Annotated in this window: 58 protein-coding genes (2 of these 58 cut by a window edge); 26 read left to right on the top strand and 32 right to left on the bottom strand. The window is 57.9% G+C overall.

From position 1 onward, the window contains the following. Nucleotides 1-739, bottom strand: partial view of a LysR substrate-binding domain-containing protein gene (locus ACTJJ1_RS00285; protein WP_004941946.1) — the 5' portion only. The gene continues 197 nt to the left of window position 1, outside the view; 739 of the gene's 936 nt are visible here — the first part of the coding sequence; the start codon lies at nt 737-739; the stop codon falls past the left edge of the window. A 93-nt stretch (nt 740-832) separates the two neighbouring features. Between ACTJJ1_RS00285 and ACTJJ1_RS00290 the strand changes: the two genes are divergently transcribed. Both ACTJJ1_RS00290 and ACTJJ1_RS00295 read left to right on the top strand, forming a co-directional pair. Beyond that, nucleotides 833-1681 (top strand): EamA family transporter, encoded by an 849-nt coding sequence (locus tag ACTJJ1_RS00290; RefSeq protein WP_440833571.1) that lies wholly within the window; start codon nt 833-835, stop codon nt 1679-1681. Nucleotides 1682-1752: 71 nt separating this feature from the next. Beyond that, on the top strand, nt 1753-2394 hold the full coding sequence (locus tag ACTJJ1_RS00295) for an HD domain-containing protein (RefSeq protein ID WP_004941951.1): 642 nt from the start codon (nt 1753-1755) through the stop codon (nt 2392-2394). Here the strand turns inward: ACTJJ1_RS00295 and ACTJJ1_RS00300 are convergent. Continuing rightward, nucleotides 2369-3652: an oligosaccharide flippase family protein gene (locus ACTJJ1_RS00300; RefSeq protein ID WP_440831926.1), complete on the bottom strand. Its 1284-nt coding sequence runs from the start codon at nt 3650-3652 to the stop codon at nt 2369-2371. The genes ACTJJ1_RS00295 and ACTJJ1_RS00300 overlap by 26 nt on opposite strands. Before the next feature lie 155 nt (nt 3653-3807). On the opposite strand from ACTJJ1_RS00300, the gene ACTJJ1_RS00305 reads away from it, so the two are divergent. Further along, a complete protein-coding gene (locus ACTJJ1_RS00305) occupies nt 3808-4677 on the top strand; it encodes an ATP-grasp fold amidoligase family protein (protein WP_004941955.1) in 870 nt (289 codons plus the stop codon). Here the strand turns inward: ACTJJ1_RS00305 and ACTJJ1_RS00310 are convergent. Continuing rightward, on the bottom strand, nt 4674-5585 hold the full coding sequence (locus tag ACTJJ1_RS00310; protein ID WP_440831928.1) for a LysR substrate-binding domain-containing protein: 912 nt from the start codon (nt 5583-5585) through the stop codon (nt 4674-4676). The two genes, ACTJJ1_RS00305 and ACTJJ1_RS00310, sit on opposite strands and share 4 nt — an antisense overlap. 112 nt (nt 5586-5697) lie before the next feature. Between ACTJJ1_RS00310 and ACTJJ1_RS00315 the strand changes: the two genes are divergently transcribed. Next, nucleotides 5698-6477, top strand: coding sequence for a HalD/BesD family halogenase (locus ACTJJ1_RS00315; protein WP_004941960.1), 780 nt, complete (start codon nt 5698-5700; stop codon nt 6475-6477). Between the two features lie 173 nt (nt 6478-6650). On the opposite strand, the gene ansP is transcribed toward ACTJJ1_RS00315, so the two are convergent. Together ansP and ACTJJ1_RS00325 are read right to left on the bottom strand one after the other, a co-directional pair. After that, entirely contained in the window at nt 6651-8114 is a 1464-nt protein-coding gene (gene ansP / locus ACTJJ1_RS00320) for an L-asparagine permease (protein ID WP_004941963.1), read from the bottom strand. Nucleotides 8115-8676: 562 nt separating this feature from the next. After that, nucleotides 8677-9114 carry a PACE efflux transporter gene (locus tag ACTJJ1_RS00325; RefSeq protein WP_440833573.1) on the bottom strand — a complete coding sequence of 146 codons (438 nt, stop codon included), beginning with the start codon at nt 9112-9114 and terminating at the stop codon, nt 8677-8679. A gap of 112 nt (nt 9115-9226) precedes the next feature. On the opposite strand from ACTJJ1_RS00325, the gene ACTJJ1_RS00330 reads away from it, so the two are divergent. Further along, nucleotides 9227-10120, top strand: coding sequence for a LysR family transcriptional regulator (locus tag ACTJJ1_RS00330; RefSeq protein ID WP_020438676.1), 894 nt, complete (start codon nt 9227-9229; stop codon nt 10118-10120). Nucleotides 10121-10197: 77 nt separating this feature from the next. After that, nucleotides 10198-10821 carry a LysE family translocator gene (locus tag ACTJJ1_RS00335; protein ID WP_202290373.1) on the top strand — a complete coding sequence of 208 codons (624 nt, stop codon included), beginning with the start codon at nt 10198-10200 and terminating at the stop codon, nt 10819-10821. 2 nt (nt 10822-10823) lie between these two features. On the opposite strand, the gene ACTJJ1_RS00340 is transcribed toward ACTJJ1_RS00335, so the two are convergent. Next, entirely contained in the window at nt 10824-11387 is a 564-nt protein-coding gene (locus ACTJJ1_RS00340; protein WP_004941969.1) for a DedA family protein, read from the bottom strand. 50 nt (nt 11388-11437) lie between these two features. Further along, the gene (locus ACTJJ1_RS00345) at nt 11438-12118 is read right to left on the bottom strand and encodes a DJ-1/PfpI family protein (RefSeq protein WP_440831932.1); all 681 of its coding nucleotides are present in this window, start codon (nt 12116-12118) and stop codon (nt 11438-11440) included. A gap of 91 nt (nt 12119-12209) precedes the next feature. Between ACTJJ1_RS00345 and ACTJJ1_RS00350 the strand changes: the two genes are divergently transcribed. The 3 genes from ACTJJ1_RS00350 (at nt 12210) to pbpG (ending at nt 15398) form a co-directional block, all read left to right on the top strand. Continuing rightward, on the top strand, nt 12210-13154 hold the full coding sequence (locus tag ACTJJ1_RS00350) for a GlxA family transcriptional regulator (protein WP_440831934.1): 945 nt from the start codon (nt 12210-12212) through the stop codon (nt 13152-13154). 48 nt (nt 13155-13202) lie between these two features. Continuing rightward, nucleotides 13203-14306, top strand: coding sequence for an adenosylhomocysteinase (locus tag ACTJJ1_RS00355; RefSeq protein ID WP_440831936.1), 1104 nt, complete (start codon nt 13203-13205; stop codon nt 14304-14306). Between the two features lie 162 nt (nt 14307-14468). After that, complete coding sequence (gene pbpG / locus ACTJJ1_RS00360; protein WP_440831938.1) at nt 14469-15398, top strand: D-alanyl-D-alanine endopeptidase; 930 nt, start codon at nt 14469-14471, stop codon at nt 15396-15398. Between the two features lie 34 nt (nt 15399-15432). Here the strand turns inward: pbpG and ACTJJ1_RS00365 are convergent, their stop codons facing one another. Further along, nucleotides 15433-15888, bottom strand: a complete 456-nt coding sequence (locus tag ACTJJ1_RS00365; protein WP_004941974.1) for a GNAT family N-acetyltransferase — start codon at nt 15886-15888, stop codon at nt 15433-15435. Between the two features lie 80 nt (nt 15889-15968). Here ACTJJ1_RS00365 and ACTJJ1_RS00370 point away from each other — a divergent pair, with 80 nt between their 5' ends. Both ACTJJ1_RS00370 and ACTJJ1_RS00375 read left to right on the top strand, forming a co-directional pair. Continuing rightward, a complete protein-coding gene (locus tag ACTJJ1_RS00370) occupies nt 15969-16364 on the top strand; it encodes a VOC family protein (protein WP_004941975.1) in 396 nt (131 codons plus the stop codon). A 92-nt stretch (nt 16365-16456) separates the two neighbouring features. Beyond that, entirely contained in the window at nt 16457-17374 is a 918-nt protein-coding gene (locus tag ACTJJ1_RS00375) for a DUF808 domain-containing protein (protein WP_041417324.1), read from the top strand. A gap of 38 nt (nt 17375-17412) precedes the next feature. On the opposite strand, the gene ACTJJ1_RS00380 is transcribed toward ACTJJ1_RS00375, so the two are convergent. Both ACTJJ1_RS00380 and ACTJJ1_RS00385 read right to left on the bottom strand, forming a co-directional pair. Further along, a complete protein-coding gene (locus tag ACTJJ1_RS00380) occupies nt 17413-17949 on the bottom strand; it encodes a GNAT family N-acetyltransferase (RefSeq protein WP_004941977.1) in 537 nt (178 codons plus the stop codon). A 102-nt stretch (nt 17950-18051) separates the two neighbouring features. Further along, nucleotides 18052-18978, bottom strand: a complete 927-nt coding sequence (locus ACTJJ1_RS00385) for a DMT family transporter (RefSeq protein WP_004941979.1) — start codon at nt 18976-18978, stop codon at nt 18052-18054. 99 nt (nt 18979-19077) lie between these two features. On the opposite strand from ACTJJ1_RS00385, the gene ACTJJ1_RS00390 reads away from it, so the two are divergent. Further along, nucleotides 19078-19956, top strand: a complete 879-nt coding sequence (locus ACTJJ1_RS00390) for a LysR family transcriptional regulator (RefSeq protein ID WP_004941982.1) — start codon at nt 19078-19080, stop codon at nt 19954-19956. On the opposite strand, the gene ACTJJ1_RS00395 is transcribed toward ACTJJ1_RS00390, so the two are convergent. The 5 genes from ACTJJ1_RS00395 to ACTJJ1_RS00415 all read right to left on the bottom strand — a co-directional run bounded on the left by ACTJJ1_RS00395 (nt 19953) and on the right by ACTJJ1_RS00415 (nt 24052). After that, a complete protein-coding gene (locus ACTJJ1_RS00395; RefSeq protein ID WP_110605888.1) occupies nt 19953-20978 on the bottom strand; it encodes a MerR family transcriptional regulator in 1026 nt (341 codons plus the stop codon). The genes ACTJJ1_RS00390 and ACTJJ1_RS00395 overlap by 4 nt on opposite strands. 133 nt (nt 20979-21111) lie before the next feature. Next, on the bottom strand, nt 21112-21924 hold the full coding sequence (locus ACTJJ1_RS00400; protein ID WP_004941986.1) for a MetQ/NlpA family lipoprotein: 813 nt from the start codon (nt 21922-21924) through the stop codon (nt 21112-21114). Nucleotides 21925-22102: 178 nt separating this feature from the next. Continuing rightward, a complete protein-coding gene (locus ACTJJ1_RS00405) occupies nt 22103-22939 on the bottom strand; it encodes a DUF1460 domain-containing protein (protein ID WP_004941988.1) in 837 nt (278 codons plus the stop codon). A 103-nt stretch (nt 22940-23042) separates the two neighbouring features. Then, nucleotides 23043-23585, bottom strand: a complete 543-nt coding sequence (locus ACTJJ1_RS00410; protein ID WP_440831943.1) for a GNAT family N-acetyltransferase — start codon at nt 23583-23585, stop codon at nt 23043-23045. Then, nucleotides 23582-24052 carry an acyltransferase gene (locus ACTJJ1_RS00415; protein ID WP_004941993.1) on the bottom strand — a complete coding sequence of 157 codons (471 nt, stop codon included), beginning with the start codon at nt 24050-24052 and terminating at the stop codon, nt 23582-23584. The genes ACTJJ1_RS00410 and ACTJJ1_RS00415 overlap by 4 nt, the downstream gene beginning before the upstream one ends. Before the next feature lie 204 nt (nt 24053-24256). Here ACTJJ1_RS00415 and ACTJJ1_RS00420 point away from each other — a divergent pair, with 204 nt between their 5' ends. Next, nucleotides 24257-24847 carry a Yip1 family protein gene (locus ACTJJ1_RS00420; RefSeq protein ID WP_004941995.1) on the top strand — a complete coding sequence of 197 codons (591 nt, stop codon included), beginning with the start codon at nt 24257-24259 and terminating at the stop codon, nt 24845-24847. 55 nt (nt 24848-24902) lie between these two features. On the opposite strand, the gene ACTJJ1_RS00425 is transcribed toward ACTJJ1_RS00420, so the two are convergent. The 5 genes from ACTJJ1_RS00425 to ACTJJ1_RS00445 form a co-directional block, all read right to left on the bottom strand. After that, on the bottom strand, nt 24903-25754 hold the full coding sequence (locus ACTJJ1_RS00425) for a DMT family transporter (protein ID WP_440831945.1): 852 nt from the start codon (nt 25752-25754) through the stop codon (nt 24903-24905). Between the two features lie 342 nt (nt 25755-26096). Next, entirely contained in the window at nt 26097-27470 is a 1374-nt protein-coding gene (locus tag ACTJJ1_RS00430; RefSeq protein WP_208904754.1) for an NAD-dependent succinate-semialdehyde dehydrogenase, read from the bottom strand. 173 nt (nt 27471-27643) lie between these two features. Further along, on the bottom strand, nt 27644-29353 hold the full coding sequence (gene dld / locus ACTJJ1_RS00435; protein ID WP_440831947.1) for a D-lactate dehydrogenase: 1710 nt from the start codon (nt 29351-29353) through the stop codon (nt 27644-27646). Between the two features lie 207 nt (nt 29354-29560). Next, a complete protein-coding gene (map, locus tag ACTJJ1_RS00440) occupies nt 29561-30355 on the bottom strand; it encodes a type I methionyl aminopeptidase (RefSeq protein ID WP_004942002.1) in 795 nt (264 codons plus the stop codon). After that, entirely contained in the window at nt 30352-30555 is a 204-nt protein-coding gene (locus ACTJJ1_RS00445) for a ParD-like family protein (RefSeq protein ID WP_006324220.1), read from the bottom strand. Before ACTJJ1_RS00445 ends, map begins: the two co-directional genes overlap by 4 nt. Before the next feature lie 169 nt (nt 30556-30724). On the opposite strand from ACTJJ1_RS00445, the gene ddlA reads away from it, so the two are divergent. Further along, on the top strand, nt 30725-31828 hold the full coding sequence (gene ddlA, locus ACTJJ1_RS00450) for a D-alanine--D-alanine ligase (protein WP_004942006.1): 1104 nt from the start codon (nt 30725-30727) through the stop codon (nt 31826-31828). 196 nt (nt 31829-32024) lie between these two features. Next, on the top strand, nt 32025-32591 hold the full coding sequence (locus ACTJJ1_RS00455) for a hypothetical protein (protein WP_440831950.1): 567 nt from the start codon (nt 32025-32027) through the stop codon (nt 32589-32591). A gap of 326 nt (nt 32592-32917) precedes the next feature. Here ACTJJ1_RS00455 and ACTJJ1_RS00460 read toward each other — a convergent pair whose 3' ends face one another. Next, nucleotides 32918-33697, bottom strand: coding sequence for an ABC transporter substrate-binding protein (locus tag ACTJJ1_RS00460; RefSeq protein WP_004942008.1), 780 nt, complete (start codon nt 33695-33697; stop codon nt 32918-32920). Between the two features lie 42 nt (nt 33698-33739). Continuing rightward, entirely contained in the window at nt 33740-34894 is a 1155-nt protein-coding gene (locus ACTJJ1_RS00465; protein WP_004942010.1) for a pyridoxal phosphate-dependent aminotransferase, read from the bottom strand. Nucleotides 34895-35162: 268 nt separating this feature from the next. Between ACTJJ1_RS00465 and ACTJJ1_RS00470 the strand changes: the two genes are divergently transcribed. Next, nucleotides 35163-36092, top strand: coding sequence for a LysR substrate-binding domain-containing protein (locus tag ACTJJ1_RS00470; protein WP_037432448.1), 930 nt, complete (start codon nt 35163-35165; stop codon nt 36090-36092). A gap of 116 nt (nt 36093-36208) precedes the next feature. Then, the gene (bglX, locus tag ACTJJ1_RS00475) at nt 36209-38506 is read left to right on the top strand and encodes a beta-glucosidase BglX (protein WP_004942014.1); all 2298 of its coding nucleotides are present in this window, start codon (nt 36209-36211) and stop codon (nt 38504-38506) included. Between the two features lie 39 nt (nt 38507-38545). On the opposite strand, the gene ACTJJ1_RS00480 is transcribed toward bglX, so the two are convergent. Further along, the gene (locus tag ACTJJ1_RS00480; protein WP_440831953.1) at nt 38546-39280 is read right to left on the bottom strand and encodes a GntR family transcriptional regulator; all 735 of its coding nucleotides are present in this window, start codon (nt 39278-39280) and stop codon (nt 38546-38548) included. Nucleotides 39281-39381: 101 nt separating this feature from the next. Between ACTJJ1_RS00480 and ACTJJ1_RS00485 the strand changes: the two genes are divergently transcribed. The 6 genes from ACTJJ1_RS00485 (at nt 39382) to ACTJJ1_RS00510 (ending at nt 45107) form a co-directional block, all read left to right on the top strand. Further along, on the top strand, nt 39382-40305 hold the full coding sequence (locus ACTJJ1_RS00485) for a DUF7916 family protein (RefSeq protein ID WP_006324232.1): 924 nt from the start codon (nt 39382-39384) through the stop codon (nt 40303-40305). Nucleotides 40306-40607: 302 nt separating this feature from the next. Continuing rightward, nucleotides 40608-41657: an ABC transporter substrate-binding protein gene (locus ACTJJ1_RS00490; protein ID WP_440831956.1), complete on the top strand. Its 1050-nt coding sequence runs from the start codon at nt 40608-40610 to the stop codon at nt 41655-41657. After that, nucleotides 41654-42652, top strand: coding sequence for a FecCD family ABC transporter permease (locus ACTJJ1_RS00495; RefSeq protein WP_004942022.1), 999 nt, complete (start codon nt 41654-41656; stop codon nt 42650-42652). Before ACTJJ1_RS00490 ends, ACTJJ1_RS00495 begins: the two co-directional genes overlap by 4 nt. Beyond that, on the top strand, nt 42645-43424 hold the full coding sequence (locus tag ACTJJ1_RS00500) for an ABC transporter ATP-binding protein (RefSeq protein ID WP_440831958.1): 780 nt from the start codon (nt 42645-42647) through the stop codon (nt 43422-43424). Before ACTJJ1_RS00495 ends, ACTJJ1_RS00500 begins: the two co-directional genes overlap by 8 nt. Further along, complete coding sequence (locus ACTJJ1_RS00505; protein ID WP_440831960.1) at nt 43417-44175, top strand: substrate-binding domain-containing protein; 759 nt, start codon at nt 43417-43419, stop codon at nt 44173-44175. The genes ACTJJ1_RS00500 and ACTJJ1_RS00505 overlap by 8 nt, the downstream gene beginning before the upstream one ends. Nucleotides 44176-44210: 35 nt before the next feature. Then, nucleotides 44211-45107 (top strand): cation diffusion facilitator family transporter, encoded by an 897-nt coding sequence (locus ACTJJ1_RS00510; protein WP_004942028.1) that lies wholly within the window; start codon nt 44211-44213, stop codon nt 45105-45107. Nucleotides 45108-45144: 37 nt separating this feature from the next. Here ACTJJ1_RS00510 and ACTJJ1_RS00515 read toward each other — a convergent pair whose 3' ends face one another. Further along, a complete protein-coding gene (locus ACTJJ1_RS00515) occupies nt 45145-45951 on the bottom strand; it encodes an alpha/beta fold hydrolase (RefSeq protein WP_440831963.1) in 807 nt (268 codons plus the stop codon). Between the two features lie 229 nt (nt 45952-46180). Between ACTJJ1_RS00515 and ACTJJ1_RS00520 the strand changes: the two genes are divergently transcribed. After that, nucleotides 46181-46942: a CDP-diacylglycerol diphosphatase gene (locus ACTJJ1_RS00520; RefSeq protein WP_440833575.1), complete on the top strand. Its 762-nt coding sequence runs from the start codon at nt 46181-46183 to the stop codon at nt 46940-46942. A gap of 50 nt (nt 46943-46992) precedes the next feature. Here ACTJJ1_RS00520 and ACTJJ1_RS00525 read toward each other — a convergent pair whose 3' ends face one another. From ACTJJ1_RS00525 to lsrK, 7 genes are all read right to left on the bottom strand, one after another. Then, nucleotides 46993-47289, bottom strand: coding sequence for a hypothetical protein (locus ACTJJ1_RS00525; RefSeq protein WP_004942032.1), 297 nt, complete (start codon nt 47287-47289; stop codon nt 46993-46995). Then, entirely contained in the window at nt 47286-47921 is a 636-nt protein-coding gene (locus ACTJJ1_RS00530; RefSeq protein WP_004942035.1) for a division plane positioning ATPase MipZ, read from the bottom strand. Before ACTJJ1_RS00530 ends, ACTJJ1_RS00525 begins: the two co-directional genes overlap by 4 nt. A 314-nt stretch (nt 47922-48235) precedes the next feature. Further along, nucleotides 48236-48577, bottom strand: coding sequence for an HNH nuclease YajD (gene yajD, locus ACTJJ1_RS00535; protein ID WP_004942039.1), 342 nt, complete (start codon nt 48575-48577; stop codon nt 48236-48238). Between the two features lie 58 nt (nt 48578-48635). Next, on the bottom strand, nt 48636-49097 hold the full coding sequence (locus ACTJJ1_RS00540; protein WP_440831966.1) for a GNAT family N-acetyltransferase: 462 nt from the start codon (nt 49095-49097) through the stop codon (nt 48636-48638). A gap of 52 nt (nt 49098-49149) precedes the next feature. Continuing rightward, nucleotides 49150-50043, bottom strand: a complete 894-nt coding sequence (locus tag ACTJJ1_RS00545) for a LysR family transcriptional regulator (protein WP_004942042.1) — start codon at nt 50041-50043, stop codon at nt 49150-49152. Nucleotides 50044-50103: 60 nt separating this feature from the next. Beyond that, nucleotides 50104-51288, bottom strand: a complete 1185-nt coding sequence (locus ACTJJ1_RS00550; protein ID WP_062791710.1) for an MFS transporter — start codon at nt 51286-51288, stop codon at nt 50104-50106. 233 nt (nt 51289-51521) lie between these two features. After that, nucleotides 51522-53087, bottom strand: coding sequence for an autoinducer-2 kinase (gene lsrK, locus ACTJJ1_RS00555; RefSeq protein ID WP_004942046.1), 1566 nt, complete (start codon nt 53085-53087; stop codon nt 51522-51524). 186 nt (nt 53088-53273) lie between these two features. Here lsrK and lsrG point away from each other — a divergent pair, with 186 nt between their 5' ends. Together lsrG and ACTJJ1_RS00565 are read left to right on the top strand one after the other, a co-directional pair. Continuing rightward, nucleotides 53274-53570 (top strand): (4S)-4-hydroxy-5-phosphonooxypentane-2,3-dione isomerase, encoded by a 297-nt coding sequence (gene lsrG / locus ACTJJ1_RS00560; protein ID WP_440831969.1) that lies wholly within the window; start codon nt 53274-53276, stop codon nt 53568-53570. 87 nt (nt 53571-53657) lie between these two features. Continuing rightward, nucleotides 53658-54251, top strand: coding sequence for a LysE family translocator (locus ACTJJ1_RS00565; protein ID WP_004942049.1), 594 nt, complete (start codon nt 53658-53660; stop codon nt 54249-54251). Here ACTJJ1_RS00565 and ACTJJ1_RS00570 read toward each other — a convergent pair. Beyond that, nucleotides 54248-54827: the 3' portion of an AraC family transcriptional regulator gene (locus ACTJJ1_RS00570; protein ID WP_208904763.1), read on the bottom strand. The gene runs 236 nt beyond the window's last position; 580 of the gene's 816 nt are visible here — the last part of the coding sequence; its start codon lies beyond the right edge, outside the window — the gene reads right to left on this strand; the stop codon is at nt 54248-54250. The genes ACTJJ1_RS00565 and ACTJJ1_RS00570 overlap by 4 nt on opposite strands.

Here is a 54827-nt window from a genome sequence, read left to right on the forward strand (position 1 = left end):
TACCGTTGCCTTCCATCGCTTCCTGCAACGCATGGCCAACGCTGTTAACGGTGAGGATGCCGCGCGGCGCCGCCGCGCCTGCGCCAAAGGCGGCGAACCAGTCTTGCCAGCCGGCGGCGCCCAGCCCTTGCGCATCCTTCCACGGCGAATGAATCAAGGGGGCCTGCGGGAGATCGGCGAGGCTGAACGCAGGGTGCGCGGCAAGAAAGGCGGGGCTTGCCAGCGGCGCAAAGGCATCGGCCAACAGTTCGCGGGAATGCGGCGGCGGGTTGGCGGTGGGGCTGTAACGGATGGCGATGTCCGCTTCGCCGCTGGCTAAATCGCGCAGGCTTTCGTTGGCGTCCAGCACCAGCGAGACATCAGGATCGGCGTGGCGCAGCGCCGGTAAACGCGCCGCCAGCCAGTGGCTGGCAATGCCCAGCGTGCAGGTCAGTTTCAGCGTCTGCTGCTGCGCCGGCCGGGCGCGATCGCTGGCTTTTTGCAGTAGCGTCAGCGCACGGGTGACGTCGGTGGCCAACCGTTTGCCGGTGTCGTTGAGCGCTACCGCATTGCCCTTGCGGTGAAACAGTTCAACGCCCAGTTCATTCTCCAACTGGCGTATCTGGCGGCTGACCGCCCCCAACGTGACGTTCAACTGCTCCGCCGCCTCGGTAAAACTGGCGCAGCGCGCCGCCACCTCGAAGGTATGCAAGGCTTTCAGCGACGGCAGGCGTGGTTGAGCGTTCAGCTTGAGTTTCATTCAACCATATTGCCAATCTATCGATGTTCCACAAGCGATTTTTCTCTTACTTTTTGTCAACGAATCGGACGGGAGAATTGGGTGGATATATTCATGGGGTTAGCCGCCGCGCTGTGCTGGGGCAGCACGGATTTTTTGATCGGCATCAACGCGCGGGCGGTGGGGGTGCGCAGGGCGGTATTCTTCTCCCAGGCGATCGGTTTTGTCATTCTGACCGCGTTGTTGCTGACCACCGCCATTCCCGCCTTTGCGGCGTCGGGCAGGGTTTGGGGATTGGCGCTGCTGGCCGCCGGCCTGACGGTGGGCGCAACCTTGGCGCTGTCCCAGGCTTTTGCCATCGGCAAGGCGGCGCTGGTAGCACCCTTGGTCACCAGCTACGGCGCGGTGACCACGCTGTTATCCTGGCTCGGTGGCGAACGGCTTGGCGCACTGACGCTGGCCGGGCTGGCGGTATGTCTGTTTGGGGTGATACTCAGCGCGATGGAGCCGGGCCGCCAGCCTGAAAAATCCGGTTCGGCATGGCCCTCCGTCGCCTTCTCGTTGATGGCTGCGCTCGGTTACGGTGCCGGTTTTTGGTTGCAGGGAAAATACACGCTGCCGGTGCTGGGGCCACGCGTCAGCCTGTGGCTCGGCTACACGGTCGGGTTGGCGGCGGTGTTGATCCTGAACACAGACCGACGGGCGCTGGTTGCACGGCCTACCTGGCGGCAAAGCGGGCTGTTGCTGGCCGCCAGTCTGCTGAGTTTGGGCGGTTTTACCGCCTTTGCCGTGGGCGCCGGGGCGGGCTCGGTGGCTGTCGTCACCGTGCTAAGCACCTTGTCCGGCGGCATCGCCGCGCTATTGGGCGCGCTTTTGCTGCGCGAGCGGCTTTCCGGCTTGCAGTGGCTCGGCGTATTAACGGTATTGGCCGGCGCTGTAGTGCTGCATTTGCAACCGGCATAACTCATAACCAAACAGACTCTCTTACCCGGACGATCGCCATTAAAATGGGGATATTCAGATAAGGAGTCAGCATGGATTTAACGCAAAAAGCCCGGCGGTTCGCCACGGCGGCACACGAGAGCTGCAAGCAGAAGCGCAAGTTTACCGGCGAGCCTTATATCGTTCATCCCACCGCTGTGGTGGCGCTGTTGCAGCAGGCGGATCCTACGCCGGAAATGATCGCCGCCGCCTGGCTGCATGATACGGTGGAAGACACCCCGGTGACCCTGGCGGATATCCGCCGCGAGTTCGGTCCTACGGTCGAAAGGTACGTGGAGATGCTGACCGACGTGCAAACTCGCAGTTACGGCGGCGAGCGGTTGCACCGCAAGAATGCCAACCTGCAGCACAGTGCCTTGGCCTGCCCGGAAGCGCAAACCATCAAGCTGTGCGATCTGATCGACAACAGCAAAAACATCACCGACTACGAGCTGAGCTTTGCACGCCAATACCTGGTGGAGATGTCGCGCTTGCTGTGCGTGTTGCAGCAAGGCGACGCAGGGCTGTTGGCGATCGCCCACAACCAATGTGACGCCGCCGTCGCGCTAATTAACCGACGCAGCGGCGACGACAGTTGGTTCAACGCGCTGTGGCAGCAATACGAGGAGCATTTCAGGCTGGCGAAACGTCCGGCCGAATTTCCATCTATCAACCGGCACGGCGAAGATAAGTGAGCGGGTTGAGCGAGCGCAGGTGCATTTGCAAGACCACGCCGCGGCGGAAGACGTAGTTGAGCAGGGTCAGCGACAGCAGTTCGGTCAGCAGGGTGCTGTAGGCGGCGCCCATGATGCCGTACTGGCGGATCAGGCAATAAGAAAGCGGGATATTGATGATAAACACCAGGAACATCTTCTTCGACAGGAAGCCGTAGCCCGAGAACATCACAATGTATTTATAGGCCAGGGTGCCGAGTGCCGAAAGCAGCGTGGCTACCGCCAGCACGCTCATGGCCGGATAGGCCGCCAGATATTGCTCCCCGTACAGCAGCACGATCACCGGTTTGCCGAGCAAAACGATGCTTGCCACGATCGCGGCGGCGATCGCCAGCACCAGCCCATTCAGTTTGGCGGCGGCGCGCACCGCGTCGTCATGGCGGTAAGCGAATATCTTGGCAAAAAATGAGGAAATCACTGCGTTGGTGACGAACATCCAGGCGGTGGCCAGCGTGATGGCGACGGAATAAATGCCCAGCGCCTCGGCGGAGACGAACCACATCAGGAACAGCTGCGCCAGCCGGGTGTAAATGGCGATGGAAACGTTGGAGACCGCCAGCGGCAGCCCGCTGGCGAGCAGATAGCACACATACTTGCGCCGAACGCGGGCGGGGGCGGTAAAGCGCGGGTGGCGGCGATGATAAAGGTGGTGGCGGATCAGATAAGGGATCAGATAAACCATCACAATGGGGATCGCCAGGAAATACAGGTGCAGATCAAAATAAACGATCAGGTAACGTGCCAACAGGGCGCAGCCCAAGCCGGCAACGTTGGCCAGCGTGTTGAAGCGCGACTCCAGCCGGGCGTCGTGGTAAATGGTGAACACGTCCCTGAGCGAGAAAAAGCCGGCGATAAAGGTGGCGGCGCAAAAGTAGAAGGTAATGAAGTCGTCCCGTAGCCCGGTGTAAAGCAGGATGGCTGCGGAAAACAGGATAAAGCAGCCCTGGCGCAGCCGGTTGGTGGAAAACATCAATGCGGTGCCGGAGCGCGGGCTGCGGCTAATGCGTTTGAACAGCACGGTGTCGGAGCCCAGCAGTGCCAGCGTCTGGGTAATGGCGAAAATGGCGGTAGCGAAGGTGATCTTGCCGAAACTTTCCGGGCCAATATATTTTGCCATATAGGCGGTGATAAAAATGACGCCCAGAATAGAGACCATTTTTTCAGATATCATCCAGAATGCATTTTTCACTATGTTGATATCTATGAATTTCAATTGCATCAGCGCTTTTCCCTGTCGCATTCTGTAATAAGAATCATCCGATTATTCCCGTAGCCCTTGTAACGGTGGGGGCGCAAGGTTTTATAATTGTGCGGCAATAATCGGAATGTCAAAAGCATTTCTCCGTATGCTATCTTCATGGAAGAAACAGAAAAATGAGAAAACTCGCAAAACGGCTCTATCGGGCTGCGCCCGATGCTATCTATTATCAAATTAGCCATTATCTTGCTCATGGCTCTTGGGTTAACTTCAAAAACCCCAAGACATTTTCCGAGAAAATTTATCAACGTATGCGCTATCCACAGCGTGACTACAGTCTGCTGGCGGATAAGGTGGCGGTAAGGGCGTATATTTCACAGCGGGTATCGGAAAATTACCTAACGCCGATCATTATGATCACCGATGACTTTACCGAACGGGATTACCTTTCCCTGCCACAATCGTTTGTAATTAAAACCAATAATGCGTCTCAGCAGGTTAAAATAGTCAAAGATAAAAGTAAGACCAGCTATCAGGATATTATGAATATTCTTAGTGGATGGTCTGAAATAACCTATTGGAAAAGGTTTCGTGAAAAACATTACGCCACCATTCCGCAAAAAGTTATCGTCGAGAAATTGCTGGATATCGAGTGCAGCGGGGAATTGATCGATTACAAGGTGCATGTTTTTAACGGTAATCAATCTTATCTTTTTGTTGAATTGCTGCGCGGCGGGCCTGAGCCCACTTCGCTGGAATTTTTGGACGAGCACGCTCATCCCTGCTTTTTTATTCAGAATGATATTCCGCAGATCAATACGTTGCAGGCGAAACCTGCATTCTGGGATGAGATGATTCAGGTAGCCAAAGCCGTGTCGGCGGATCTCGACTATTGCCGCGTCGATTTTTATCTCACCCCCGAGCGGCTCTACATTGGCGAACTGACGCTGACCCCCGGCGCCGGTAATGAGGTTTTTCTACCGCGTGCGACCAACCTGCTGTTGGGCGAGATGATGTCCAGATCCGGTAGCCGCTGCGGCGGTTAAAACGATAGTCCGCCGGCATTCGGCGGTGCGAGGTTTTGCAGCCAGGCCAAAAACTCCGCCGCTTTGGGCTTGTCCAGCGTGCGCTGCGGATAGACCACGTAGTAAGGCTTGCTGAGAGGCAGCACCGTTTCTGCCAGCGGCACCAGCGTGCCGTTAGCCAGTTCGCGCTGGATCAAGCTTTGTTGGCCGAGCAAAATGCCGTGGCCTGCTACCGCCGCATCAATCGCCAGCGAGGTCAGATTATAGGTCAGGCCCCGTCGCTGCGGCGGCGGTAGCCCGGCGGCGGTGAACCACTCATGCCAACCCGGCAGGAACTGGCTCTCTTTGCCCCAATCGACATGAATCAGCGGCTGCCGGGCCCAGTCGCCTGCGGCCTGCCGTTGTGGGCTGCACACCGGCTGCACGCCATCCTGAAACAACCGCACTTTTTCCAGCAGCGGATAGTCTTGATCGCCAAAGCACAATGCAAAGTCCGCCGCCGAGGCGGCGAAATCCACCGTGGCATGGGTGGCGTGCAGGCGGATATCCAGCTGCGGCTGGCGCGCCAGCCAGTCGCCAATCGCCGGGTTCAGCCATTTTGACGCCAGCGCCGGTAGCGAAAAGACCGTCAGGGTTTCCTGGCCCCGTTGGCGATCGACATGTTGCTGCGCAACGCGCAGCGTCTCGAACGCTTCCTGCACATAGGCCAGATAATCCGCGCCCTGTTCGGTCAGCGTTACGCCGCTTTTGGCGCGGATAAACAGCTGAATGCCCAGATGCTGTTCAAGCTGGCGGATTTGCTGGCTGACGGCAGCGGCGGTCAGCGCCAGGCTGTCTGCCGCCCTGGCCAGGCTGCCGGTACGGGCGGCGGTTTCAAACGCCAAAATGGCGCTCAGTTTGGGCAGGCGGCTGCGGGAAGGTGCGTTCATGGCGGCTATCGTTAAGAATGGGTTACCTCATCCTTAACGCATTTTTGTTATTACGGCAATGCGACATTCGCTACAGTGGGGTATCCGGCCGCTAAGCCTTCAGGAGCTTCTCATGCAGCAACTCGCTCATATCGTTGATTTATCCGCCAACCCGATTGGCGACGCCGCCTTTCAGGCCCGCTGCAAAGCGACGCTGGACACGGCGGGTGCGCTGGTGCTGCGGGGCTTTCTGACCGCCGCCGCGCTGGCGACCGTTCGTCTCGAAGGGGCAGAACACAGCCACGCGGCGTTTTATGCCGCCAGCAAGCATAACGTATACCTCAAACCGCAGGACGAAAGCCTGCCTGCCGACCATGCGCGCAACCGGCAGGTGGTGTCGTCCAAGGGCTGCATTACCGACGAGGATATCCCGGCGCAGTCGCCGCTGCGCACGCTGTACGATGCCCAGCCTTTCCGCGACTTCCTCTGTGCGGTACTGGAAGAGCAGCAGCTCTATCCCTACGCCGATCGGCTGTCGTCGATCAATCTGCATTATGCGCATCGCGGGCAGGAACTGGGCTGGCATTTTGATAACTCTTCATTTGCCATCACGCTCCTGATCCAAAAACCGCAGGCCGGCGGCCGGTTTGAGTATGTGGAAAACCTGCGCGATGCCGATCGCGGCGAGATGAATTACGCGGGAGTAACCCAGGTGCTGGACGGCGAGCGTGCGGTGAAGACGCTGGCGATGGAGGAGGGTGATTTGGTGCTGTTTCGCGGGCGCAATGCCATGCACCGGGTTACGCCGACCGAAGGCGATACCACCCGCATGCTGGTGGTGCTGGCCTATAACGCCCAGCCGGATATCGCGCTGTCGGAGAGCGCCCGCATGACTTTTTACGGCCGGCTGTAACGGATAAAAAAACTGCCCCGGTGGGGGGCAGTTCAGACTACTGACAAGCCCGTTATTAGGGAGAGCGTGCCGAAGGGGTCGTAGCGGCTTGCCCGCCGGAGCGCCCCTCGGTGCGCTAGGCCCGAGTATCTCGGGCTCAAAGGCAACTTTGTTATCAAACTCAGTTGAGAGACTCAGTGGTGGGCTTCTTCGTGCGCCTGTTGTTCCAGCTTCACTTCCTGCGCGCGCTTGCGCAGGCCGAACCAGCCCAGCACCAGCAGCACGACCAGCACCGGAATGGTGGCGATGGTCCAGGTGCCGTTCGGGTAATCGAACGCCATCATCACCACGACCGCCAGCAGGAACGCCAACGTCAACCAGGAGGTGACCGGCGCACCGGGCATTTTGAAGGTGACCGGTTTGGCGCGGCCTTCCCGCACGGCCTTGCGCAGGCGCATTTGGCAGACGATGATAAATGCCCAGGAGCTGATAATGCCCAGTGAGGCGATGTTCAGCACGATTTCAAACACCTGCGAAGGCACCAGATAGTTCAGCACTACGCCGAGCACATAGATGCCGCAGGTCACCAGAATACCGGCGTAAGGCACCTGCTGGCTGCTCATCTTGGACATGAATTTCGGCGCGGAGCCGCCCATCGACAGCGAACGCAGAATACGGCCGGTGGAGTACAGGCCGGAGTTCAGGCTGGAGAGCGCGGCGGTCAGCACCACGATGTTCATGATGGTGCCGATATAGGGCACGCCCAGTTTACTGAAGAAGGTGACGAACGGGCTTTGACCGGCCTGATAGGCATTCCACGGCAGCAGCAGCACCAGCAGCACCACGGAGCCGACGTAGAACAGGCCGATACGCCAGATCACGCTGTTGATCGCCTTCGGCAGCATTTTTGCCGGATCTTTGCATTCGCCGGCGGCGGTGCCGATCAGCTCAATGCCGGCGAAGGCGAAGATCACCCCTTGCACCAGCACCAGCGCGGGCAGCAAGCCGTGCGGGAACATGCCGCCGTTTTCGGTGATCAGGTGCAGGCCGGTAGTGTTACCCGCCACCGGCGTGCCCGTACCCAGGAACACCACGCCGACCACCAGGAAAATGGCAATGGCGGCCACTTTAATCAGCGCGAACCAAAACTCCATTTCGGCGAACCACTTCACGCCGATCATGTTCATGGTGGCGACCACCCCAAGGGCGCAGAGCGCGAACAGCCATTGCGGCACGTCGGCGAAAGTGCCCCAGTAGTGCATGTACAGCGCGACCGCAGTGATGTCGACGATACCGGTCATCGCCCAGTTGAGGAAATACATCCAGCCGGCGACATAAGAGGCTTTTTCGCCGAGAAACTCACGGGCATAAGAAACGAAGCTGCCGCTGGAAGGGCGGTGCAGCACCAACTCGCCCAGTGCGCGGAGAATGAAGAAAGAGAATATCCCGCACACCAGATAGACCAGCGCCAGCGCCGGGCCGGCCATTTCCAGCCGGCCGCCGGTGCCGAGGAACAAGCCGGTGCCAATGGAACCGCCGATGGCGATCATCTGTATCTGGCGGTTGCCCATGCTTTTGTGATAACCGGATTCATGTGAGTCTAACCAACGTCTTCTGGCGGCGTGTTTGTCATGATCGGTTTTTTTATGTGATTGCATCATCCGTCCTGTTTTACCTGTCTATAGGGTTACCCAGCTCTCGGACGAGAGCAAACGATTGCTATTGCCAATCGTTATGAGAATGAGGTCATGGCATCATTCTGTTGTTTTATACCCGTCGTCTTTCAAGCTGCAGCGTTGTTGGCTGCACTGGCTTACCCCAGTTACTTACCGGAGTAAGCGCCTGGGGATAAGCGAGCTGGCCGCCTAGCTGCAACTTGAAACCCATAGGGTATATTATATGTACAGCCATCATTAAATAACGGCGAGGCATGCTACCTTTTCTCCGTAAATGTGGCAAAAAATCCTGCGTATAAATCGTGATCAATTGTGTTTATTTTTTATTCCATATACAAAAGAATATATTATTCAATAAGATGTGTGATTTTATCAACACGGAAATATCGAGGAATAAAAAGTGACGAAAATCACAAAATATTAATTACCGTGCAAATTGCAGGGGGTTTTGCTTATTTTTCGAGGCGTGAAAAAAGTGGAGAAATAAGATTTTTGTGGCCTGCGGCGATTATAGCCCGCAGGCAAGGGGATTAACGGCGGTTTTTTAGGCAGATTCTCCGGCCGGCAGAGCCGAAGCGGGCAGACCGAAAAGCAGGTCGAACGCCCAGTTAAACACGAAGGTGTAGCACGGGATAATGACGATCAGCGCCATATCCAGCAGCAGCGCTTCCAGCAGTGAAATCCCCATCCACCAGGCGATCAGCGGGATCAGGTACACCACCAGCGTCAGTTGAAACCCCACGGCGTGCACGATACGGCGTTTTAGCGTGCGGGTGCGTGACGTCTGGCGGCTTTCCCACCGCTCAAACAGCGAGTTGTAGATGAAATTCCAGCTTACGGCGATGGTGGTGATGATCACCGCCAGCGGCCCGGTGCTGCTGGGCGCACTGCCGGAAAGCAGCGCCAGCCCCAAAGCGGAGATCGCCATGCCGATAATTTCATAAGCGGTGACATACACCAGTTTGCGTTTAACGCCTTGCATCATGTTCTCCTGCGTTATTTTTGATGGTTTATCTGGTCGTGGCGGCTAAGATAACGTCAATCACATTGATAGAAAAAGTCAGGAGCTGTCAGTTTTACTGACAGGTAACGCAATGAACTTTTCCAGCGATAACATTGAGCTGTTTCTGGCGGTATTGGATCGGGGTTCGTTCTCCGCCGCCGCCCGTTCGCTGCGGCGCGTGCCTTCGGCGGTCAGTATGGGGATCGCCAACATGGAGGCGGAACTGGGCTTCCCGCTGTTTGACCGGTCGCACCGCGAACCGGTGCCGACCCCGTTGGCACTGGCGCTGGCGCCGCATGCGCGGCTGATTGCCGACCAACTTAAACAATTGCAAAACCACGCCATCGAATTGTCGCAGGGGCTGGAGAGTACGCTGTCGATAGGCGTCGCTTCGGACATCAACGGCAGCGGCCTGCTGGCGGCGATCAAAACGCTGGCGGAGCGTTATCCGTTGCTGAACATCGAAGTGCTGACCGCCCCACAAGATGACGTGCTGCATATGCTGCATCAGGGCAGGGTTGGCGTTTGCCTGGCGTTTGGCGGGCTTAACGTCAACAGCCAGGAGCAGTTCCATTTCGTGGGGACGGAATCGCTGGTCGCCACGCTCTCGCCATGCCACCCGGCGCTAAAAGGGGCGGCGGACGAGCTGTTTCTCGAGGATCTGGTCAACGTGCGGCAGATTATGGTGGCCAGCCGCGATCTGCCGATCGTCGATCTGCGGCCGCGGGTGGCGGAATCTTACTGGCGCACCGACAGCCTGCCGATGGCGCTGAACATGGTTGAGGCCGGATTGGGCTGGGGCAATTTCCCGCTGTCGCTGACTGCGCCGCTGCTGGCGCAGGGGAGGTTAATCCGGCTGAAATTCAAAAACACCAAAAACGAACTGCGGTTGCCGATACACCTGGTTTGGCTGAAGAATGCGCCGCTGGACAAGGCCGCGCGCGAGCTGGTAGCGCTGATGCGCGATGCGACTCAGGTTGAATGATCCCCGTATTCATTGCTTTTATTTTCGTCGCTACGCTACTTTGAACAGGGGACAGTTAAGGGAGTACCGCAAGCATGATGAGTGAAACGGCATTATCGGTATTTAGCATTACCGGGGCGATAACGCTCGGGGCGATGAGCCCGGGGCAAAGTTTTATTTTGGTGGCGCGCACCGCAGTGGCCTCTTCGCGCCGCGATGGCATGGCGGTGGCGTTAGGCATGGGCGTTGGTTGTTTTATCTTTGCCTTGATCGCGCTGCTGGGATTGCAGTCGCTGCTGCTGGCGCTGCCGTGGTTGTACACCACGCTGAAAGTGCTGGGCGGCGCGTATCTTGTCTATTTGGCATTTAAAATGCTGCGCGGGGCCAGTCGGCCTCTGAACGTGGAGGCGGTCGGCGAGCGGCATCTGGGGTTTCGCAAGGCGTTTACCACGGGGTTGCTGACCCAACTCGGCAACCCGAACACCGCTATCGTGTTCGGTAGCGTGTTCGCCGCGCTGCTCAGCCATAAAATTTCGCCGCTGATGTACGTGGTGTTGCCGGTGATTGCCTTGACGGTCGACGTCCTGTGGTACGCCTTTGTGGCGTTTGTGCTGTCATCGCCGCGCCCGCGCCGCACTTACCTGCGTTTTAAAGCCTGGTTCGATCGCTTGGGCGGCGGCGTGCTGGCCTTGCTCGGCCTGAAACTGATGCTCAATAAATAACCTTAATCGGCGTGGCGACGCCGCCACCAGAAGCGCAACAGCAGGATGGCGGCGATCACCAGCGCGCAGAACAGCAGGCTGGTCAGCCTTTTGTCGAAGCCGGAGATAAAGCGGGCGATGGCTTCACCGCCGAAATAACCCAGCAGCACGAAAATCGTCGCCCACAGAATGGCACCCAGAATGTTCAGCGGCACAAAGCGTGAGGGCGGCAACTTGCTGGCGCCGATCAGCACCGGGCCGATAATGCGAAAGCCGTACATAAAGCGCACGCCGATCACGAACAGCATCGGGTGGCGGGCAATCAGCTTGTTGGCGCGCTCGATGCGCTTTTCCTGGCTTTTCATCCGTGAAATCACTTTCCCGCCGAAGCGGCGGCCCAGAAAGAACAGCAGCTGATCCCCCAGCGTGCCGCCCAGCGCCACCACCGCAATCACCCAGGGCAGATGCAACAGCCCCTGATGCGCGGCAATGCCGCCCAGCAACGTGATGGTTTCCCCCTCGGCCAGGCAGCCGATAAACAGCGCCCAGTAGCCGTAATCGGTAATGTAGTGGGCTAAATCCGCCATTCTGATCCCCTATGTCTTTAACACATAAGGTTAAGTATACGCCCGGCTCGTCAGTAGCGGGCGGCTATCTGCTCGACCAGCGCCCGGCGTTGTTGCAGGCTGTCCGCCATTTTTTCCTCTACTCGCGCCAGGATCCCCGCAGGCGCCAGCTCTGGCGTTCCCCCCAGGAACGGCGGTGCCGGGGCATACTCCAGATACAGCTGGATCATTTGCGCGGTGTCTTCGCCGTGCAGCTCGGCTATCAGTGTCAGGGCGAAGTCGATGCCGGCGGTTACGCCGCCACCGGTGATCACGTTGCCGTCGCGCTCCACTCGCGCACGGCTGGGGATAGCGCCGAACAGCGTCAGGCTTTCACGCATCGACCAATGGCAGGCAGCGCGCTTGCCTTGCAACAGCCCGGCGGCGGCCAGGATCAGCGAACCGGTGCACACCGAGGTCAGATAGCGTGCGTCGGTTCCCAACCGGCGGATCTGCCGCATGAAGTTTTCATCCAGCAGCGCCTGGGTACAACCACTGCCGCCCGGCACGCACAGGACATCGCAGTGCGTGACGTCCTCCAGCCTGTGCAGCCGAGAGAAATGCAGCCCCTCGGAACTGACGTCCGCACCGCCGACCGAGGCGACGATAATTTCGGCATCGGGCATACGCCGCAGAAATTGCAGCGGGCCGGTGAAATCCAACTGGGTAACGCCCTGATAGATCGGAAAAACTATGACTAATGGTACAGACATGATATTCCCCTCAGTTTTGTCCTTTGGTCTGGGTAATAATAGCTGCCCTATTTTTGGCTGGTATGCCATATAACCCTCAAAAAACGCCATAATGAAAAACATCGGTTTTGTGATCTTTCCCGATTTTAACCTGCTGGATTTTGCGGGGCCGCTGGCGGCTTTCGAGCAGGCCGATCGGTTCGCCGATGCTCCGGCATACCGTTGTTTGCCGGTGTCGCAGGCGGGCGGGATGGTGATCGGTTCGTCCGGCGTGGCGGTGATGACCCAGCCATTGGATGACAGTCGTTTTGATACGCTGCTGATTGCCGGTGGCCGCGGCAACGTGGCGGCGGCGGAGTCCCCGGCGTTGATCGCGATGTTGCAGCAGCAGAGCCGGCAGGTACGGCGCATGGCCAGCGTGTGTACCGGGGCATTTATTCTGGCGGCCGCCGGGCTGTTGGAAGGCAAGCGCGCCACCACCCATTGGTTCCACGCCGCACGGTTGCAGCAGCGCTATCCGCGTATTCGCGTCGACAGCAACCGCATTTTTATTCGCGACGGTGCCTTCTGGACCTCGGCCGGCATCAGCGCCGGCATCGATCTGGCGCTGGCGATGATTGAAGAGGACCTCGGCGCAGAGGTGGCGGCCAACGTGGCGCGGCAACTGGTGGTGTATCACCGCCGTCCTGGCGGGCAGTCGCAGTATTCGCTGCTGCTGGCGCTAAATCCTTCTTCAGACCGGATCCGCAGCGCACTTTCTTACGCCCGTGAGCATCTGCATCAGCCGCTCAGGGTGACGGATCTGGCCGATGCCGCTTGCCTGAGCGAACGCCAGTTCGGCAGGTTGTTTCGCTCGGAAACCGGTCAGACCCCGGCCAAGGTGATTGAGCAACTGCGGGTGGAAGCGGCGCGGGTGCGGATTGAAGAGAGCGGCGAAGCGCTGGAGGCTATCGCCCGTGCCGTCGGTTTTAGCGATCCGGAGCGTATGCGGCGGGCATTCATTCGCGTCTTCGGTTTGTCTCCGCAGGCGATGCGGCGGCTGAGCCGCGCCGGTTAATTCATTAAGCTATGCCCCCGTGGCGTGGCGCAGTAAAAGGAGCAACAGATGTATCAGGATTTTGAGAGCGAGCTGGATTGGGCGATGCGCCATATGCCGCGCACCCGCGCGGCGGTTGCGGCGCTGCCGGATTTGAACGGCGTGCGGTTGGCGTGCAACATGCACCTGGATCTGAAAATGGCACCGCTGGTGGCGGGCCTGCTGGGCAAGGGCGCGGCGGTTTACCTGACCACCTGCAACCCGACCACGGTGCAGGATGACGTGGTCGCCTGGCTGGAGCGGCGTGGCGCGCAGGCTCACGCCTGGCGTGACATGAGCGATGAGGACTGGTCGGCATCCTTCGATCGCGCGTTGGCCTGGGAACCGACCCACCTGTGCGAAATGGGCGCGGATCTGACGACCCGCCTGCACCAGTCGGCCGCAGGCCCGCAGATTATCGCAGGCCTGGAAGCGACCGGCTCCGGCATCAGCCGGCTGAACGGCATGGCGCCGCGCTACCCGATCTTCAATTGGGACGATCTGCCGGTGAAAGAAGGGCTGCATAACCGCCATATGGTCGGTCTCACCGCCTGGCATACCTTCTTCCAGACCACGCATCTGACGCTGCATGAAAAATGCGTGCTGGTGATTGGCTATGGCCTGGTTGGGCAGGGCGTTGCGGCGGCGGCGAAAGCCTACGGCGGGCAGGTTGTCGTGGCGGAAATCGATCCGGCGCGGGCATTGCAGGCGCGTTATGACGGCTGGGCGGTGGTCGACCTGGCCACGGCGGTTACCCAGGCGGACGTGATCGCCACGGCGACCGGGGCGAAAAACGTGCTGTCGGCGCAGCATCTGCAACAGGTGAAGGACGGGGTGTTTATTCTCAACGTCGGCCACGTGGCGGCCGAAATTGACGTCGGCTTCCTGAAGACCCTGCCGCACAGCGAGCCTATGCCGTTTGTGAACGCCTACCAACTGGGCGAGAAAAAGGTCTATTTACTGGCCAACGGGTCGATGTTCAACCTGACGGCGGGCTACGGCGACAGCCTGAACGCCTTCGATGTGACGCTGGCGGTGATGGCGGCGGGCATTGGCCATATCGTCGGCGACGGCGCCCGCCAGGCTCCCGGTTTGTATCTGTTGCCGCAGGCGGCGTGGCAACCGGCACTGTAACTTTTCTCTCGCGGGCGCTCACCCCAGAGCGCTCGCGGTTTGCGCAATATTCTGTCCGACAGAATTTGTCACAAATGGGGGCGTATAATCCCAGTGCCAACTTGAGATCCCTCACATATAATTCTGCCAAATCAGACCTTCATCTTCTCCAGTGACAGAGTAATGCATGTGAAAATACGTGTTTTGGTACTAACCCTGCTCGCTTTGCAGGCGGGAGCAGGCATCGCGCCGCGCGCGCTGGCCAGCGAAAATAACGCCGCCGCCCATGCCGCCCAGCCTGAACTGGCTTCCGGCAGTGCGATGGTGGTGGATATGCAGACCCACAAAGTGATGTATGCGCGCAATCCGGATGAAGTGGTGCCGATCGCCTCCATCACCAAGCTGATGACCGCCATGGTGACGCTGGATGCCCATCTGCCGCTGGATGAAATGCTGTCGGTGGACATTCACCAGACGTCAGAAATGAAAGGCGTTTATTCTCGCGTGCGCCTGAACAGCGAAATCACCCGCAAAGACATGCTGCTGCTGGCGCTGATGTCGTCGGAAAACCGCGCCGCCGCCAGCCTGGCGCATCACTATCCGGGCGGTTACGGTGCCTTTATCAAGGCGATGAACGCCAAGGCAAGAGCGCTCGGTATGACCAATACCCATTATGTGGAGCCGACCGGGTTGTCGATTCATAACGTTTCGACTGCGCGTGACCTGACCAAGCTGCTGATCGCCACCAAGCAATATCCGCTGATTGGCCAGCTCAGCACCACCACCGAGCGCATGGCGAGCTTCAAGGATCCTAACTACACGCTGCCGTTCCGCAACACCAACCATTTGGTGTACAACCCGAAATGGAACATCCAACTGACCAAAACCGGCTTCACTAACGAAGCGGGGCATTGCCTGGCGATGCGCACCATGATCGGCAGCCGCTCGGTATCGCTGGTGGTGCTGGACGCGTTCGGCAAGTACACGCATTTTGCTGACGCCAACCGCCTGCGCACCTGGATCGAAACCGGCAAGGTAACGCCGATCCCGGCCGCTGCCCGCGACTATCGCCGCCAAAAAGACGCCCGTCTGGCGAAGAACGAAACCGAATAATCCCGGTCTGGCCTGCGGTTTCCACCGCAGGCCGCTATCGGCCCTCAGGGCGCCTGATGACAAAACCCCTTTCCCGATCGCCGTCGAATCCGGCGCGCAGATACAATTGGTGCGCCCCGGTGCGCTGTTGGCCGGAAAGCAGCATCACTTTGTAGCACCCTTTACGCCATGCCAGTTGCAAGGTGTATTCCAGCATCGCCAGGGCAATGCCTTGCCCGCGGTACGGCGGTGCCGTGACCACGTGTTCAATGATACCGAATGGCTGAGCCTGATGAACCAACCCCGGCACCATCGCCAGCATGCAGGTCGCGACCGGCTGTTCACCGTCGGCGGTAACCACCAGGCGAATTGCCGGGTTGTCCAGCAAACGTTGCAAAGTGCGCAGGGCGGCATCCGGGCGCAGCGGGGGATCCTGTGGGCGCAATTCCTGATACAGCGCCTGAAGGCCGGCCAGATCCGTTGTCTGTGCCAGGCGATAGGTGATTGCCATCTTTCCTCCTTTTTGGCGGCGGCGGTTGCTTCATCCGCTATGATCACTAAATACCCTATCGTATGCGAGAGAGGATTCCTATGAGCCAGGTTGCAACCTTTATCATGTTTCAGGGCAACGCCCGGCAGGCTATCGATCTTTACAGCGGGCTGTTCGGCAGTTTTAAGGTTCAGCAACTGCTGCATTACGACGAGACGCCCGACGGGCAGCGGCGAATCAAACAGGCTTCGATAGATTTTGACCGACAGCATCTGGTGTTTAGCGACAGCCCGGTCAGCCATGATTTCAGCTTTACCCCGGCGGTGTCTCTCCACGTTAATTTGGCGACCGAAGCCGAATTGGAACGGGTATTCGCCCGCCTGGCGGAGGGCGGTGAAGTGCTGATGCCGCTCGATGACTACGGCTTCAGCGCACGTTTCGGTTGGCTGAACGATCGCTTTGGCCTCTCCTGGCAGTTGAACGTGCCGGCTACCTGACCAACCGCGACATCCTCCTATACCCATTCAGGGGCGTTTACCGCTATGCTAAACGGGCAAGGGTTTAATGAAATTTGATAAGGATGACCATTTTGGCCGGAAGTAGCTTACTGACTTTACTCGACGACATCGCTTCGCTGCTGGACGACGTCTCGCTGATGACAAAAATGGCGGCGAAGAAGACCGCCGGGGTGCTGGGTGACGATCTGGCGTTGAATGCGCAACAGGTTAGCGGGGTAAAGGCCGATCGCGAACTGCCGGTGGTGTGGGGCGTGGCCAAAGGTTCGTTTATCAACAAACTGATTCTGGTGCCGCTGGCGTTGCTGATCAGCGCATTCGCCCCCTGGGCGATCACGCCGCTGCTGATGGTGGGCGGCGCTTACCTGTGTTACGAAGGCTTTGAAAAAGTGTTCCACAGCCTGACTCACGGCAAGCAAGGGGAGGAGAAAAAAGAAGAACTGGACGCCAATGAAGACGTGGCGGCCTATGAACAGCGCAAGGTGAAAGGGGCGATTCGCACCGATTTCGTGCTGTCCGCCGAGATTATCGCCATCACTCTGGGCACCGTGGCCGGTGCGAGCTTTAGCCAGCAAGTGATTGTGTTGAGCGGCATCGCGATTGTGATGACGATCGGCGTTTACGGTATCGTGGCCGGCATCGTCAAGCTCGACGATTTGGGATTGTACCTGAGCCGCAAAACCAGCGCGCTGGCGCGCTCGATCGGCAATGGCATTGTCAGTGCCGCACCTTACCTGATGAAAACCCTGTCGATCGTCGGTACTGTCGCCATGTTTATGGTCGGCGGCGGCATTCTGACCCACGGTCTGCCTCCGGTGCATCATTTGTTCGAAGACTGGGCGTCGTACGCTACCGTCGTACCGACCTTCGGCCATATTCTGCAGGGGGTGATCCCCGCTTTGCTCAACGTGGTGTTCGGCCTGGTTGCCGGCGGCGTGGTGCTGTTGGTGGTTTCGGCTCTGGGGGCTATCCGCGCGCGCTTTACCGCCTGATAATCGCGGGGTGCGTGTTGCGCACCCCGTAGCTGCCGTTACGGCCGGCTGCCGTCGCCGCCACTCAGCGCGCGTTGCATGATCTGTGTGTCGCGCCATTCACCCAGTTTGAATCCTACCGCCTTCAGCGTACCCACGCTGGTAAAGCCCAATGTCCGATGCAGGGCCAGCGAGCCTTGATTGTTTTCGGCATTGCCGACGATCGCCAGCATCTGCCGCCAGGGGCCGCGTTCGCAACGGGCGATCAGCTCGGCCAGCAACGCTTTGCCGATGCCATGACCCTGAAGACCTTCGGCGATATACACCGAGTCTTCTACGGTAAAGCGGTAGGCCGGGCGTGGCCGATAGGGCGTGGCGTAACAGTAGCCCACCACGCGATCTTCCCGTTTGGCGACCAGCCAGGGCAGCCCGGCTTCCTGTACCTTGCTGCACCGCTGCTGCATTTCTTCACATGTGGGCGGCGTTTCTTCAAAGGATGCCGCGCCGTAAAGCACGTGGTAGGCGTAGATCTGTTGTACGGCGGCCAGATCATCCGGCGTGGCGTCGGTGATGATCAACGGGGCGGAAAGGGGCATAAGAGTTCTTTGTTTACCTTGAAAAATCAGAAGATAAACGCATTATGCTCCCCGTCCGACGGCAAGGTAAATTGGGCTTTTTTATGCCGGTGATAAAAAAAACTATAGTTGTCTGCTGGCCCGGTGCCGCGGCAGCAGGTGTTTTACTGCGCCGGAGGCCAGCAGCACGCCGAGGATAACCCAGACCGCCCCGACTAATTGCCAAACGTTGGGTGCGGTACCGGTGAGGGTGGCCACCAGCATGGTAAACACCGGAGCCAGATTGAAGAAAATGGCGGTGCGCATCGAGCCGATTTTTTCCAGCCCGTTGAACCATAGCAGATAGGCCAGTAGCGAGCCGCACAGCGCCAGATAAACCACTGCCGCATGCACGCTGAAGCTGGCGGAAGACAGACTTTGCAGCGGGTTTTCGAAGATAAACCCCAGCGGCAGCAGCGCCAGCGTGCCGAACAGCATCGAATAGCTGGTGGTTTCGATGGCGGTGGCGTTATGCACCAGCCGCCGGGTACCGACCATATTCAGCGCCCAAGCCAGGCTGCCGAGCAGGATAATGCCGTCGCCGGGGTTGATTTCCAACCGCAACAGCGTTTGCAGGCTGCCTTTGGCGATCACCAGCGTTACGCCGATAAAACCCGCCAGCAGGCCGGCGGCGCGTGACCCACTCAGTTTTTCATGCTCCCAAAATACCCCGAACAGCATTGTCCACAGCGGCGTGGTGGCGAGGATCAGCGCACCGTTGATCGGCGTGGTGGATTGCAGGCCGAAAAAGGTGCACAGGTTAAACAACGTAAAGCCGAGCACGCCCAGCCCAAGGTAGGCCGGCCAGTTGCTCTTCAGCGTACTGAAGCGTAACTGCCCGCGCGGACCGAAGAGCAGCAACAGCGCCAGCGTCGCCAGGCTGAAACGCTCAATCGACGCGGTGATCGGCGGCTGATGGGCGATGATATAGGCACCGGCATTGAAGTTGGTACCCCAGAAAAAGGTGGCGATAATCACCCCCAGATAGGCCAGCGGCAGCGAAGTTTTCATGGTGATTTCCTGTGGTGTGGAATAAACAAAAACAGTTTGCGCCACGGATTGTTGCGGTAAAATCCCCTATATATTCACTTGTGATGTGAGAAAATACCCATGTTCAATTGGGAAGATTTGCACTACTTCATGGTGTTTGCGCGCGAGAAGTCGCTGTCAGGCGCCGCCCGCAGTTTGCAGGTCGATCACGCCACCGTTGCCCGCCGCATTGCCAGCCTGGAAGCATCGCTGGCGTTAAAACTGGTGGATCGCCGCCCGCGCAGCTACCTGCTTACCGCCGACGGGCAACGCATCGCGGCGCAAGGGGACAGCATGACGCTCAACGCTTTCGCCGTCAGCCGCGCCGCCCTCAGCGGGCGACAGGGCATCGCGGGCGAGGTTACGTTGAGCGTGCCGCCGGTGATGGGGTTGAAGCTGATTGCCCCGCGTATTGCCGAGTTGCAGCGCCGTTATCCGGATTTGCGACTGGTTTTGCTGGCCGATACCGCCAACGTATCGCTGCTGCGTGGCGAGGCGGATATTGTCATCAGGCTCAGCCGCGTCACTGAAAGCGATCTGGTGGCGAGAAAAATCGGCACCGTCGAGTTCGGGCTGTACGCCAACGCCGGTTATCTGCGAGACACGCCGGAGGCGGAGCGGGGGTTTATTGGCTATCACGATGAACGGGCCGCTTCGGCGCAGCAAAAATGGTTGCTGGAGCAGGCCGGGCCCCGGCCGCTGGTGATGCGCAGCAACGACCTGATGATTCAGGCTGCCGCCGCTGCGGCTGGCGCGGGCATTGCGCTGCTGCCGCATTTTGTCGCGCAGGAACTGGGGCTTGAACGCTTGGCGCCGCCGCTTGGGCTGCGGCGCGAAGTCTGGCTAACGGTGCATGACGATATTCGCCATGCACCGGGCATCGCCGCCGTGACGGCGTTTTTACTGGAGTGTTACGCGGGCGTTGTGGGGATCACCCGGCTGGTGGATAACCTTGCCTAGCCCCGCATCAGCTGCGCCACTGCCTGTTGCAGATAGCTCAGCAGCGCCGGGGTCAACCAGGTGCCTTCGGTCAGCGTCGGCTCTTGTTCCATCGCCTGGCGAATTTTCATCTGGGTGGCCGGGTCGGTGCCGGCATAAGACTGGAACAGCGCCAGCCATTTGGCCGCCAGTTGCTTCGCCTGGACGGACTCCGGCGGCACGCCGTCTCTTAGCGCCTGATGGAACTGGGCGATCAGCGCCGGCCATTCGTGCAGGCGGGTAAAGTAGTGTTGGCGCACGTAGGCGTATTCTTCCGCCGACAGGTATTTTTGGTAGATCGACAGCTTGGTTTCGGCAAAGGCCCGGGTGACATAATCGGTCACAGCCGGGGTGATGCCGGTCTGTTCACGCATTGAGGGTTCGTCGGCGTGCATGGCGTTAAGCCGGGTAAGAAACGCCGGATTAAGCGCGGTATCGCGTTCCAGCATCTGCATCCAACGCCGCGCCAGGGCCTGCGCCTGCGGCGCTTGCGCTTCGACGCCACCGTCGATCAACTGGCGCATGCTGCTCACCAGCTCGGCCCATTCCTGATTGCGCGCCTGATCGGCCTGATAGAAGGGCAGTTGCGCCAGTTCGTCGGCGGTAAAATATTTGTCGTACATGGTCATTAACTCCAACGTAGTCAGCCAGTCGTTCAATTCCGGTTCGTCCCCGGCGGTGAGCTGGGCATGCATATGCTGCAAACGATCGCGTAGCGCTACGGTCTGCGCCAACTGCCGATCCAGCATGGTTATCTGCTGTTCAATCACCGTGGTTAACGTTACCCCGGAACGTGTCAGAAGTGCCCCGACCTCCGCAAGCTGGACTCCCATTCGGCGCAACGCCTGAATATGGTGCAAGCGGGTGATGTCAGCCCGGTTGTATAAACGGTAGCCGGCGTCGGAACGCGCAGAAGGGATCAGCAAACCAATGCTGTCGTAATAATGCAGTGTCCTGACGGTGATGCCGGAACGGCGGGCCAGTTCGCCCACTTTTAATAACATGACGTGCTCCTCCCCAGTGCGTGCAGGGATACTAAAGCCTGACGCGACGTGAGGGTCAATAGCGCGGAAGGGGATATTTTCAGGAAAGTGGCGGGCGCCGAAAATGGCACCCGCAAGGAAGGGAACCGCTTGCTTACCAGCCTTTTACCGCACCACCGTTAAAAATTTTCTCGGCGGCTTTGGCCACTTCATCCGACTCGTAGGCCTTGACGAAGTTTTGCACGTTCAGCGCGTCTTTATTGTCTTCACGCGTCACAATGATGTTGGTGTACGGCGAATCTTTGTCTTCGATAAAGATGCCGTCTTTGGTTGGCGTCAGCCCGGTCTGGTTGATGTAGGTGGTGCTGATGATAGCTACCGTGACTTTAGGGTCATCCAGCACTTGCGGCAATTGAGCGCCCTCCAGCTCCATAATCTTGTAGTTATGCGGGTTGGCGCTGATATCCAGCGAGGTTGGCAGTAGCCCTTTGCCCGGTTTCAGGGTAATCAGGCCGGTTTTCTCCAGCAGCAGCAACGCGCGGCCGAGGTTGGTCGGATCCAACGGAATAGCGATAACGGCGCCGTCCTGCAGCTCTTTCAGCGATTTGATTTTTTTCGAATAGCCGGCCATCGGGAACACGAAGGTATTGCCCACCGCCACCAGTTTGTAGCCGTGATCTTTATTTTGCTGTTCGAGGAACGGCCGGTGCTGGAATACGTTGGCATCCAGCTCACCTTTATCGGTGGCGTCGTTCGGCAGCAGAGAGCCGCTGAAACCGACCAGTTCAACCTCCAGGCCGTATTTCTCTTTCGCTACCTGTTTGGCGACTTCCGCCACGTCCTGCTCCGCGCCGTTGATAACCCCGACCTTGATAAGGTTCTGGTCTACCGGCTTATCGCAACCCTGCAGTGCCAGCGTGGCGGCAAACGCCGCCATCACGGCGGTAAAACGCCAGGTCTTTAACATCGTGTTCTCCCTGAAAAAAACAGTAAAATCAGTTGGTTTTGTGCTGTTAGCTAAGCCTGAAGCCGCAGGGAAGTCAAACGCTTGCTCAGCACAAAGGGTTATAGGTAATAACAGGAAGTTTTATAGAGACTATGGCTTTCAGATTGCACCCTGAAAGCCATCGGGGCTGGAGGGGCGGTTATTTTGCGCGCAGCACGACGATGCCGGGCGTGTTGATCACATAGTCCATAAAGGGCGAGTCCACTACCTTCATGTTTTCCTTGCGAGAAGAGGCATTGCGCAACATCGGGCCGTTTTCGGTCATGATAAAGATGCCGGTGTGAGTGACGTCCAGCCCGGCAAGATGGGTGTAGATACCGATGTAATCGCCGGTGCGCAACTGGGCCAGCACCTTATCGTCAATAAAATCGCTGGGCAGATAAGTGATGCTGCGCCGCACATTTTTCAGACCGGGCAGATAGCTGCCGCCGTCGGCCTTTTGGTTCAGATTTTTCATCTGCGTCACCGCGTGCGGGCTGAGTTGAGCGGTAATGTCGGTCACGTTTGTTTTGGCGACCTGCGCCCAGTCGGTGAAGAAATGTTTGCGCTGCGGGAAGCTGATTTCGCTATGGGCGTAGCGGGTCTGGATCAGGCGTTGAACGAATTCAGCCTGATTGTGCGATTTGCTCAGGGCATCGACGTAGTCGATATAGGTAAAGCAATCCAGGCCGCGGAAGTCGATCACCAGCTTTTCCGGCGTGTCCTGAGAGCCTATCAGCATGTTGGCAACGTAAGGCGTACCCAGAAATTGCTGAGAGATCAGATTGATAGTCTGGCCGTTGTCTTGCCCGGCCGGCCAGGTAGCCTGTTTGGCGAGAATGTCGTTGAGCTTGCTTAACGTCTCGCTGTCCAGGTTTATGGGCGCTACCGCAGGGGGCGTGACTGCGGCACCGGGTTCATCAATTGGCCGCTGAGGACTTTTATCTGCGCATCCGCTCATCGCTATAACTAACATCAATGGAACAACCTTGTACATTTTACCCTCCAATGGTTTCAGTCCGTTACCCTATAAATGATAACAGTTCTCACCATGAGGCGGGTGGTTAATAAATAAACATAGCCTAAACGCTGGCCAATAATCAGTAACCGATCTCGTTATTAAACGGCAGATACCAAAATAACGCGATTTCATGGTCGGCAATATCCGGCTGAGCGCGATACAACAGGTGATCGATACCGCCGAGAATAAAACCGAAGCGCTGATAACAGCGGCAGGCAATCAGATTATTGTTTTGCGTTTCCAGCATCAACCCCGGGGTTTCCTGCTGCTGCGCCCAGTGGCGCGCGGCATCCAGCAGGGCGGTGGCGACGCCCAGGCGGCGCACGTGGGCGCTGACGACAATCTCTTCAATCAGCGCATAGCCGTTCCAGTTTTTGCTCAGCGTGGTGTGGCCGACGGCTTCCCCCCGATGACGTGCCAGAAAGGTTTCGCTCTCTTCATTGAGGAAGGGGGCCAGTGGATAGTTCTTGCGAAACGGCGTGACCGGCCGCAGTGGCCAACTGTCGACCGGGGTATCGAAAATCGGTTGGGCATAGTGGGTGACCGAAAAGCTGAAATCGCAGCTTTCCAGATAGCCGTCGGGCAACTGGGCGACGGCGGCGATATGGATAGCCTGGCTCATGGGTCCAGCTCTCTCAGCAGGCGTGCCGGGTTGCCTGCGTAGATCCCTTTACGGGTGATGTCTTTGGTGACCACGGCTCCGGCGCCGATCACCGCGCCGCTGCAGATGTTCACCGCCAGCACGGTGGCGCCGGAGCCGATGGCAACCCGATCGCCAATCTGCGTACGGCCCCAACTGGCGGCATCGGCGTTCGGAGCGCCCTCTTTAAACAGATCGTTGGCGAAGGTCACGTTATGGCCGACAAAACAGTCTTCGCCGAGGGTGACATATTCGCAGATAAAACTGTGTGACTGGATTTTGCTGCGAGCGCCGATGCTGACGTTTTTTTGGATCTCGACAAAGGGCCCGACAAACACGTCGTCGCCGAGTCGGCAACCGTACAGGTTGCTGGGTTGTACCACAGTGACATTTTGCCCGGCGTCGACCTCGACAATGCCGACCTGGCGAAGAGTGATGGCAGATGACATGGCAGTCCTCATGGCTTTGCTCAATCGGGGGATTATAAAACAAACTGCCGCTGCGTCTGCGTTTTCCGAACGTTTTTTCAGCGAAAGACTATAATAAGTACAGGGGAGAGAGCCCCGTGGCCGCAATCCTCGCACGGTCAACAATCCGTCGGAGGGGTAAATTCGTTCGCCGATCGCGACCTACGGCGATGGAGGAGGTGTCTCATGGTTAATCATGTTTGGGGACTTCTGGCGCATCCAAGCACCGAGTTCGAACACATTAAAAGCGAGAACGAAAGCGTCTCGCACCTTTACACCCATCATGTGCTGCTACTGGCGGCGATCCCTGTGGTCTGCGCCTTTATCGGCACCACCCAGTTGGGCTGGCTCTCCGGCGAAGGCCATGCGATCCGGCTCGATATGTTTACCGCATTTTATACCGCAGTGGCGTTTTACCTGTTGATGCTGGCGGGTGTGGCGATCATGGGGAAAGTGATCCACTGGATGGCGCGGCGTTATGAAGCACGCCCGAGTTTGCACCGTTGCATGGTGTTTGCCGGCTATGTCGCAACCCCGATGTTTCTGAGCGGTATTGTCGCGCTCTATCCCGTCGTGTGGCTCTGTCTGTTTGTCGGCGTGATTGGCCTGTGCTATTCGGGCTATCTGCTGAATCTGGGTATTCCTCATTTCCTGAATATCGACAGTAAAGAAGGCTTTATCTTCTCCAGTTCTACCTTTGCCATCGGCATCCTGCTGCTCGAGTTTCTGCTCGGGGTAACGGTGCTGCTGTGGGGGTATGGTTCCTGGTTATTCTGAAAACGATGTTTTGATATTGCCCCTCATGCCACTTGGCATGAGGGGCTTTTGCTTTTTACGGCTTACGGAACACCAGCATTACGCCAAGTACGATGGCCGCCATGCCCAGCATGCTCATTGCCGCCAACGCATGGCCGAGCAGCAGGTAGTCCAACAGGGCGGTGACCGCCGGGATCAGGTAAAACAGGCTGGTGACCTGCACCAGATTGCCGCGTTGGATCAACCGGTACAGCAAGAAGGTGGCCAGCACGGAAATCACCACCGCCATCCACAGCAGCGGCACGACAAGCGCCATGCTCCACTCGACCCGCAGCGGCTCGAAGGGTAACACCAGTGAGCACATCAGCAATCCGACGGCGTACTGCAACGGCAACACCGCCAGCGGCGGCTGACTCATGCCTTTTTGCAACAGCGTGCCGGCGGTCATGCAGGCCAGCGCGATAAAAGCGCACAGCATGCCGGGCAAGGAGAAGTGGGCGATCGCCAGGCTTTGATACACCACCAGCGTCAGCCCGGCCATCGCCAGCAACAGGCCGAGGCCGCGCAACCCGGTACAGCGGCGTTCGGTAATGAACTGGGTCAGTATCGGCTGAACGCCGAGCAGCGTCGCCAGCACGCCGGGCGTGATACCCTGTTCCAACGCCAGCAGATAGCTAATCTGGTAACTGCCGATCATCAGCAGCCCGATCAATGCCACGCGCCACCGGGTGCCGCGGACGGGCAGGCATTGCCGCTGCCACAGGCCGATTGCCAGCAGCAGCGCCAGAGCGATGGCGCAGCGGAAGAAAAGGAAGGCGAAGGCAGAGGCATGCTCCAGCCCCAAGCGGGAGAAAATTGCGCCGCTGCTCCAAAGCAGGACGAACAGCGTAGCCAGGCCGGCATTGGCCCATTGAGTGATAAATCGCATTCGGTTTCACCTGTCGTGAAAATGGCAAGTTCCAGCACGCGCGGCGGTCTACGCCTGGGCGCAAATAAAGAAAGCTGGAGGTAAAATTCGGTTTGGCTTAGCGCACAACCACAGAGCGTGGCGGGTAAGCGGCAACCGCAGTGACGACAGAGAAAACGGCTGGAGGGGCGGAAGATGCGCACAGTTGAACGACGGCCGGAAGCGGCGTGTTCGTTGGGTCTGTGATGTGCGCAAACTGAGCCATTGATATTCCTGAAAGCAGGGAGTGATTACGGCATCAAAGATAGTGAAGTTCGGCGGGAGGCGCAACATAAAATTAACGCCTCCCGCCGAGGGGGCGGTTTAGTTTTTGCTGACCACCACCAGTTTCTGGTTCACAAACTCTTTGATCCCCAGATCCGACAGTTCACGGCCGAAGCCGGAGCGCTTCACGCCGCCAAAAGGCAGCTCGGGTGCGGTGTCGGTCAACGAGTTGATATACACCATGCCGGTCTCGATGCGCGAGGCCAGCTTTTTGGCGCGTTCGATATCCGTGCTGAAAATAGCGCCACCGAGGCCGTAGTGAGAGTCATTGGCCAGTTTGACGATCTCGTCGTCATCCTTGACCACGTAGATCTGCGCCACCGGGCCGAAGAACTCTTCGAAATACGCCGGGTTGTCACGGCTGATGTGGGTCAGGATCGTCGGCTCGAAGAAATTGCCGTCATGCGGTATCGGCTTGCCGCCGTAATGCAGTTTGGCACCGTTTTGCACCGCGGCGTCGACCTGTTTGGCCAGCCCCTCCAGCGCTTCGCGGGAAGACAGCGGCCCCAGCGTGGTGGTTTCATCCAGCGGATCGCCGATGTTCACCGCGCGGAAATGCTCGGTAAAGGCTTGCAGGAAGGGCTCCGCCACTTTTTCTTGCACGATAAAACGTTTGGCTGCTGTGCACACCTGGCCGGCATTGCTCAGCCGCGCCTGCGCGCCGATCTTGGCGGCTCTGGCGATATCGCTGTCGTCCAGCACCACGAATACGTCGTTACCGCCCAGCTCCAGCGTAGATTTCTTCAGTGCCTTTGCGGCTTGCGAGGCGACTATGCTACCGGCCTTTTCCGAGCCGGTCAGCGCCACGCCCTGCACCCGGTCGTCGGCGATGATGTTCGCCACCTGCTGTTGCGAAATAAACAGGTTGGTGTAGGCGCCTTGCGGCGCACCGGCCTCGGCGACCAATTGTTCAAAGGCCTGCGCGCAGTGCGGCACGATGCCGGCATGCTTCACCAGCACCGGATTGCCGGCGGCCAGATTGGGCGCCAGCACGCGCATCAACTGGTAGAACGGGAAGTTCCACGGCTCCACCGCCATCAGCACGCCGATCGGATGATGCTCTACCCAGGCTTCGCCGAGGCTGGACTCATAGCGCACCGGCGCGAGAAATTTTTTGGCGTTGTCGGCATAGTAGCGGGCGATCTGGGCACAGAGCTTCACTTCGCCGCGGCTTTGCGCGATCAGCTTGCCCATCTCCTGGCTGGCGATTTTCGCCAGTTCCTCAACCCGGCTCTCCATCAGGTCCGCCAGCTTGTGCAGTACCGGCAGCCGCTGGTCGATATCGCCCTTGGCCCAGCCGGAGTGATACAGCGCGTCAGCTTTTGCCAGCGCTTGTTCGACCTGCTGGTCGGTATGCGGTGTGTACTCTTTGATCAGTTGGTTGTTAAAAGGGTTTACCGTTTGGTATGGCATGAAGAGTTCCTCTCGTCGCGGATGGTGACGCATGACATACGCCTTGAACGGCGCAGCAAAAGCGGCTGCACCGGTCTTTAAGTCTAGACGATAGGGGAGAGAGGGGCCGAAGGCGCAGAGGGATCTTCGGCTTTGCCCCCGTATGCCGGGGGCGCGGGCCGAAGGCGGAAATGTTACCGGGTATTGCCGGCCCAGTTTTTCCGCTTGCTGGTCTTGCCGAGACCGGGGTTAAAGCTGTTGGTCGGATCGGCGGATTGGTAGAAGGCCTGCAGATCGGGCTTGGCGTGGTACAGATGGCCGACGTTATGCTCGGCCGGGTACTCCGCGCCGCGTCGGTCGAGGATCGCCAGCATTTGCTCTTTCAGCGCGTGGCTGTCGACGCCTTTTTTCACCACGTAATCCTGGTGGAAGACGTGACACATAAAGTGGCCGTAATACAGTTTGTGCACCAGTTGGCTGTCGATTTCCGGCGGCAGGGTTTCAAACCACTCGGTATCGTTGCGGCGCAGCGCAATATCCAGCGCCAGAATATCCTCTACCTTGTCGGCATGTACCGCATGGTAGCGCACCGCAGCGCCGGCGGCGGCGAAACGGTGCAGGAAGGCCTTTTTGCCTTCGTCTGCGGTGCAGGCGAAAAATGCGCCGTTGGCCTGGGCAAAGTATTGGCTCAGATACCGCTGCGCTTCGTCGACGCCGGGGCCGGCCATTTTCAGCAGCAGGTGATGTTCAAAGCGTTCGCGGTATTCTTTCATCCGCTTCGGCAAATGGCTGGGGGCCAGGTGGCTCAGGCCCTGCATCAGCCGGTCGGTCAGGTTGTGCGGCAGCAGCGGCAGTTTGTTGAAGCTGGCGTCCACGCGGCCTTTCAGGGTGAAGAAACGCGGCATTTGATCGGTGCCGAGCTTGTCGATCATCATAAAGGTGTCTTTGCCGTACACTTCGGCGATATCGAAAATATCGCGGTGCATGTATTCGCCGGCCACCGGCAGATTGTCGAATTTGCCGAGCATATGGCGACGCAGTTCGGTCAACACGGCGGTGTCGTTGGTGCCGATATAAAAGACCTGCTCTTTGCCTTCTTTCTCAAAGGTGTCCAGGCGCACCGCAAACACCGCCAGTTTGCCGGCGCAGCCGGAGGCCTCGAACAGGCGGCGTTTATCCGCATTGAAGCGGGATGGGGTATCGGCATCGACGTCGCGCACCCGGCTGGCGTATTCGTTGTCGGAGGCGCGCAGTTCGCCGTGCTCGACGTCCTCCGGCCGGTAGTCGCCTTTCTCCAGCCGGGTGAGGATCTCTTCCGGCGTGTCGCCGAGTTTAATCCCCAAATGGTTCACCAGCCGCAGTTGGCCGTCTTCACCCAACTGGGCGTACAGCGCCATTTCGGTATAGGCCGGGCCGCGTTTCACCAGCGAACCGCCGGAGTTATTGCACACGCCGCCAATCACCGAAGCGCCGATGCAGGAGGAGCCGATCACCGAATGCGGTTCGCGGCCGTAGGGTTTCAGCAATTTTTCCAGCTGATTGAGGGTGCTGCCGGGGAAGCCAACCACTTGTTTGCCGTTGTCCAGTACCTGAACGTGATCGATCCGCAGGGTGCTGACGATGACGATATCGCGGTCATAATCGTTGCCGCTGGGCGTCGAACCTTCGGTCAGCCCGGTGTTCGCCGCCTGCATAATGACGATTTTGTCGGCGGCCACGCAGGCCTCCAGTATTCGCCACAGCTGCAACAGGCGGGTAGGGAACACCACCGCCAGCGCTTTGCCTTCGCCGGAGCGAAACCCCTTACGATAACGTTCTGTGCTGCGTTCGCCGGTCAACAACTGCGGGCCGCCGACGATGTCTTTGAGCTGAGCGAGAAATGCCTGATTACCTGACTGCGTCATGCCGATCTCCCTGTCATACCGATCGTCTTTCAAACGGCGGCGCGGTTCCCCGGGGACGAAGAGAGTTGTCCCGATTCACGTGGGCGCCGCATGCAGCGCCCCTACATGACCTGCGGTTCTTGTCGTTATCGCCGTTTGAAATCCAGAGGGTAAATTAATTGAGTAGCCTGCTGGCTTAATACCTTGGTAACTTACTGGCCTGGTAGCTTAATAACGTTCCGCGTACCCGGCCTGACGCTCTTCGTCACGCAGCGTCAGAATTTCCACGCCGTCGGCGGTGACCGCCACGGTGTGCTCCCATTGAGCGGACAGCTTTTTGTCGCGGGTCACCACCGTCCAGCCGTCTTTCTTCTGCTTAATGCGGTGGTCGCCCTGGTTAATCATGGGTTCGATGGTAAATACCATGCCTTCCTGCAACGCCATGCCGGTGCCCGGCAGGCCGAAGTGCATCACTGCCGGTTCCTCGTGCATGTCGCGGCCGATGCCGTGGCCGCAGTATTCACGCACTATGCTGTAACCGGCCTGTTCCGCATGCTGTTGAATGGCATGGCCGATATCCCCCAGCGTCGCGCCCGGCTTCACCGCGCGGATGCCTTGCCACAAGGACTCATATACGTTGTTCACCAGCCGTTTGGCCAATGGCGTTGTCTGGCCGATGCAGTACATTTTGCTGGAGTCGGCAATGTAACCACCGTTTTCCAGCGTAATGTCGACGTTAACGATCATGCCGGAACGCAGGATTTTGCTGGCCGAAGGAATGCCGTGGCAGATCACGTCGTCGATCGAGGTATTGAGCACGTAAGGGAAATCGTACTGGCCTTTACTGGCCGGGCGCGATTTCAGCTCATCGACGATAAAGGCTTCGGCGCGATCGTTAATTTCCATGGTCGACATGCCTTCGCCAATCACCCCATCGAGCATAGCAAACACCTTGGCCAGCAGTGCGCCAGAGTGACGCATTTTGGCGATTTCTTCCGGCGTTTTGATCACAATCTGTTTCACCCGACAATCTCCTTCAGCGTCAGCGCGTTATCTTTCATCATTTTTTTTACCAGTTGAGGGTAGGTCAGTTCTGGATGGAACTCCGCCAGCATGCCGATCTTGATCCAGTATTCCGCCTGCGCGTTGATCGAACGCGTCATCGTCAGACTGGCGAGGCGCAGATCGTCATGCAGCGCGTCTGAAATTTTCACAATGCCCATAGGCTGCTCCTTAAAGGAATAATATACGAAGTGTATATGGTTTGGATGGTGGGGATTGTACATTCCGTGGCATAAGAAGTTTCCTGGCGACAACGATTGCCGCCGTCGGACAATGCGTTTATTGTGATAAACGACTTTTTTTGCATGATTTTTCAGAAGGATTCAGGGCGTGACTAAATTACGGGTTGGGGTGATCTTTGGCGGTAAATCGGCTGAGCATGAAGTGTCGCTGCAGTCGGCAAAAAACATTGTGGACGCTATCGACAAAGAGAAGTTTGACGTCACGTTGCTGGGGATCGACAAGCAGGGGCAATGGCACATTAACGATGCCTCCAATTACCTGCTGAATGCGGAAAACCCGGCGCTGATCGCGCTGAACCGCTCAAATAAAAATGTGGCGCTGATCCCCGGTCAGGAGAAACAGCAACTGATTGAGGCGAGCAGCGCCGGCGCACTGGGCCAGCTCGACGTGGTATTCCCGATCGTGCATGGCACGCTGGGCGAGGACGGTTCACTGCAAGGGTTGTTGCGGATGGCCAATATGCCGTTCGTCGGCGCCGGTGTGTTGGGCTCGGCGGTGAGCATGGACAAAGACGTCACCAAACGCCTGCTGCGCGATGCCGGGCTGGCGGTGGCCCCCTTTGTCACCCTGACGCGCACCAACCGCGGCAAATACGGTTTCGATCAGCTTAGCGAGCGTCTGGGCCTGCCGTTGTTTATCAAACCGGCTAACCAGGGCTCTTCGGTGGGCGTCAGCAAGGTGCAGGATCGGGCCGGCTTTGACGCAGCGCTGGCGCTGGCGTTCAGCTTCGATCACAAGGTGCTGGTGGAGTCGGCGATTGTCGGCCGTGAGATTGAGTGCGCGGTGTTGGGCAATGACGAACCGCAGGCCAGCCTGTGCGGTGAAATCGTGCTGAGCGATGCTTTTTACTCCTACGACACCAAATACATCAATGAGCAGGGCGCGAAGGTAGTGGTGCCGGCGGAGATCGCGCCGGAAGTCAGCGACAAGATCCGCGACGTGGCGCTAAAAGCGTTCCGGGCGCTGGAATGCTTTGGCCTGGCGCGCGTTGACGTGTTCCTGACGCCGGACAACAACGTGGTGATTAACGAAATCAACACGCTGCCGGGTTTCACTAATATCAGCATGTACCCCAAACTGTGGGCCGCCAGCGGCGTCAGCTACAGCGAGCTGATTACCCGGTTGATCGAGCTGGCGCTGGAGCGCCATCAGCAAGATCGCGCGCTGAACAGCTCGGTGTTCGATCGGTAATATCGGATATTTCTCGCGTTGTTTTTTGGTAAAAAGGTATTTATGAGGCTGGTCCAAGGGAGTTCCAGCCTCATAAAAGTTATCACGTTCATCTTTTTGTTCTTAAGAGCAGGTAATACCCGAAGGTTCTTAAGGGAAAGCATTGTTGTTATCTAGTCTCAGTTAAAAGGAATTCCTGATACTAATGTACGTTAGAATGCACTACGACGAAGTACTCCCTGACGATGGTTGTGGTTGGGAGCGCAAGCGTTTTACCTATGATCGAGCGACTCATTACTCTTATAAATTTATGGTATCGGGTGAGTTTTATTCTGTGGTAGCCAGACATATAAACTCAGAACACGAGCTTAACCAATTAGGGTATACACTTCCTCAAGCCTGCAGTTTTCCTGCTCCTCTCATGGCGGAAGTTTATTTTGACCGCTTTCATGATATTGAATCATTTGGCAATTTCCTCCATTACTCCAGCAAGGGACTGGGGAATGGAACGGTATTGCTCAATGTTGCATCGCTTATGCTGGAGCACTACAATACATTCAATATCGGTGGTTTTGTTTTTCAAGCGGCTCCCCCCTCTCAAACTGGAGCTAAGCGACAGGCAGATCTGGTTGAGATTTATGATTGTTTGCTTGGGTTGAGCACAACACCCCGTGTTAATGTCAAAACGGGAAGGGTGAAAAAGAGTATTACACCGCTTCTGCCACCAAATATGAGAGCCTTTAAGTCAACGTCGACGGGGAGGGATTATGTCATCATCTGCTAAAGTTGTTGCCCGTGAAGTGGCTGTCGACATGGTCATGAACAGGCACCGTAAGACTATGAAGAGTTTACTCGTAGCGGAGACAGAACGTCTGCTTTGCGGAACTTCAGGGGTTTACGGAAAAGACTGTGAGGCCGACGTGACTGGTAATAAACTGAGCACGCGAGCTTCAATGAGTGAGCTGCGGCGTAAGCTGAAAGCTTAAGTTTTTGATGTGAAAATGGCTCCAGTTAGCAACGGAGCCATTTTTATGGGTTAGACAGAGGTAAACCTAAAAAAGATATCCCCCAGCGTCGCCTTGCTCATTGTGAACGGCAGAGAGGATGCGCTTATTTCACCGTCACGTCGATATCGCCAAAATACTTCTTCGCCAGCGCGGTCACGGTACCTTGCTGCTTCACTTTTACGATCGCGTCGTTCAGCTTTTTCTTCAACGCGTCATCCCCTTTACGCAGGCCGAAGGCGATGCCTTCACCGAGTATCTTGTCATCGCTGACCGCATCGCCGACGAAAGCGAAGCCTTTGCCGTCCGGACGCGCCAGGAAGCCGCTTTGCCCTGACGGCGCCATCACCAGCGTGGCGTCGAGGCGGCCGGCGGTCAGGTCAAGGTACGCCTGGTTCTGATCCTGATAGGAGACGACGTCTACGCCCTGCGGCGCCCAGTGGGCCTTGGCGTAGGTTTCCTGAATCGACCCCTGCAGTACGCCGACGTGTTTGCCCGCCAGCGACTTGGCGTCCGGCAGCAGGCCGCTGTCGGCTTTGGCGATCAGGCGGTTGGGCACCTGATAGATAGAGTCGGTGAAGTCAATCGCCTGGCGGCGCTGGTCGGTGACGTTCATCGCCGAGTTGATGGCGTCAAACTTGCGAGCTTTCAACGCCGGGATCAGGCTGTCGAACGAGGTCTCGACCCAACTGCATTTCAACTGGGCTGCGGCGCAGACCGCGTTGCCCAGATCGATATCGAAGCCTTCCAGCTTGCCGCTGGCGGATTTGGATTCGAACGGCGGATACAGCGCTTCCAGGCCGAAGCGCAGCGTGTTTTCCGCCGCCAGAGAGGAACCGGCGGCCAGCAGGCAGCCCACAGCGATCAGCGTTTTCAGTGATTTCATAGTCAGTGCCTTTTTCCCATGGTCAAACCAAAAGTGAATGCATTACACCTGACACAGACGGCGTGCGCCTTCCAGCAGGGTTTCGTTATCTTTTGAAAAACTCAGCCGGATGATGCCGGTGTTGGTGCCGTCGCTGTAAAACGCCGACAGCGGGATAGTCGCGACTTTCGCTTCACGGATTAAACGCACCGCAAAATCGTTGTCGCTTTCGCTGCTGAAACCGCTAAAGCGGGCCAGCATAAAGAAACTGCCACGGCTGGGTAATAATTCAAAGCGCGAATCTTGCAAAGCGCCGGCCAGCAAATCGCGTTTCTGCTGATAGAAATCCGCCAGCCCCAGATAGCTTTGCGGATTGCTCAGCGCTTCGGCGAAGGCATATTGCATCGGCGTATCGGCGGAGAACACCATAAACTGGTGCACCTTGCGGATCTCATCCATCAGCGCCGCCGGCGCCATGCAATAACCGACCCGCCAGCCGGTGACGTGATAGGTTTTGCCAAACGACGACACAATCACGCTGCGTTCGGCCAATTGCGGGTGGCGCGCCATGCTGTGGTGAATATCGCCGTCGAATACCACGTGTTCGTAAACCTCGTCGGACAGGATAACGATATCGGTATTGCGCGTCAGGGCGGTCAGGCGCTCAATGTCATGCTCGCCGAACACGCTGCCGGTCGGGTTGTGCGGGCTGTTGACGATGATCATCCGCGTTTTGCCGGTGATGGCGGCGGCGACCTCGTCCCAGTCAATGTGCAAGTCCTGCAGCGACAGCTTGATGGCTACCGGCGTGGCACCTTGCAGGCGGACAATCGGCGCGTAGCTGTCGAACGCCGGTTCGAAATAAATCACCTCGTCGCCCGGGTGCACCAGCGCGCTGATAGCGGAATACAATCCTTCGCTGGCACTGGCGATGACCGTGATTTCTTCGTCGGCGTCATAACGTGTGCCATACAATCGTTCAACTTTATCTGCCAGCGCAGCGCGTAATGCGGCCACACCACTCATCGGTGCGTACTGGTTATGACCTGCGCGCATGGCTTGCGCCACTGCGTCGACCAGTTGCGGCTGGCAGGCGAAGTTCGGTGCGCCCTGCGACAGATTCAGTGCCTGATGTTCAGCGCTGAGCTGGCCGATTACGGTGAAAATAGTGGTGCCGACATCCGGCAACTTCGAGCGTTGTGAGCAGGCGCTCTGCATGATTGGCTCCTGGAGCGGGGGAAGTATTGCTTGATTAAGCATCAGTGCCGGTAGGCGGACAAGGGAATGTTTGTCATACTAGCCATGAGTTAAAGTCATGGCTATCCCCGTCATACTTGAAGCTGCATCTGTGTTGGCTGCGTTCACTCACCCGAATCACTTACCTGAGTAAGCTCATCGGGATTCCCTCGCTTGCCGCCTGGATGCAACTCCAATTATTTAGGGGATATGCCCGTGATTATTAATTGGCGAGATTAAGGAACCCGCTATGCAGACATCTCTGCCGTCGCTCGACGTTTTGAAAACTTTTGTGGTGGTGGCTCAGCGCCTTAATTTCACTCATGCCGCCCAGACACTGCACTTGACGCAAGGCGCGGTCAGCCGTCAGATCCTCGGGCTGGAGCAGCATTTGGGCTATCCGCTGTTCAGCCGCCGGGCGCGCGGGTTGACGTTGACCCCGCAGGGCGCCATGTTGTTGGCGCCGGTGCAGCAGGCGCTGGGGCAACTGGGCGAGGCGCTGGCGCGGGTTGGGGCGCAGCCGGGCACGTTACGCATCAAGTGCCCGACTTGCGCCATGCGCTGGGTGTTGCCGCGCATTATCCGGTTGCAAAACGAGCGTCCGGAAATGCATATCGAACTGACCGCTTCGGTATCGCACGGGTTGGATTTCAGCGCAGAGCACTTCGATGCTGCGGTGGTGTTCGGCCAGCCGCAGGGTAAAAAGCTGGCGGTGCATCACCTGTTCGATGAAATCCTCACGCCGGTCTGCACGCCGTCTTATCTTCCCGATTTGGCCCGCCCGCCAACCCCGGCCGATCTGGCGGAGAAAACCCTGCTGCACCCCACGCGCGATCGCCGCGACTGGCTGCTGTGGTTGAAGGCGGCAGGGCTGGAGACGCTGCCTTCCGGCAAGGCGCAGCATTTTGATACTCTGGATTTGGCGATGAGCGCCGCCCTGCAAGGTTTTGGCATCGCCATCGGCGATCTGTGCCTGCTGGAGGAGGATATCCAGGCGCAGCGCGTCGTTACGCCGTTCCCGCTCAGCGTGGTCAGCGGCGCGGCCTACTATTTGGTCTATCCTGAACGGGCGCTGATGCCCGCGACATTAGCCACGCTGGTCAATTTTCTGGGCGAAGAGGCGGAGCAAAGCCGCGCACGGCTGAAGAACGGCTTATCCGCCTCCGCTAACAGCTTGTAACCTTTAACATTACAAATTATTTCTGCGGTGAAAAAGAGTATGTCACACTGTTTTTCCACTTTGATTAATCCTCTCCGTCGCAGGCTGCGGCGGGAACATGCCTGAGACAAAACAATATGAAATGGCTTTGTGTGGTGAGTTTGCTGTCCGGCCTGGCGATCAGCCCGGTTTTTGCGCAGGAGAGCGGGGCGGCGCAAGGAGTTAATGCCCAGCAGCGTGATGCTTTCGTTTCCAACCTGATGAAACAGATGACGCTGGAAGAAAAAATCGGCCAGTTGCGCTTAATCAGCGTCGGGCCGGACAACCCGAAAGAAGCTATCCGCGACGGCATCAGCAAGGGCCAGATTGGCGCTATCTTCAACACCGTCACCCGGCCGGATATCCGCGCGATGCAAGATCAGGCCATGCAGCTCAGCCGCCTGAAAATCCCGTTGTTCTTCGCCTACGACGTGGTACACGGTCAACGCACCGTCTTCCCGATCAGCCTGGGGCTGGCGGCCAGTTTTGATCTCGAAGCCATCGCGCTCAGCGGCCGGGTATCGGCTCAGGAAGCCAGCGATGACGGCCTGAACATGACCTTCTCGCCGATGGTCGACATCACCCGCGATCCGCGCTGGGGTCGGGTATCGGAAGGCTTCGGCGAAGACACCTGGCTGGTGTCCAAAATTGCCAAAGTGATGGTCGATGCTTACCAGAACGGCGATCCGTCTCAGCCCGGTTCAGTGATGGCCAGCGTTAAACACTTCGCGTTGTATGGCGCCACCGAAGGTGGCCGCGATTACAACACCGTCGATATGAGCCCGCTGAAAATGTATCAGGACTATTTGCCGCCGTATAAGGCAGCGGTAGATGCCGGCAGCGGTGGGGTGATGGTATCGCTCAACGCGATCAACGGTATTCCGGCCACCGCCAACCCGTGGCTGCTGAAAGATCTGTTGCGCAGCCAGTGGGGCTTTGGCGGCATTACCATCAGCGATCACGGCGCGATTAAAGAGCTGATCAAGCACGGTGTGGCCGAAGATGCGCGCGATGCGGTGCGGCTGGCGATCACTTCCGGCGTCGACATGAGCATGAGCGACGAATACTACGACCAATACCTGCCGGGGCTGGTGAAGGACGGGCTGGTTTCGGAAAGCGATATCGATCGCGCCTGCCGCGATGTGTTGAACACCAAATATGATATGGGCCTGTTCAAAGATCCGTATAACCACCTTGGCCCGGTAGGTTCCGATCCGCAGGACACCAATGCCGAAAGCCGTCTGCACCGCGCCGAAGCGCGCGTAGTGGCGCGCAAAACGCTGGTGCTGCTGAAGAATGACAAGCAGACGCTGCCGTTGAGCAAGCAAGGCACCATTGCGCTGGTTGGGCCGATGGCCGACAGCCAGCGTGACGTGATGGGCAGTTGGTCGGCGGCCGGCGTGGTCAAGCAGTCGGTGACCCTGCGCCAGGGGCTGGAGCATGCGGTGGGCGACAAGGCGAAGATCCTCTACGCCAAGGGCGCCAACATTACCCAGGACAAAAGCATTATCGACTATCTGAACGAGTATGAGCCGGCGGTGGTGTTTGATACCCGCCCGCCGCAGCAGATGATTGATGAAGCGGTACAGGCGGCCAGGCAGGCCGATGTCGTGGTAGCGGTCGTGGGTGAGGCGCAGGGCATGGCGCACGAAGCTTCCAGCCGTGCCGATATCACCATTCCGCAAAGCCAGCGGGATTTGATCGCCGCGCTGAAGGCGACCGGCAAACCGCTGGTGCTGGTGCTGATGAATGGCCGGCCGTTGGCGCTGAGCTGGGAAAGCCAGCAGGCGGATGCGATGCTGGAAACCTGGTACAGCGGCACCGAGGGCGGCAATGCGGTGGCCGACGTGCTGTTCGGCGACTACAACCCGTCGGGCAAGCTGCCGATGACCTTCCCGCGTTCTGTCGGCCAGATCCCGATGTACTACAACCATCTGAATACCGGCCGGCCGTTCGGCAAGGAAAACCCGGGCAAGTACACGTCACGTTACTTCGACTCGCCTAACGGCCCGCTGTATCCCTTTGGTTACGGCCTGAGTTACACCACCTTCAGCCTGTCGGATCTCAAACTTTCCAGCCCGACGATGGCGCGCAACGGCAAACTGACCGCCAGCGTCACGCTGAAGAACACCGGAAAATATGACGGCGCCACCGTGGTGCAGCTGTACGTGCAGGACGTGACGGCGTCGGTCAGCCGCCCGGTGAAAGAACTGCGCAACTTCAAAAAGGTGATGCTGCGAGCCGGTCAATCACAGCAAGTGGAGCTGCCGATCACCGAAGAGGATCTCAAGTTTTACAACGCCAGCCTGAAATGGGGCGCGGAACCGGGCAAGTTCAACGTGTTTGTCGGCCTGGATTCCGACAACGTACAGGCGCAAAGCTTTACGCTGCAGTAAATCGTATCGCCCTCTCTTGCTGCGGTGAGAGAGGGTTTTTCAATGTTTCAATTCCAGCGCAAAATCATAGTACTCATTCAAACACCAACTGCGGGTATACTCGATGGGCCTTTCCTCGCGGGTGAACCCGGTGCGGGTCACCAGCAGCAGCGGTTCCCCCACCTCCATCGCCAGATAGCGGGCGACGGATTTATCGGCTATCTCGCCGCGAAAACGCTGAGTCGCACGCACAACGGGTTGACCGATGGAGTGCAGATAGTGGTACAACGACTCTTCAGGCAGGCCGCTCGCCGGCAAAATGGCGGCGGGAAGCACCGAATACTGTAAGGCAATGGCAATCTCGCCGGCTTTACGCAAGCGCACCAGTTCGACCACATCCTGCTCATCGCTCAGCTGTAACGCCTGCATTTCTTCTGCCGTCGGTCCGCGCCGCAGAAAGCCAATCAGTTCGCTTTGCGCCCTGAAACCTTGCGGCTCCACCATCTCGGTAAAACTTTCCAGCAGTGGCAACGCGGGTGCGAAGCGCGGCGCGATAAAGGTGCCTGAACCCCGATTGCGGTTGATGGTGCCATCCTGTTCGAGGTGTTGAAACGCACGGCGAGCCGTCCCCCGCGCAATGCCGAAAGCTTCCATCAGCGCTCTTTCCGAAGGCAACGCATCGCCGGAACGCCACTGCCCGGACTCCACGGCGGCCCTTATTTTTTTTGCCAGTTGCAGATAAATCGGCGTGCTGTCTGCCGAGTCCGGTTGAAGCAAGGCCAGTTTTTCATCCATACGAATCTTCCCCACGAAATGACCATTAAGTATACCACTTGTACCGATGAAAACTAAGTGGTACATAATTGGTTTAGTGATCATAACCGGAAGCTTGCACGATGAAAAGATACCTCGACTGTACCGCCACCGATCTTGCCAACATCACCAAAGACAATTTGCTTTACGCCATTCGCGCCAGTGAAGGGCGGATCCTGGTCAGTGAAAGCATTGCCGTGACGCAGCCGCTGCTCAATAACGTCACCAATGCGGAGCTGGCGGCCAGCCAGGGCGCCGATATGCTGTTGCTGAACCTGTTTGACGTCAACCGGCCGCGCATCGAAGGCTTGCCCGACGGAGTGCCGCCGCAAGAGGTATTGCGCGAGTTGCAGCGGCTGACCGGGCGGGTTATCGGGGTCAATCTGGAAGCGGTGGATCCGGCGTTCACCTCTACGCACAATGAGTTTTGGCAGATGACGGCGGGCCGCGCTGCGACCGCAGAGAACGCGCGCAAGCTTTATGAGCTCGGCGCCCGCATGGTGGTGTTGACCGGCAATCCCAATAATGGCGTCAGCAACCAGGCTATCGCCGCGGCGTTGAAGCAGATTCGCGATGACGTGGGGGACAAGCTGGTGCTGGTGACCGGTAAAATGCACGGCGCCGGCATTGTGCGTGAAAGCGGTAGCCAGTTGATCAATGAGCGGGACATCGCTCTGTTTGTCGAAAACGGCGCGGACATCGTCCTGCTGCCGGCGCCGGGCACCATTCCCGGCATGTCGCAGGAAAAGGTGGCGGCGTTGATTGCGTTTACCCAACAACAGGGCGCGTTGGCCATGACGGCTATCGGGACGTCCCAGGAAGGCGCCGATGTACAAACCCTCCGCCAGATTGCCCTTATGAGCAAAATGGCCGGGGCCGATCTGCACCACATTGGCGATACCGGTTATCTGGGGCTGGCGCTGCCGGAAAACATCTTCGCCTACAGCGTGGCGATTCGCGGCGTGCGCCACACCTATACCCGCATGGCTCGCTCGGTTAACCGCTAGCCGATAAAACGCGTCGGCTCTGCGCAGAGCCGCGCTTCGCTTATCAGCTTACTAAGTTAATCACTAACTAAGTTGCCGACTTTTCATCGGCAACGGACAGTTTGCTTTGCCTAACGTCATATTGTTTCATCCGGATGACTGTGCGTGGAAAGCCGTGAGTGAGGTCCCTGGCGGGCCAGGGGCAGAAATATTCCACTTCAGTGGCGGGACAGGATTACGCGCCGTGTTTGAACCCGCCGATTGTTTCGTTACGACTATCGCTATATTATTCTGTATATAACGATAGTTAACCGGAACCCCTCATGTTCAAACGTTTCCCGCGCGTGCTGCTTGTTTTCATCCTGTTCTCGTCCCTCGCGCAGGCGGATCGCCAGGTTACCGACCAGCTCAACAGAAAGGTGACTTTGCCCGATACCATCACCCGTGCGGTGGTGCTGCAACACCAAACGCTGAATCTGCTGGTACAGCTCGACGCCATGCCGCAGGTGGTGGGGGCACTCGGCAGTTGGAAAAAACAGCTGGGGCCCAACTATCAGCGGCTGGCGCCCACCTTGGTGAAAATGCCGATGCCGGGCGATCTCACCTCGGTAAATATTGAAAGCCTGCTCGGCCTGCATCCGCAGGTGGTGTTTGTCGCCAATTACGCTCCACCGGAGATGATCGCGCAAATCGAACGGGTCGGCATTCCGGTAGTGGCGGTATCTCTGCGCCGTGAAGCGGCCAGCCAGGCAGGCAAAATGAACCCGGTGCTGAATGATGAGGACCAGGCTTATACCCTTGGCCTGCAGGACGGCATTCGCCTGATTGGCACGGTGATGGGCCGCCAGCCGCAGGCCGAGGCGCTGATTCAGGACGTGTTTCAGCAGCGGGCGCTGGTGGCCGATCGGTTGCGCGATCTGCCGGAAGACCAACGGGTGCGGGTTTATATGGCCAACCCGGACTTGACCACCTACGGTTCGGGGAAATATACCGGGCTGATGATGCAGCATGCCGGCGCGCTGAACGTCGCGGCGAAGGATATTCAGGGGTTCAAACAGGTGTCGATCGAGGATGTGCTGAGGTGGAACCCTGCGGTGATTTTCGTTCAGGAACGTTACCCTGAGGTGGTGCAACAGATCCTCCGCTCGCCGCAGTGGCAGGCGATCGACGCGGTGAAGCATCAGCGTGTCTACCTGATGCCTGAATACGCCAAAGCCTGGGGGTATCCGATGCCGGAAGCCCTGGCGTTGGGCGAATTATGGATGGCGCAAAAGCTTTATCCGCAGCGTTTCAGCGACGTTAATCTGCAACAGCGGGTAGATGCCTACTACCGACAGTATTACCGCAGCAGCTGCTGCCAGAGTGGGCAATGAAGCTGGGCTGGCTGATCTTGCTGACACTGCTTTGCGCACTGCTGTCGCTGGGCATCGGCCGCTATCAGGTGCCGGCGGCTCACAGCCTGATGATCCTGTTTGAGCCATTCACCGGTCCGCACGTGGGAACGGATGCGGTGCAGCGGCAGGTCATTCTTGGGGTGCGCTTGCCCAGAGTGCTGCTGGCGATGGGCGCCGGGGCGTCGTTAGCCCTGTGCGGCGCCGCGTTGCAGGGGGTATTCCGCAACCCGCTGGTGGATCCGCATATCATTGGCGTCTCTTCCGGTGCGGCATTTGGCGGCACCTTGGCTATTTTGCTCAGCCTGCCGCTGGCGGCGCTGCTGTTATCCGCCTTTGTGTTCGGCATGGCGGCGTTGCTGCTGATTTTCGCCATTACCAGCGCCATCGCCCGGCGTAATATTTTGTCCCTGGTGCTGGCCGGGGTGATCCTCAGCGGTTTTTTCTCCGCCTGCGTCAGCCTGCTGCAATATCTGGCCGATACCGAAGAGAAACTGCCGAGCATCGTGTTCTGGCTGCTGGGCAGCTTCGCCACCGCCGACGCTCAGAAACTGCGGATGTTGTTCCTGCCGTTGCTGCTGGCCGGTGGTCTGTTGTTGGCATTGCGCTGGCGTATCAATCTGTTATCGCTGGGAGATGAAGACGCCGCCGCGCTGGGCATCAACGTCGAGCGCACCCGCTGGCTGATTCTGACCTTATGCGCCGCGATTGTCGCCGCGCAGGTCGCCGTCAGCGGCAGCATCGGCTGGGTGGGATTGGTGATCCCGCATGTTGCCCGGCTGTTGGTCGGCCCGGATCATCGTCGCTTACTGCCTGCCTCAATGTGCCTGGGCGCTCTGTATATGGTGTTGATCGACGATCTGGCACGCACCCTGAGCAGCAGCGAGATTCCGTTGGGCATACTGACCGCGCTGATCGGCGCGCCGCTGTTTGCTTTGATGTTGCGTCGCGCGCAATTGAGGGGCTGGCATGGCTGAGTCATTACTGAGGGTTAATGACCTGAGCTTTGGCTGGCCCGGCCAAGCACCTTTGTTTGACCAACTGAATTTACGGTTGCAGCGCGGCGAAGTGCTGGCGGTATTGGGCCCTAACGGATGCGGAAAAAGTACCTTGATGCAACTGCTGCTCGGTAGCTTGCCGTTGCAGCAGGGCACCGTTGAATGCCGTGGCGGCATCGGTTTTGTGCCGCAGCATTTCACGGCTCCCTTTGCTTACCGGGTACTGGATATCGTGTTGATGGGGCGAGCACGCTACGTGGGCCTGTTTCGCTCACCTTCGGCGCAGGATCGCCGGCTGGCAAAAGAGGCATTGCAGTCGCTGGATATGCTGAGTTTTGCCGATCGTGAATTCGGCAGCTTGTCCGGTGGCCAGCGGCAATTGGTGCTGATTGCCCGCGCATTGGCGATGTGCTGTGAGGTGCTGATGCTGGATGAACCGACGTCCGCGTTGGATCTCCACCATCAGGACCGGGTGCTGAGCCTGATCTCGCGCCTGGCGCGTGAGAGACAGATGGCGGTGATGTTTTCTACCCATCAACCCAACCATGCCCACGCGGTGGCCGATCGCGCCTTGCTGTTGGGGATTGCGGGGCAGCAGCGAATCGGCACCTGTGCCGGGGTATTGACGGCGGAGAGCCTGTCGCCCCTGTTTGATGTAGCCATTGAGCGGGTGGCGTTGCAGATCAACGGTCGACGGTTTGAAACGCTGGTACCGCTCTTTCGCAGCCAAAGGGAACATCGAAATGAATAACATTTTGCTGTTTGCCGCCGGCAGTCTGAAGGGGGCATTTGGCCCTTTGCTGACGGCGTTTCAGGCGCAGAGCGATTGCGGGGTGGAAACGGTATTCGGCCCGGCGGGGCTGCTACGCCAGCGTATCGAGAAGGGAGAATCGCCGCATATTTTTGCCTCCGCCAATCTGGCGCATCCGCAGCGCCTGGTGGACTTGCGGCTGGCGCAATGGGTGGAGTCCTTCGCCGGTAATCGGCTGTGTGCCACGGTGCGCAACGTAGCCGGGCTGACAGAACCGCCGTTACTCGAGGTACTGCTGGACTCGCGTTGGCGAGTCGCCACTTCGACGCCGGGGGCCGATCCTTCCGGCGACTATGCGCAGCAGCTGTTTGATCGCCTTGAAGGGGCAATGCCGGGACAAGGGGAAGCACTGCGAAGCAGAGCGTTGGCGCTGGTGGGCGGTGCAGATTCGGCGCCTGTTCCACAGGATCGGTTAGCGGCGGAGTATCTGATTAACAGCGGGCAGGCGGATATCTTTCTCGGTTACGCCAGCTATGGCACCGCATTGGCGCGCTATCCCGAGTTAGCGGTGCGGCAGTTGCCGCCGCCTTTGGTGATTGAAGCCGATTACGGCCTGTGCCTGTTGGCCCCGCAGGCGCAACCCTTGGCCGAGTTTATTCTGGCGGAGCAGGGGCAGGCGATACTGCGGGAGCAGGGGTTTCTTTCCTCGAAACAGGACACATCAAGCAATTACGCACTAACTTGCTTATAATTTGGGGAATTATAGCCTGTCACCCTGAGGATAATATGGCGCAAGAAACAAGGTTGTTAAAGCAATCGGCATTGATGATGCTGATGGTTGCCGTAGTAGGTATCGTAGTTGGCGTATGGACTGGTTCTGAAGCCATCTTGTTTGACGGCATGTTTTCTCTGATAGCCACGCTGATTAAACTGCTGATGGTATTAACTGCACGGTTGATCAAAAAAGAGTATTCGCGGCGCTTTCAGTTCGGCTTTTGGCATCTGGAGCCCATGGTGTTGACCACCGAGGGCATATTTATCGGCGTAATTGCGCTGTATGCGTTGCTGAACGGTGTCCAGGGGCTGTTGCAGGGCGGCACTTCGGTAGAGTTTGGCGGGGCGATACTGTATGCATTGCTATTTACCTTCATCAATTTCAGCTACTACTTCTACGTTAAAAAGCGCAATCAACGGGTGCAATCAACGTTGGTCTCTTTCGACAATATCAGCTGGTTTGTCGATGCGCTGTTGGCGCTGGGATTGTTGATAAGCTTCACTGTAGCCTTCTTGTTGACCAAAACGGACTATGCCTGGTTGGCTCCTTACGTAGACCCGGCGCTTTTGGTGGTAATCGCTTTAGCCATGTTGCCTTCGGTGGCTAAAATTTTGCGCCCATCCCTGAAAGATATGCTGCGTGTGGCACCGATCGAGCTGAATGCCCTGGTTGAAAAGACCATGGGTATGATGGTGGCGAAACACAATATCATCGATTATCACAGTTACTGTCAGAATGATGGCCGCATCAGCATTGTAGAAATCAATATCCTGATGGGGGTGTTGGAAGGGGTTAAATTGGAGGAGCTGGACGCGATGCGCGAAGAAATCCAGTCGGGTCTGGGGATGGATACTGAGGATTTGTGGTTGACCGTTTCCTTCACCCGCGATCGAAAATGGCTTAACTGAGGCGGAATTCCGGGCCATTTGGCCCGGTAGAACGTTATCAAAACCGAGAGGCGGTATTTTCGGCCAGGAAAGCCAACAGTACTTGGGTTACCGCTTCCGGGTTTTCCTGATTGCTGATATGCCCGGCGCCGGGGATCAGCACATGTTTGCAGCCGAGGATATCCGCCATTTGCTGGCCTTCTGCCGGCGGGCGCGGTTTATCCTGCTCGCCGGTGATCACCAGGGTTGCTGCGGTAATTTTTTCCAGCAGCGCCAGTTTATCGGGACGGCCGAAGATCATTTTGCCCAGCGGCACTATGCTGCTGCGCAGCAGGTTGGCGGGAAGGCTTTGCAAATGCGCAATCAATGGTTGCAACAGCGACTCGGGGACATTGTCGGAGTAAAACTGTGCGGCGATGTATTCCAGTAACGGCGAGGTGATCGCCCCCGCCCGATCGACTGCGTCCAACATGGCGAAATAGCGCTGGCGCTCCTCAGAGGTTTCGTCGCCCAGGTAACTGCCCAGCAGCACCAGCACTTTAACCCGCTCGGGCGCCACTGCCGCTAATTCTGCACCCCACATGCCGCCGACGGACAAACCGACGATGCCGAATTCTTTGATGCCGAGTTGATCCATCAGCGCCAGGTGGTCGGCGGCGATATCCGACAGGCTGGTGTGCGAAGCCGGTAGCTGCGGCGACTCGCCGTGCCCCCAGAGATCCGGAACGATAACGCGATAGTGTTTGGCCAACGCATCAAGCTGAGGCGCCCACATCTGCCGATCGAACAGATAGCTGTGACCGAGTAATAATGGGAAACCTGAACCGACATCCAGGTAATGAAACTGCTTATCCGTAGCTTGCATGTTACAGCGTTCCTTGTTAAACGGGATATATGGACCTGTTTATATCATGCCGATATTCAAAATCGGCATTAATTTACCTTAAATTACTTGCGTTCAACCTTATTTTTAATTATTTCTCGTTCGGAAAGCGAAGGGCGATCCCACGGGCGGCATAATATGCTGGCCGTTTATCGTCGGCTGATTTATGCTGGCCGCCTCTGGTGAAGGAAATATTGAACATGGAGTGGTGATGAAAAGGTTTCTAAAGCTATTAATTATCTTGCTTGTTATTTTGATCTTGGCAGTGGTGTTATGGTTTTTCTTCGGGCGCGGCAACCAGGATGCGTTGTGGCAGATTGTCAGCCAGCAGTGCGTGCCTAATCAGCAACAAAATAACGACCCGTCGCCTTGCTTAAAGGTTGATTTAAAAGAGGGTTATGTGCTGTTCAAAGACAGCAAAGGTCCTTATCACGATCTGGTGATGCCTACCGAAAAGGTCAGCGGTATTGAGAGCCCAGAGCTGCAAACGGAGCAAGCGCCGCCTTATTTTTCCCAGGCATGGGGAAATCGCAGCCATATATCCACAGAGATGGGAAAGCCTCTAAAAGACGCCTGGTTATCGTTGGCGATAAATTCAAAATATGGCCGCTCCCAAAATCAATTGCACATTCATATCGCCTGTCTGCGTCAGGATGTATATGCCCAGCTTGAGCAACAAGCGAAAGAAATAGATCAACGCTGGCAGCCGCTGGCGGAAAAATTGGTCGGCCATCAATATTTGGCCAGAAAATTGGTCGGCGTTGATTTAACCAAAGAAGACCCTTTCAGGCTGCTGCAACAATATGTGGTGGAGCAGGGCGACAATATAGCCAATTATGGGCTGGCGCTGGCGGTGACTCCTGAAGGTGAGATGATTTTGCTGGCCAACCGTTTAAAATTGACCGACCTGAATCTGGGCTCCGCCGGAGAGATCCAGGATTACCAGTGCGCGGTTGCCGGTAATGGGTTGTAACGCCCATTGTTAGCCTGCCAACTTATTAAGCTGGCAGGCTATGAGGTTAATTACAGCTTTTTCAGCAACTGCAGGAGATGTTCTTCGCTCTTTTCGGCCAGCCCGTCAATGGCCAGCTTGATGATGTCGGAACGGGTAATGCGCACCACGCCATTACGTGCCGCCTGCACAATGATTTCATCGATGGCGTCGACGTGGTTGTCGGTCAGGCTGACCGAAATCGCCTTGTAGGTGCGTTTACGGCCCTGGGGTTTGGCTTCGGCAACGGGGGCAATCAGGGTGTGGGAGGTGGCGCTATTGATAAACTCGTCTTCCGACATGCGGTGGGTAGGTGTGCGCTTTTTCACAGGATCACCTCTTTCACCAGGTTTTCGATTTCCGCCTGCGCCTTGGCGTTGTGCGCCTCGTGCACGGTGATCGCCTCACCCCAGGCATCGCGATAAATCTTGCGATCGCACAGGCGGTTGCTGACCAGCGTAAATTCCGGGTATTCGCTCAGTACCTGCGCCGCTTCGTTGGCTTCGTTAATAAAGATATTGGTCGGGCACATGTTCAGCACGATGTAGCCTTTCACCTTCTCGTTGTATTCCTGCGCGGTAGAAAACATTTCCGACAGATAACCTATGGTGTCGAGATCCATTTGCGACGGGCGCAGCGGAGAGAGGAACAGATCGGCCGCCAGCAGGCCGGAGCGCAGTTCGGCGCTGTCGCGGCCTGCGGTATCGACAATCACGTAATCGTAATGACGATCCAATTCCAGCAGGGTCTCTTTGATTTTACCCGAGGCGGCGACCACCGGGATATGCGGCAGGCCCTCCACATTCTGGCGATCGTTATACCAGGTCATGATTGATTTCTGATCGTCAGCATCGACGATGATGGCGGTTTTCCCCTGTTTGAGGATCAGATATCCGGCGATATTGACCGCCTTGGTCGATTTTCCTACGCCACCTTTTTGCGAGCCAATCAAAACAATCATGCTGCCATCTCTCAAGTTATCAAGCTGCTAACTTATTAAGCTAGTTACTTATTAAGTTAATGCGCTTATTAGGTTGATAATTAAACAGGTTAACAAGAACAACTTGTGGACAATATGCACCAACGGTGGCCGCTTGCCAAGCCAGTATGCTGTTAACTTTGCAGCTTATTTTGCTGGTAACTTATCAAGTGGGTAAGTAGGAATGCTCTGGGAAATGGAGGAAGGGACGGTTTTTTGTTTTTTTTATTAGCTCAATAAGTTGCTAGCTTAATGGCTTTTTGCGGATGCGACAGTGTGCATCCGCAGCGGCGGCATTACTTTTTCAACATCGATTTCAGGTTGGCGAACGGATTATGGGTCGCTACGCCGACGTCTTTTTGCGCGTCTTCACCGGCGATCACCGTTGAGCCATATTGGTCTGCTTCGGTGTACTTGGAGTGTTCGTGGTCGTGGCAGTACAGGCACAACATTTCCCAGTTGCTGCCATCTTCCGGGTTGTTGCTGTGGTCATGATCGATATGGTGAACCGTCAGCTCGCGCAGGTTGGAGTAAACGAATTCGCGTGAGCAGCGCCCACAGACCCACGGGAAAATTTTCAGCGCTTTTTCGCGGTAGCCGGTCTCCAGCCTTGCGTAGTTTTTGGGAATATATGCCATGGTCAGTGCCTGTAGAATGATAACAATATTACGCTCAATACTATCACAAAGCGCCGGGTTACAGCGTGCGACACATCACCGTCACTTCTTCGTCTGAAACCTGGCGTTGCTCTACCGGTTGCCAGCCCAGCTTTTGATACAGCGGCTGTTGGTCCGGCGTGTAGAGATACAGTTCGGTGATGTTTTTCTGTTTGCAGTGGGTAATGCACTGGTCGATCAGGCGGCGTGCGACGCCCAAACCGCGGTGCTGCGGATGGGTGAAAACTTCGCCCAGCCAGAATTTGCGCTCCGGCTTATCCGCCAGATCGTAAATGACCAGGCTGGCCGTGCCGAGGATGTGTTGTTGCGGTGACAGCGCCAGCAGCGTCATACCGGAATGCTGCGGTTCACAGCGTTGTTCAAAGCGCTGGCTGATTTTCTCGTGGCTGCTCCACGGCGAGAAATCACGCCACTCCTGATGCAGCAAAGCAGCCAGTTCGCCAATGCGCTGGCGGTGTGCGGAAAGTCGTTCGATACGCATGATTTAAGTTCTTGTTGCCCAGAGAATGCACAACTATAGCCGCAGTTGTCGGCTATTTAAAGGCCTCCACCGCCCAGTCGATGAACACCCGCAGCTTGGCGCTAAGATGGCGGTTAGAGGGATACACCACGTACATTTGCTCCGATGGCGGTTGCCAGTCGTGCAGCAGGCTGACCAGTTCGCCGTTGTCCAGATGCGGTTGCGCCATAAAGCGGAAGGTCTGGATGATGCCCAGGCCGGCCAGCGCCGCCGCCAGCAGCGCGTTGCTTTCGTTGACGCTGACGTGATAGCGGTGCTGGATGTCGATCTCTTTGCCCCGATCAACGAAGTGCAGCGGCTGGATGCGATCGTTCAGCGCATGGCGATAGTGCGCCAACGGGTAACCCAGCTCCAGATCGCAGGGGTGTTTCGGCGTGCCGTAACGCGCCAGATAGGCTGGCGTGGCGCAGGTGACCCATTCCAGCTCGAACAGGCGGCGGGCAATCAGGCTGGAATCGGCCAGCGGGCCGCTGCGGATCACGCAGTCGGCGCTGTCGTTGATCAGATCGATCAAGCGGTCGCTGACGCCCAAATCAATCTGAATCTGCGGATAACGCTCGATAAAGTCCGGCAGCGCCGGCACCAGCAGTTGGCGAGCGGTCGAGCCACCGGCATCAATGCGCAGCACGCCCTGCGGCGCGCTCTGGGATTCGGTCATGCAGCCTTCCATCTGCTCCAGTTCCGCCAGCCACTTAACCGTGCGCTGGTAGTAACACTCGCCCTCAGGGGTAACAGACACGCTGCGGGTGGTGCGCTGGAACAGCTTGGTCTGCAGGTGATCTTCCAGGTTCTGGATCAGCTTGGTGACGGTGGCCTTGGGCATCCGCAGCGAGTCTGCCGCGCGGGTGAATCCGCCGGTTTCCACCACGCGGTTAAACACCCGGATGGCGAGTAAATGATGATCCATAACGCTCTCAGTGCAAAACCCCGGTCGGAGGACCGGGGTGTTTCTGTGGATAGACAATGATTATGACTGTTTAGCGCCAATCATGCCGGAACGCAAGGTCAAGCCGAACACCAGCGCGGCGGAAAGGGTGAGGGCACCGCCGAACAGCATGGCGCTGCTGACGCCCTGCCAGTCGACCACTTCCCCGCCCAGCAGCGCGCCGGAGGCCAGCGCAATCTGGATCACGCAGACCAGCAACGCCTGGCCGGCTTCCGGCGCCTGTGGCACCGCGGCAAACATCCAGTTGGTGGCGCAAACCGGCACGGCGCCGAACGCCAACCCCCAAACCATCACCATCAGCGTGGCGCCGGCAATGCCGCTGAGGAACGGCGAAACGATCAGGATGGCGGCCAGCATGACGGCGATCAGGATAAAGGTGGCGCGCAGGCTGCGCTCCGCCAGGCGTTCGCCGAGGAAGGTGCCGAGCAGGCCGATGGCGCCGTAGGCCAGAAGTTGCAATGAAATCGCCGACGGACTAAGGATAAACACCTGTTGCAGCAGCGGTTTCAGGTAGGTGTAGGCGGCAAAATGGCCGATAAACAGCAAAACGATGGCGATCAACCCGGTACGCGCCATAGGCAAACGCAGCGGCAGCAGCAGATCACGCGGTGTGACCGGCCGGGTGGGCGGCACCGACGTCAGCAAGCGCAGCTGCGCCAACAGCACACCCACCGCCAGCACCGCGCTGCCAAAGAAAGCGGCGCGCCAGCCGAACAGGTCGCCAATCAGCGCGCCCGCGGGCACGCCACATACCGCACCGACCGAAATACCGCTCAGGATCAGCGCGGTGGCGCGGCCCTGGCTGGCTTCCGGCACCAGATGGCGGCCATAGTTGGCGGCGAAGGCCCAGAAACCGCCGACGCAGACTCCCAGCAGCACGCGACCGAGCAGCATCATAGGGAAGTTAACCGCCAGCGCCGAAACCAGATTGGACACCACCAGCAACAGACTCAACGCCAGCATCAGCAGACGACGATCGAGCCGGCCGGCTGCCAGGCTCAGCGCGGGCGCGGCTATCGCCGCCACGATGCCGGGCACGGTCACCATCAGGCCCGCCTTGCCGGTGCTGACGTCCAGCGACGGCGCGATATTGGTCAGCAGGCCGATCGGCAGAAACTCGGTAGTGACCATCACAAAGCAGGCGACCGTCAGCGAGAAGATCGCCAGCCAGGGTGATGATGCAGGTTTATCTTTATTATTCAGCATAGTACCGCTCGTCTCAGGTGAGTGCGTACACCGCACGGTAAGGTGCGGAGTGACAGAGATCACAATTTACGCAGGCATTGGCGGCGGATAAATCCGTTTGCCGTAGTTACACTGTTTCTGAGGGGGAATAATCATGTAGGGCAAGCAAAACGGCGGGTTGCGGCAGAACGGCAGGTTAAAGGCTCAATGGGCATAAGCTTATGCGGCGGGCGCAGCAGACTGCGCCCAGGGCATCACAACCCCGGCGCTTTCCACATTGAGGTGGTCAGGCCGTGATCCACCAGCGTGAGCTGATCGGCGTAGATCTGCTGCCAGGTGTGTTTTTGCTGTCGATAGAGTTCATGATTGACGCTATCCGGCTGATATTCACGCTCCCAGCGCACCAGTTTTTCACCGGTGGCCGCCAGCGACTCATACAACCCGGCGCCGACGCCGGCGGCAATCGCGCAGCCCAGCGCGGTGGCTTCTTTCACCACCGGCACGCGAACGGTCAGGCCGGTGACATCGCTCAGGATCTGGCTCCACAATTTGCCCTTAGAACCGCCGCCGGCGAACACCAGCGAGTGCGCCTGCACGCCCGAGAAGCTGGCGATCTGCTCCAGATTGCAGGCGGAGACAATGGCGGCGTTCTCTTCCAGCGCGCGGAACAGGGTTTGCTTATTGCAGCGTTCCGGGTCGAGCGACATATTGATAAACGACGGCGCGGCGTGATACCAGGTTTTGAAGTGCATGGCGTCGGAAAATATCGGCATCACCCCGTAGGCACCCGGCGGCACCCGCGCCGCCATCTCTTCCAACAGGCTGTAAGCATCTACGCCCAGCCGTTCCGCCATCAGTTTTTCCTCGGCGCAGAAGGCGTCGCGGAACCAGCGCATGGTCAACCCAGTGAAGAAGCTGATGGATTCCGCCTGTGCCATGCCGGGGATCACGTGCGGGTTAATGCGGATGTTCATGTCCGGATCGGTGGCCGGTTCCGGCAGGTTGACGATTTGCTGCCAGAAGGTGCCGCCTAACACCGCCGTTTGCCCGGCATGCACCACGCCCAGCCCCAGGCTGCCCAGTTGAACGTCGCCGCCGCCCATCACCACCGGCGTGCCGCGCAGCAGGCCGCTTTGCTCTGCCGCCGCTGCGGTAACCTGCCCCAGCAGGCTGCCGGTCTCTTTCACCGGCGACAGAATATCGGCGCGTAGCCCGGCCATATCGAGCAGCGCCGGTCGCCAGTCGCGGCTGACCAAATCCAGCATGCCGGTGGTGCCTGCATTGGAAGGATCCACCGCCAGTTCGCCGCTCAGCATATTCGCCAGCCAGTCGCTGATCATGGTCAACGTCGCCGCCTGCCGATAGATGTCCGGCCGGTGGTGGGCCAGCCACAGCAGGCGCGGCATGGCGCTCAACGCCAGCGTTTGGCCGGAATATTGGTACACTTCGCTTTCGAAATTATTGTTATGCAGCTCTTTGAGTTCGCTGACTTCATGGCTGGCACGCGCATCCACATTGGCGCAGGCCCAAATCGGTACGCCGTTGCGATCGTACAGCACTATGCCTTCGCGCATTGAGCAGCAGGCTACAGAGCGGATAGCCTGGCCAGTCAGGCCTGCGTTTTGCAACGCCTGCCGGATGCACTGGCAGGTCAATTGCCAGTTGTGGGTTAAATCAAATTCCATTGAGCCGGGCACCCCAGACACCGCCAGATGCCGCCACTCAGCCTGGCCCTGCGCGATCTGATTGCCCGCCAGATCGAAGATTACCGCGCGAACGCTGCCGGTGCCTGCATCCAGCGCCATCAAATAGTTATCCATAGTTCACACTCTCTGGGGTTGGGATCTTAACTATAGATGCCGGGTTCGCGCCTTCGCGTGAGCAACACGTGGGTGCGGTGGGATTTGTGAGCTGTACTGCAAAATTGCCGCCGCGCAGGGTAAATCAGAGGGAATAAACCTATGGTTTGAAAGAACAGTGATTTCAAGGTTAAACAAGGAGCCGCCATGCACGTCACTTTGGTCGAAATTAACGTTAAGCAGGACAAAATCGACGAGTTTATTGAAGTTTTCCGCGCCAACCATCTGGGGGCGATCGAAGAGCCGGGTAACCTGCGCTTTGACGTGCTGCAGGATGAAAACATCCCGACGCGGTTTTATATCTATGAAGCCTATAAGGATGAGCAGGCGGTTGCCGCCCATAAAAAGACCCCGCACTATCTGCAATGCGTGGAGAAACTGGAGGCGCTGATGACCGGTCCGCGCAAGAAAACCACCTTTATCGGCCTGATGCAGGCTCAGTGAGCGGCATCAGGGTAATTTTGTTCAATACTTTGCAACCCTTGAGCGGCAATCTGGCATCTGTGAACTTTTTCTCAGGTGCTAGTAATCATGAATATTTACTTTTCCATGGCCGCTTTTGCGTTGGCCGCTTCCATCACTCCCGGCCCGGTCAATATCCTTGCCCTGAGCGCCGGGGCGCAATTCGGTTTTAACGCTACCCTGCGCCATGTGCTTGGCGCCACGCTGGGGTTTACCCTGCTGCTGATCCTGATTGGTCTGGGATTGCACCAACTGCTGACCCTGTGGCCGGTGCTGACGAAGATCATCCAGTGGGGGGGCGTCGCATTCTTGCTGTTTATGGCTTATCAACTGGCCTTTGATGACGGGCGGCTGGGCAACGACCAGCAGCGTCAGGCGCCGTCATTCTGGTACGGCGCGCTAATGCAGTGGTTGAATCCCAAAGCCTGGCTGGCGTCGGTGGCCAGCCTGGGGGCGTTTGTCGCCGACGGTGACCGGCTGCTGCTGTGGCAGTTCGCGGTGATTTATGGCGTTATCTGTTACGCCTCGGTGGCCTGCTGGGCCTACGCCGGCGCGATGCTGACCGGTTTGTTGCAGCGAGCCCGCAACGTGCAGCGTTTTAATCGGCTGATGGCGCTGCTGTTGGCGGCCAGCGCCTGTTATCTGTTGGTCGACGGTGCTTAACGCGGGTTTTGATACTGGCCGGGGGTAGCGGCCAGCAACTGTTTGAACGTGCGCTGGAAGTGCGCTTGATCGGCAAAGCCACTTTCGCTGGCGACTGCGGCGATAGGGTAGCCGCGTTTTAGCAACCTGTGGCCGAACTGGATACGGCGATTCACCAGATAGGCGTGCGGCGTCATGCCGTAATGCTGCTTGAAGGCGCGGATCAGGTAGGAGGGCGACAGCGCCGCCGCCTGGCAGATCGCCTCCAGCGTCAGCGGTTGGGTGCAATGTTGGCTGATAAAGGCGGCCGCGGCTTCCAGTCTGGGGTGGGCGACAATGGCGGAGGGTTGCGCTTCGCCCAACCGGATTTGCAGATCGGTAAAATACTCCACCAGGGCAATGTGTTTTTCCAGATTGCCGCATTGCGGGTCAGTCAAGAGTCCATACAGCCGGTTCAGGCCGCTGAACAGCTGCGGATCGCGGCTGAGCACTTCTTTGAATGGGGTAAAATCGCCGTCGCCGCCGGCTATCTCCCGTTGCAGCTCGCCCAGCCAGGCGGTATCGATATAAAACATGATGTATGACCAACGCTGGCCG

The sequence above is a fragment of the Serratia sp. 22264 genome (genome assembly GCF_052045345.1).
GTDB classification, from domain to species: domain Bacteria; phylum Pseudomonadota; class Gammaproteobacteria; order Enterobacterales; family Enterobacteriaceae; genus Serratia; species Serratia plymuthica.

Coding starts and splice junctions, on each gene's coding strand:
- ACTJJ1_RS00410 (WP_440831943.1), bottom strand. CDS start 23,585: ATGAGCCAGGCTATCCATATCGCCGCCGTCGCCCAGTTGCCCGACGGC.
- ACTJJ1_RS00290 (WP_440833571.1), top strand. CDS start 833: ATGGGGTTAGCCGCCGCGCTGTGCTGGGGCAGCACGGATTTTTTGATC.
- ACTJJ1_RS00310 (WP_440831928.1), bottom strand. CDS start 5,585: ATGAACGCACCTTCCCGCAGCCGCCTGCCCAAACTGAGCGCCATTTTG.
- ACTJJ1_RS00445 (WP_006324220.1), bottom strand. CDS start 30,555: ATGGGCATTGTGAAAATTTCAGACGCGCTGCATGACGATCTGCGCCTC.
- bglX (WP_004942014.1), top strand. CDS start 36,209: ATGAAATGGCTTTGTGTGGTGAGTTTGCTGTCCGGCCTGGCGATCAGC.
- ACTJJ1_RS00365 (WP_004941974.1), bottom strand. CDS start 15,888: ATGGCAATCACCTATCGCCTGGCACAGACAACGGATCTGGCCGGCCTT.
- dld (WP_440831947.1), bottom strand. CDS start 29,353: ATGACGCAGTCAGGTAATCAGGCATTTCTCGCTCAGCTCAAAGACATC.
- ACTJJ1_RS00315 (WP_004941960.1), top strand. CDS start 5,698: ATGCAGCAACTCGCTCATATCGTTGATTTATCCGCCAACCCGATTGGC.
- ACTJJ1_RS00305 (WP_004941955.1), top strand. CDS start 3,808: ATGAGAAAACTCGCAAAACGGCTCTATCGGGCTGCGCCCGATGCTATC.
- ansP (WP_004941963.1), bottom strand. CDS start 8,114: ATGCAATCACATAAAAAAACCGATCATGACAAACACGCCGCCAGAAGA.
- ACTJJ1_RS00545 (WP_004942042.1), bottom strand. CDS start 50,043: ATGGATCATCATTTACTCGCCATCCGGGTGTTTAACCGCGTGGTGGAA.
- ACTJJ1_RS00420 (WP_004941995.1), top strand. CDS start 24,257: ATGGTTAATCATGTTTGGGGACTTCTGGCGCATCCAAGCACCGAGTTC.
- lsrG (WP_440831969.1), top strand. CDS start 53,274: ATGCACGTCACTTTGGTCGAAATTAACGTTAAGCAGGACAAAATCGAC.
- ACTJJ1_RS00495 (WP_004942022.1), top strand. CDS start 41,654: ATGAAGCTGGGCTGGCTGATCTTGCTGACACTGCTTTGCGCACTGCTG.
- ACTJJ1_RS00500 (WP_440831958.1), top strand. CDS start 42,645: ATGGCTGAGTCATTACTGAGGGTTAATGACCTGAGCTTTGGCTGGCCC.
- ACTJJ1_RS00300 (WP_440831926.1), bottom strand. CDS start 3,652: ATGCAATTGAAATTCATAGATATCAACATAGTGAAAAATGCATTCTGG.
- ACTJJ1_RS00510 (WP_004942028.1), top strand. CDS start 44,211: ATGGCGCAAGAAACAAGGTTGTTAAAGCAATCGGCATTGATGATGCTG.
- ACTJJ1_RS00340 (WP_004941969.1), bottom strand. CDS start 11,387: ATGGCGGATTTAGCCCACTACATTACCGATTACGGCTACTGGGCGCTG.
- ACTJJ1_RS00370 (WP_004941975.1), top strand. CDS start 15,969: ATGAGCCAGGTTGCAACCTTTATCATGTTTCAGGGCAACGCCCGGCAG.
- ACTJJ1_RS00470 (WP_037432448.1), top strand. CDS start 35,163: ATGCAGACATCTCTGCCGTCGCTCGACGTTTTGAAAACTTTTGTGGTG.
- yajD (WP_004942039.1), bottom strand. CDS start 48,577: ATGGCATATATTCCCAAAAACTACGCAAGGCTGGAGACCGGCTACCGC.
- ACTJJ1_RS00530 (WP_004942035.1), bottom strand. CDS start 47,921: ATGATTGTTTTGATTGGCTCGCAAAAAGGTGGCGTAGGAAAATCGACC.
- ACTJJ1_RS00335 (WP_202290373.1), top strand. CDS start 10,198: ATGAGTGAAACGGCATTATCGGTATTTAGCATTACCGGGGCGATAACG.
- ACTJJ1_RS00380 (WP_004941977.1), bottom strand. CDS start 17,949: ATGCCCCTTTCCGCCCCGTTGATCATCACCGACGCCACGCCGGATGAT.
- ACTJJ1_RS00405 (WP_004941988.1), bottom strand. CDS start 22,939: ATGTACAAGGTTGTTCCATTGATGTTAGTTATAGCGATGAGCGGATGC.
- ACTJJ1_RS00390 (WP_004941982.1), top strand. CDS start 19,078: ATGTTCAATTGGGAAGATTTGCACTACTTCATGGTGTTTGCGCGCGAG.
- ACTJJ1_RS00520 (WP_440833575.1), top strand. CDS start 46,181: ATGAAAAGGTTTCTAAAGCTATTAATTATCTTGCTTGTTATTTTGATC.
- ACTJJ1_RS00550 (WP_062791710.1), bottom strand. CDS start 51,288: ATGCTGAATAATAAAGATAAACCTGCATCATCACCCTGGCTGGCGATC.
- ACTJJ1_RS00295 (WP_004941951.1), top strand. CDS start 1,753: ATGGATTTAACGCAAAAAGCCCGGCGGTTCGCCACGGCGGCACACGAG.
- ACTJJ1_RS00515 (WP_440831963.1), bottom strand. CDS start 45,951: ATGCAAGCTACGGATAAGCAGTTTCATTACCTGGATGTCGGTTCAGGT.
- ACTJJ1_RS00485 (WP_006324232.1), top strand. CDS start 39,382: ATGAAAAGATACCTCGACTGTACCGCCACCGATCTTGCCAACATCACC.
- ACTJJ1_RS00350 (WP_440831934.1), top strand. CDS start 12,210: ATGAAAAACATCGGTTTTGTGATCTTTCCCGATTTTAACCTGCTGGAT.
- ACTJJ1_RS00400 (WP_004941986.1), bottom strand. CDS start 21,924: ATGTTAAAGACCTGGCGTTTTACCGCCGTGATGGCGGCGTTTGCCGCC.
- ACTJJ1_RS00465 (WP_004942010.1), bottom strand. CDS start 34,894: ATGCAGAGCGCCTGCTCACAACGCTCGAAGTTGCCGGATGTCGGCACC.
- ACTJJ1_RS00540 (WP_440831966.1), bottom strand. CDS start 49,097: ATGCGTATCGAACGACTTTCCGCACACCGCCAGCGCATTGGCGAACTG.
- ACTJJ1_RS00330 (WP_020438676.1), top strand. CDS start 9,227: ATGAACTTTTCCAGCGATAACATTGAGCTGTTTCTGGCGGTATTGGAT.
- ACTJJ1_RS00395 (WP_110605888.1), bottom strand. CDS start 20,978: ATGTTATTAAAAGTGGGCGAACTGGCCCGCCGTTCCGGCATCACCGTC.
- ACTJJ1_RS00345 (WP_440831932.1), bottom strand. CDS start 12,118: ATGTCTGTACCATTAGTCATAGTTTTTCCGATCTATCAGGGCGTTACC.
- ACTJJ1_RS00425 (WP_440831945.1), bottom strand. CDS start 25,754: ATGCGATTTATCACTCAATGGGCCAATGCCGGCCTGGCTACGCTGTTC.
- ACTJJ1_RS00490 (WP_440831956.1), top strand. CDS start 40,608: ATGTTCAAACGTTTCCCGCGCGTGCTGCTTGTTTTCATCCTGTTCTCG.
- ACTJJ1_RS00505 (WP_440831960.1), top strand. CDS start 43,417: ATGAATAACATTTTGCTGTTTGCCGCCGGCAGTCTGAAGGGGGCATTT.
- ACTJJ1_RS00480 (WP_440831953.1), bottom strand. CDS start 39,280: ATGGATGAAAAACTGGCCTTGCTTCAACCGGACTCGGCAGACAGCACG.
- ACTJJ1_RS00460 (WP_004942008.1), bottom strand. CDS start 33,697: ATGAAATCACTGAAAACGCTGATCGCTGTGGGCTGCCTGCTGGCCGCC.
- ACTJJ1_RS00325 (WP_440833573.1), bottom strand. CDS start 9,114: ATGCAAGGCGTTAAACGCAAACTGGTGTATGTCACCGCTTATGAAATT.
- lsrK (WP_004942046.1), bottom strand. CDS start 53,087: ATGGATAACTATTTGATGGCGCTGGATGCAGGCACCGGCAGCGTTCGC.
- ACTJJ1_RS00355 (WP_440831936.1), top strand. CDS start 13,203: ATGTATCAGGATTTTGAGAGCGAGCTGGATTGGGCGATGCGCCATATG.
- ACTJJ1_RS00430 (WP_208904754.1), bottom strand. CDS start 27,470: ATGCCATACCAAACGGTAAACCCTTTTAACAACCAACTGATCAAAGAG.
- ACTJJ1_RS00385 (WP_004941979.1), bottom strand. CDS start 18,978: ATGAAAACTTCGCTGCCGCTGGCCTATCTGGGGGTGATTATCGCCACC.
- ACTJJ1_RS00415 (WP_004941993.1), bottom strand. CDS start 24,052: ATGTCATCTGCCATCACTCTTCGCCAGGTCGGCATTGTCGAGGTCGAC.
- ACTJJ1_RS00565 (WP_004942049.1), top strand. CDS start 53,658: ATGAATATTTACTTTTCCATGGCCGCTTTTGCGTTGGCCGCTTCCATC.
- pbpG (WP_440831938.1), top strand. CDS start 14,469: ATGCATGTGAAAATACGTGTTTTGGTACTAACCCTGCTCGCTTTGCAG.
- ACTJJ1_RS00455 (WP_440831950.1), top strand. CDS start 32,025: ATGCACTACGACGAAGTACTCCCTGACGATGGTTGTGGTTGGGAGCGC.